This window comes from Paenibacillus sp. J31R109 (genome assembly GCF_059692055.1).
This window is the reverse complement of record NZ_JCAUAR010000004.1, coordinates 460,310-517,980: the sequence shown is the minus strand read 5'-3', so window position 1 is coordinate 517,980 and position 57,671 is coordinate 460,310. Positions and strand designations below refer to the sequence as shown.

52 protein-coding genes and 2 riboswitches (2 of these 54 running past the window's edge) are annotated in these 57,671 nt (G+C 47.1%); of the genes, 39 read left to right on the top strand and 13 right to left on the bottom strand.

Annotated features, from left to right (window positions below):
- The 11 genes from AC58QT_RS15205 to AC58QT_RS15155 form a co-directional block, all read left to right on the top strand.
- On the top strand, positions 1–977 hold the 3' portion of the coding sequence (locus AC58QT_RS15205; RefSeq protein ID WP_497409702.1) for an ABC transporter substrate-binding protein. 460 nt of this gene lie to the left of the window's left edge; the window shows 977 of its 1,437 coding nt (coding positions 461–1,437); its start codon lies beyond the left edge, outside the window; its stop codon occupies positions 975–977.
- Positions 978–1,070: 93 nt separating this feature from the next.
- Positions 1,071–1,976, top strand: coding sequence for a carbohydrate ABC transporter permease (locus AC58QT_RS15200; RefSeq protein ID WP_310500807.1), 906 nt, complete (start codon positions 1,071–1,073; stop codon positions 1,974–1,976).
- A 17-nt stretch (positions 1,977–1,993) separates the two neighbouring features.
- A complete protein-coding gene (locus AC58QT_RS15195) occupies positions 1,994–2,854 on the top strand; it encodes a carbohydrate ABC transporter permease (protein WP_497409701.1) in 861 nt (286 codons plus the stop codon).
- A 28-nt stretch (positions 2,855–2,882) separates the two neighbouring features.
- Positions 2,883–3,854, top strand: coding sequence for a GNAT family N-acetyltransferase (locus AC58QT_RS15190; protein ID WP_497409700.1), 972 nt, complete (start codon positions 2,883–2,885; stop codon positions 3,852–3,854).
- Entirely contained in the window at positions 3,851–4,552 is a 702-nt protein-coding gene (locus AC58QT_RS15185; RefSeq protein WP_310500804.1) for a PIG-L deacetylase family protein, read from the top strand. The genes AC58QT_RS15190 and AC58QT_RS15185 overlap by 4 nt, the downstream gene beginning before the upstream one ends.
- 90 nt (positions 4,553–4,642) lie before the next feature.
- On the top strand, positions 4,643–5,782 hold the full coding sequence (locus AC58QT_RS15180; protein WP_497409699.1) for an exo-beta-N-acetylmuramidase NamZ family protein: 1,140 nt from the start codon (positions 4,643–4,645) through the stop codon (positions 5,780–5,782).
- Between the two features lie 30 nt (positions 5,783–5,812).
- Positions 5,813–6,724: an N-acetylglucosamine kinase gene (locus AC58QT_RS15175; RefSeq protein ID WP_497409698.1), complete on the top strand. Its 912-nt coding sequence runs from the start codon at positions 5,813–5,815 to the stop codon at positions 6,722–6,724.
- 30 nt (positions 6,725–6,754) lie between these two features.
- A complete protein-coding gene (gene nagZ / locus AC58QT_RS15170) occupies positions 6,755–8,389 on the top strand; it encodes a beta-N-acetylhexosaminidase (RefSeq protein ID WP_497409697.1) in 1,635 nt (544 codons plus the stop codon).
- A gap of 35 nt (positions 8,390–8,424) precedes the next feature.
- Entirely contained in the window at positions 8,425–9,495 is a 1,071-nt protein-coding gene (locus tag AC58QT_RS15165; protein WP_497409696.1) for a serine hydrolase domain-containing protein, read from the top strand.
- Positions 9,496–9,521: 26 nt separating this feature from the next.
- The gene (locus AC58QT_RS15160) at positions 9,522–10,703 is read left to right on the top strand and encodes an anhydro-N-acetylmuramic acid kinase (RefSeq protein ID WP_497409695.1); all 1,182 of its coding nucleotides are present in this window, start codon (positions 9,522–9,524) and stop codon (positions 10,701–10,703) included.
- Between the two features lie 131 nt (positions 10,704–10,834).
- Positions 10,835–11,653: a tetratricopeptide repeat protein gene (locus tag AC58QT_RS15155; RefSeq protein ID WP_497409694.1), complete on the top strand. Its 819-nt coding sequence runs from the start codon at positions 10,835–10,837 to the stop codon at positions 11,651–11,653.
- A gap of 326 nt (positions 11,654–11,979) precedes the next feature.
- Here AC58QT_RS15155 and AC58QT_RS15150 read toward each other — a convergent pair whose 3' ends face one another.
- Together AC58QT_RS15150 and AC58QT_RS15145 are read right to left on the bottom strand one after the other, a co-directional pair.
- Positions 11,980–13,647, bottom strand: coding sequence for an MORN repeat-containing protein (locus AC58QT_RS15150; protein ID WP_497409693.1), 1,668 nt, complete (start codon positions 13,645–13,647; stop codon positions 11,980–11,982).
- Positions 13,648–13,899: 252 nt separating this feature from the next.
- Positions 13,900–14,286, bottom strand: coding sequence for a DUF4280 domain-containing protein (locus tag AC58QT_RS15145; protein WP_310499586.1), 387 nt, complete (start codon positions 14,284–14,286; stop codon positions 13,900–13,902).
- 253 nt (positions 14,287–14,539) lie between these two features.
- On the opposite strand from AC58QT_RS15145, the gene AC58QT_RS15140 reads away from it, so the two are divergent.
- From AC58QT_RS15140 to AC58QT_RS15095, 10 genes are all read left to right on the top strand, one after another.
- Positions 14,540–17,809, top strand: coding sequence for a stalk domain-containing protein (locus AC58QT_RS15140; protein WP_497409692.1), 3,270 nt, complete (start codon positions 14,540–14,542; stop codon positions 17,807–17,809).
- A gap of 16 nt (positions 17,810–17,825) precedes the next feature.
- Positions 17,826–20,594 (top strand): adenylate/guanylate cyclase domain-containing protein, encoded by a 2,769-nt coding sequence (locus tag AC58QT_RS15135; RefSeq protein ID WP_497409691.1) that lies wholly within the window; start codon positions 17,826–17,828, stop codon positions 20,592–20,594.
- Between the two features lie 15 nt (positions 20,595–20,609).
- On the top strand, positions 20,610–21,113 hold the full coding sequence (locus tag AC58QT_RS15130) for a GNAT family N-acetyltransferase (RefSeq protein ID WP_497409690.1): 504 nt from the start codon (positions 20,610–20,612) through the stop codon (positions 21,111–21,113).
- A 30-nt stretch (positions 21,114–21,143) separates the two neighbouring features.
- Entirely contained in the window at positions 21,144–24,203 is a 3,060-nt protein-coding gene (locus tag AC58QT_RS15125; RefSeq protein WP_497409689.1) for a HEAT repeat domain-containing protein, read from the top strand.
- A 31-nt stretch (positions 24,204–24,234) separates the two neighbouring features.
- Positions 24,235–24,651, top strand: coding sequence for an ATP-binding protein (locus tag AC58QT_RS15120; protein ID WP_497409688.1), 417 nt, complete (start codon positions 24,235–24,237; stop codon positions 24,649–24,651).
- Entirely contained in the window at positions 24,648–24,983 is a 336-nt protein-coding gene (locus AC58QT_RS15115) for an STAS domain-containing protein (protein ID WP_310499592.1), read from the top strand. The genes AC58QT_RS15120 and AC58QT_RS15115 overlap by 4 nt, the downstream gene beginning before the upstream one ends.
- A 76-nt stretch (positions 24,984–25,059) precedes the next feature.
- A complete protein-coding gene (locus AC58QT_RS15110; RefSeq protein ID WP_497409687.1) occupies positions 25,060–26,490 on the top strand; it encodes a PP2C family protein-serine/threonine phosphatase in 1,431 nt (476 codons plus the stop codon).
- Between the two features lie 67 nt (positions 26,491–26,557).
- Positions 26,558–27,586, top strand: a complete 1,029-nt coding sequence (locus AC58QT_RS15105) for an eCIS core domain-containing protein (RefSeq protein WP_497409686.1) — start codon at positions 26,558–26,560, stop codon at positions 27,584–27,586.
- 43 nt (positions 27,587–27,629) lie between these two features.
- Entirely contained in the window at positions 27,630–29,627 is a 1,998-nt protein-coding gene (locus AC58QT_RS15100) for a hypothetical protein (protein WP_497409685.1), read from the top strand.
- A 14-nt stretch (positions 29,628–29,641) separates the two neighbouring features.
- Positions 29,642–30,163, top strand: coding sequence for a YbjN domain-containing protein (locus AC58QT_RS15095; protein ID WP_497409684.1), 522 nt, complete (start codon positions 29,642–29,644; stop codon positions 30,161–30,163).
- 70 nt (positions 30,164–30,233) lie between these two features.
- Here AC58QT_RS15095 and AC58QT_RS15090 read toward each other — a convergent pair whose 3' ends face one another.
- Positions 30,234–30,938: a hypothetical protein gene (locus AC58QT_RS15090; protein ID WP_497409683.1), complete on the bottom strand. Its 705-nt coding sequence runs from the start codon at positions 30,936–30,938 to the stop codon at positions 30,234–30,236.
- A gap of 129 nt (positions 30,939–31,067) precedes the next feature.
- On the opposite strand from AC58QT_RS15090, the gene AC58QT_RS15085 reads away from it, so the two are divergent.
- Together AC58QT_RS15085 and AC58QT_RS15080 are read left to right on the top strand one after the other, a co-directional pair.
- On the top strand, positions 31,068–31,538 hold the full coding sequence (locus AC58QT_RS15085; protein ID WP_497409682.1) for a GNAT family N-acetyltransferase: 471 nt from the start codon (positions 31,068–31,070) through the stop codon (positions 31,536–31,538).
- 442 nt (positions 31,539–31,980) lie between these two features.
- Entirely contained in the window at positions 31,981–32,163 is a 183-nt protein-coding gene (locus AC58QT_RS15080) for a hypothetical protein (RefSeq protein ID WP_497409681.1), read from the top strand.
- Between the two features lie 506 nt (positions 32,164–32,669).
- Here the strand turns inward: AC58QT_RS15080 and AC58QT_RS15075 are convergent.
- The gene (locus tag AC58QT_RS15075; protein ID WP_497409680.1) at positions 32,670–33,554 is read right to left on the bottom strand and encodes a pentapeptide repeat-containing protein; all 885 of its coding nucleotides are present in this window, start codon (positions 33,552–33,554) and stop codon (positions 32,670–32,672) included.
- A gap of 129 nt (positions 33,555–33,683) precedes the next feature.
- On the opposite strand from AC58QT_RS15075, the gene AC58QT_RS15070 reads away from it, so the two are divergent.
- From AC58QT_RS15070 to AC58QT_RS15055, 4 genes are all read left to right on the top strand, one after another.
- Complete coding sequence (locus tag AC58QT_RS15070) at positions 33,684–34,109, top strand: GTP pyrophosphokinase (RefSeq protein WP_497409679.1); 426 nt, start codon at positions 33,684–33,686, stop codon at positions 34,107–34,109.
- A gap of 133 nt (positions 34,110–34,242) precedes the next feature.
- Positions 34,243–35,442 (top strand): ATP-binding protein, encoded by a 1,200-nt coding sequence (locus AC58QT_RS15065; protein ID WP_497409678.1) that lies wholly within the window; start codon positions 34,243–34,245, stop codon positions 35,440–35,442.
- Positions 35,443–35,773: 331 nt separating this feature from the next.
- A complete protein-coding gene (locus AC58QT_RS15060; protein WP_497409732.1) occupies positions 35,774–36,862 on the top strand; it encodes a low temperature requirement protein A in 1,089 nt (362 codons plus the stop codon).
- Between the two features lie 25 nt (positions 36,863–36,887).
- Positions 36,888–37,436 (top strand): GNAT family N-acetyltransferase, encoded by a 549-nt coding sequence (locus AC58QT_RS15055; protein ID WP_497409677.1) that lies wholly within the window; start codon positions 36,888–36,890, stop codon positions 37,434–37,436.
- A gap of 729 nt (positions 37,437–38,165) precedes the next feature.
- Here the strand turns inward: AC58QT_RS15055 and AC58QT_RS15050 are convergent.
- Positions 38,166–39,494, bottom strand: coding sequence for an MFS transporter (locus AC58QT_RS15050; protein WP_497409676.1), 1,329 nt, complete (start codon positions 39,492–39,494; stop codon positions 38,166–38,168).
- A gap of 169 nt (positions 39,495–39,663) precedes the next feature.
- Between AC58QT_RS15050 and AC58QT_RS15045 the strand changes: the two genes are divergently transcribed.
- The 3 genes from AC58QT_RS15045 to AC58QT_RS15035 all read left to right on the top strand — a co-directional run bounded on the left by AC58QT_RS15045 (position 39,664) and on the right by AC58QT_RS15035 (position 42,482).
- On the top strand, positions 39,664–39,942 hold the full coding sequence (locus tag AC58QT_RS15045; protein WP_310499612.1) for an autorepressor SdpR family transcription factor: 279 nt from the start codon (positions 39,664–39,666) through the stop codon (positions 39,940–39,942).
- Complete coding sequence (locus AC58QT_RS15040) at positions 39,939–40,577, top strand: SdpI family protein (RefSeq protein WP_497409675.1); 639 nt, start codon at positions 39,939–39,941, stop codon at positions 40,575–40,577. Before AC58QT_RS15045 ends, AC58QT_RS15040 begins: the two co-directional genes overlap by 4 nt.
- 209 nt (positions 40,578–40,786) lie before the next feature.
- A riboswitch (cyclic di-GMP riboswitch) is annotated at positions 40,787–40,878 on the top strand.
- Between the two features lie 74 nt (positions 40,879–40,952).
- A complete protein-coding gene (locus tag AC58QT_RS15035; RefSeq protein WP_497409674.1) occupies positions 40,953–42,482 on the top strand; it encodes a methyl-accepting chemotaxis protein in 1,530 nt (509 codons plus the stop codon).
- Between the two features lie 10 nt (positions 42,483–42,492).
- Here the strand turns inward: AC58QT_RS15035 and AC58QT_RS15030 are convergent, their stop codons facing one another.
- From AC58QT_RS15030 to hflK, 3 genes are all read right to left on the bottom strand, one after another.
- Entirely contained in the window at positions 42,493–43,476 is a 984-nt protein-coding gene (locus tag AC58QT_RS15030; protein ID WP_497409673.1) for a bile acid:sodium symporter family protein, read from the bottom strand.
- A gap of 212 nt (positions 43,477–43,688) precedes the next feature.
- Positions 43,689–44,561, bottom strand: a complete 873-nt coding sequence (gene hflC, locus AC58QT_RS15025; RefSeq protein ID WP_497409672.1) for a protease modulator HflC — start codon at positions 44,559–44,561, stop codon at positions 43,689–43,691.
- Positions 44,558–45,583, bottom strand: a complete 1,026-nt coding sequence (gene hflK / locus AC58QT_RS15020; RefSeq protein ID WP_497409671.1) for an FtsH protease activity modulator HflK — start codon at positions 45,581–45,583, stop codon at positions 44,558–44,560. Before hflK ends, hflC begins: the two co-directional genes overlap by 4 nt.
- 182 nt (positions 45,584–45,765) lie before the next feature.
- Positions 45,766–45,864: riboswitch (TPP riboswitch) on the top strand.
- A gap of 145 nt (positions 45,865–46,009) precedes the next feature.
- Here hflK and AC58QT_RS15015 point away from each other — a divergent pair.
- The 8 genes from AC58QT_RS15015 (at position 46,010) to AC58QT_RS14980 (ending at position 52,799) form a co-directional block, all read left to right on the top strand.
- Positions 46,010–46,630 carry a thiamine phosphate synthase gene (locus AC58QT_RS15015; protein WP_497409670.1) on the top strand — a complete coding sequence of 207 codons (621 nt, stop codon included), beginning with the start codon at positions 46,010–46,012 and terminating at the stop codon, positions 46,628–46,630.
- On the top strand, positions 46,631–47,854 hold the full coding sequence (thiO, locus tag AC58QT_RS15010; RefSeq protein WP_497409669.1) for a glycine oxidase ThiO: 1,224 nt from the start codon (positions 46,631–46,633) through the stop codon (positions 47,852–47,854).
- Positions 47,838–48,041 (top strand): sulfur carrier protein ThiS, encoded by a 204-nt coding sequence (gene thiS / locus AC58QT_RS15005; RefSeq protein ID WP_056608183.1) that lies wholly within the window; start codon positions 47,838–47,840, stop codon positions 48,039–48,041. Before thiO ends, thiS begins: the two co-directional genes overlap by 17 nt.
- Positions 48,042–48,045: 4 nt before the next feature.
- A complete protein-coding gene (locus tag AC58QT_RS15000) occupies positions 48,046–48,813 on the top strand; it encodes a thiazole synthase (protein ID WP_056608186.1) in 768 nt (255 codons plus the stop codon).
- 205 nt (positions 48,814–49,018) lie between these two features.
- Entirely contained in the window at positions 49,019–49,861 is an 843-nt protein-coding gene (gene thiD / locus AC58QT_RS14995) for a bifunctional hydroxymethylpyrimidine kinase/phosphomethylpyrimidine kinase (protein WP_497409668.1), read from the top strand.
- The gene (gene thiE, locus AC58QT_RS14990) at positions 49,858–50,535 is read left to right on the top strand and encodes a thiamine phosphate synthase (RefSeq protein WP_497409667.1); all 678 of its coding nucleotides are present in this window, start codon (positions 49,858–49,860) and stop codon (positions 50,533–50,535) included. Before thiD ends, thiE begins: the two co-directional genes overlap by 4 nt.
- 533 nt (positions 50,536–51,068) lie before the next feature.
- Complete coding sequence (locus tag AC58QT_RS14985) at positions 51,069–51,680, top strand: ArsR/SmtB family transcription factor (RefSeq protein WP_310499622.1); 612 nt, start codon at positions 51,069–51,071, stop codon at positions 51,678–51,680.
- Between the two features lie 3 nt (positions 51,681–51,683).
- Entirely contained in the window at positions 51,684–52,799 is a 1,116-nt protein-coding gene (locus AC58QT_RS14980) for an aminopeptidase (protein ID WP_497409666.1), read from the top strand.
- Positions 52,800–52,870: 71 nt separating this feature from the next.
- On the opposite strand, the gene AC58QT_RS14975 is transcribed toward AC58QT_RS14980, so the two are convergent.
- A complete protein-coding gene (locus AC58QT_RS14975; RefSeq protein WP_497409665.1) occupies positions 52,871–53,260 on the bottom strand; it encodes an MmcQ/YjbR family DNA-binding protein in 390 nt (129 codons plus the stop codon).
- 35 nt (positions 53,261–53,295) lie between these two features.
- Entirely contained in the window at positions 53,296–54,147 is an 852-nt protein-coding gene (locus AC58QT_RS14970) for an AraC family transcriptional regulator (RefSeq protein WP_497409664.1), read from the bottom strand.
- Between the two features lie 144 nt (positions 54,148–54,291).
- On the opposite strand from AC58QT_RS14970, the gene AC58QT_RS14965 reads away from it, so the two are divergent.
- The gene (locus tag AC58QT_RS14965; protein WP_497409663.1) at positions 54,292–55,143 is read left to right on the top strand and encodes a sugar phosphate isomerase/epimerase family protein; all 852 of its coding nucleotides are present in this window, start codon (positions 54,292–54,294) and stop codon (positions 55,141–55,143) included.
- Between the two features lie 348 nt (positions 55,144–55,491).
- Here the strand turns inward: AC58QT_RS14965 and AC58QT_RS14960 are convergent, their stop codons facing one another.
- The 3 genes in view from AC58QT_RS14960 to AC58QT_RS14950 are tightly spaced (at most 33 nt apart) and all read right to left on the bottom strand, a layout consistent with a single transcriptional unit that may run on beyond the window.
- Positions 55,492–56,220: a nucleoside phosphorylase gene (locus AC58QT_RS14960; RefSeq protein WP_497409662.1), complete on the bottom strand. Its 729-nt coding sequence runs from the start codon at positions 56,218–56,220 to the stop codon at positions 55,492–55,494.
- Between the two features lies 1 nt (position 56,221).
- Positions 56,222–56,899, bottom strand: a complete 678-nt coding sequence (locus AC58QT_RS14955; protein ID WP_497409661.1) for a sulfite oxidase-like oxidoreductase — start codon at positions 56,897–56,899, stop codon at positions 56,222–56,224.
- Positions 56,900–56,932: 33 nt separating this feature from the next.
- Positions 56,933–57,671: the 3' portion of an ABC transporter permease gene (locus AC58QT_RS14950; protein WP_310499629.1), read on the bottom strand. The gene runs 185 nt beyond the window's last position; 739 of the gene's 924 nt are visible here — the last part of the coding sequence; its start codon lies off the right edge, out of view — the gene reads right to left on this strand; it ends in the stop codon at positions 56,933–56,935.

Here is a 57,671-nt window from a genome sequence, read left to right as displayed (position 1 = left end):
ACGGCTTCCCGGCTTATATGGAAGTTCATGCACTAGGCGGTAACAAAGAGTTCTTGGAGAAGGCGGGCATCGATTGGAAAAAAGTACAGACTAGCGGCTGGACTTACGACCAATTCCGTGAAGCAATCAAAAAAGGCGTAGTGACTGAAAACGGTAAAACACGTTATGGCTTCACTTTCGCAGTAAAAGGCGTTGCGGCAGTTGACTACTTGGGCATTATGGCGAAAAACGCAGGTATGCCTTACGCATTCACATCAGATATGAAATATGCGTACACAAGCAAAAACTACCTGGGCTTGCTAAAAGATCTTCGTCAACTGATCGATGACGGTTCCATGCCGAAAGAGCTTAGCTCCGTAGACGCAGGTAAACGCTGGAGCATGTTCTTGACAGGTCAAACGATGATTACAGGTAAAGGACTTGCTGTATTCGAGAACTCTGCAAAAGCAAACAATGCAAAGCTTAAAGCGAATGATGCAAGTGCTGTCAAAGACAGCTTGCCAGTTGACTACATCGTATTGCCTGCTCCAACGTTCCAAGGTGCAAAAGCTTCCGCGAACACAGTTGTTGATGGTTACATGACATTCCGCGGCAAAAAAGAGCCGACGGCTGAGCACAAAGCTAACATTGTAAAAGCGGCTTACTTCTTGGCAAGCGGCAATGTTGCAGCAGCAACGAATAACGATCTATTCGCTGCGCATATTACGAAAAGCGGTAAAAAAGCAGCTGAGAGCATGAAAATTGACAGAAACCCTGACAACGTTGCAGCTGTAGATAACATGCTTAAAAATGCAACGCCAAACCGTACGGATATCCCGACAGATTTGGCTGCAAAAGCAATTAAGTTGGAAACAGAAGTAATCGTTCCTAAATTCCAAGGTCTACTTGCAGGTGAAGTTACACCTCAAGCGATGTACGATGCTGTAAAAGCAGCAGCGATCAAAGAATTTGGCGAAAATGGAATTGCAAAAGACTAATCGTATAGCGATATCTTCGGATAGGCGTGCAGCAACAGCTGCGCGGCTATCCGAACTATTTTAAGCGGAGTTTCTGAAAGGGGGGTGACAAGTATGAATAATATCGCAAAACCGATCAAAAGAAAGAAGTTTCAAGGTGGAGATGCCATGTGGGGCTATGCCTTCGTAGCTGTCTCATTAATCGTGTTTGCCTTGTTTCATGCGTACCCAGTCGTTAGTGCTTTCATTATTAGTATGCAGAAATACAAGCCGCTCGGCTCGACCTACATTGGCTTCGACAATTACGTGAATTCATTGACGGATCCATTGTTTTGGAAAGCGATGAAGAATACGGTTGTATATACCGTGTTGACGGTGCCTGTCAACTTGTTTCTTTCTTTCGTGCTTGCTATTTTGATTTTGCCGTTGAAAAAGAAAACGCAATCTTTCTTCAAGGGTATCTATTATTTACCGATGGTCGCTTCCGGCGTTGCCTTGGCTGTCGTTTGGCTCTGGATTTTCGATCCGATGGATGGCGGGATTATGAATCAACTCATCGCCCTTTTTGGTTTTGACAATCAGAACTGGCTTGGCCAAAGCGCAACAGCCATGTTCTCATTGGTTCTTATGTCTTGGCTATCCAGCCACGGCACAAGCATTATCATATACTTAGCTGGCTTGCTAGGTATTGACGAAACGTATTACGAAGCAGCAGAGCTCGATGGAGCAGGTTTCTTCTTAAAACTGAGACACATCGTTGTCCCTTGTCTGCGTCCAGCTACACTGTTCCTATTAGTGACTGGCGTCATCGGTTCATTCCAAGTCTTCCAGAATGCCTTCCTGATGACGGGCGGAGGACCGAACCATGCAACGACGATGGTTGGTTTGCTCATTTTTGATAATGCGTTCACGATATTCGATTTTGGTAAAGCAGCAGCACAATCACTGCTACTGGCAGTCGTTATTGGTGTTATTGCATTTATTCAGTTTAAATACGCAGGTAAAGACGTCGAGTATTAGGAGAGGGAGGATAATAAATGGCATTATATAGCGCTCACGCAGGCAAGCCCAAAGTGAAAAAGATTCGAAATGCGATCATTTTTATCGCCCTTATCCTATTTGCTTTGGCAACGATATTTCCGATTTACTTCATGTTCATTTCATCGCTCAGTGATCCAGTAGCGGTCGGAGAGATTGAGTATTCAATCATTCCTAAAAAGTTTACGCTAGATTCGTATAAATACTTTTTTAATTTTAACGAGCATTCCGTTCGTTGGCTGCTCAACTCGCTGATTGTTGCAGTCACCGTAATGATTTCGAACGTTCTTTTTGCGAGTATGGCGGGCTACGCTTTCTCCAAAATTCAATTTAAAGGCAGAGGCTTTCTATTTGCTTTGCTGCTTGGTTCTATGATGATTCCAACGCAAGTGACGCTTGTGCCGTTATACATTTTGATGGTCAACGTATTTGAATTGCAAAATACGTACAGCGCCTTGATTTTGCCGAGTTTAGTTACCGTGTTTAATATTTTTCTGGCTAAACAATTTATGGGCAGCATCCCGAATGAAATTCTGGAGTGCGCCAAGATTGAAGGCTGCAACCAGTTCCAAATTTACGGAAAAATTATTCTGCCTTTGTCCAAAACCGTTATGGCCGTTATGGCGATTCTGACGTTTATGGAAAGCTGGAATACGTTCTTCTGGCCGTTGCTTGTGACCAATTCCATGGAGATGCAAACCATCCAAGTCGGCCTCAAGAGCTTCCGATTTGCGAATACAACCATGATTGCGCCAATGATGGCAGGGGCAACAATCTCTGCACTACCTATGTTTGTTCTATTCTTTAGCCTACAAAGATACTTCTTGGAAGGTGTTACGGTAGGTGCGGTGAAGGGCTAGATTTGGGTCAAAAGGAGGCAGCTGCAGCATGCTGATAACTTGGGATGATTCCTATCGGCAAGCCGTTATCGCGTTATGGAATGATGCCGCGGTGAAGGATGGCTATAAGGAACTTACGGAACAAAGCTTGGATGATATTTTCCTAAGCAATCGGTACTTTGATAAGGAAAATACATTCCTTCTATTAGCGGATGATAAGGTTATCGGCTTTGCCTGTGGATGTACGGGGGATGATCTCCCCTTGGGCGAAGTTGCTGGCTACCTTACATGTATCGTGTTAGCCAGTGGCTATGAAACGGACGACCGTTATTTCATGCTATTAACTGCTTTGGAAGATCGCTTTAAACAGTTAGGTAAAAAGCAAGCCGACATCCTCTTTTTTAATCCGATGGTATTACCATGGTATATCCCGGGAACAGATAAGCATGAGCATAATAATGCCCCGGGTGTTCCATTGGATAGTAAGTTGTATACGTTTTTACTGAAGCGTGGGTACGTGGAACGTGCCAAGCAATGTGCGATGTATCTTCATTTGTCAGGGTTCTCGATACCGGATGAAATCAACGTGAAAGAAGCGAAAGCGAGCGCCCAAGGGTACACCATCGCAAGGTTTGACCCGGGTAAGCACGCAGGCGTAGAAGACATGCTGGAGGGCTTTGGGAATCCGCTGTGGACAAAGGAGATCGGTGCTTCTGTACGTACTGGCGTGCCAGTCGTCATTGCAGCGTATCAAGGTAAAACCATTGGTTTCGCAGGCCCAGTTATTCGTCAATCGAACGGACGAGGTTATTTTGCCGGCATCGGTGTGCTTCCTGACCATGAGGGCCATGGTTTGGGGAGCCTTCTTTTTTTCAAGCTGTGTGAAGCGTTTCAGTCTATTGGAACTGACTACATGTCACTCTTTACAGGCATCTCGAATCCCGCGATTCGTATTTATGAGCGTGCTGGATTTTATACCGTTAAACAATTTGCTGTTATGAGAAGGGAGTTCGAGCTATGAGCGAGAAGATCACAATACTGGGAATTGGCGGGCATGTGGGGGATATGGAGCTCACAGCAGGCGGCGTATTAGCTAGTCACGCACTGAAAGGCGATCGTGTAGTAACGTTGGCGTTGACGGCTGGTGAGCGAGGTGTACCTGCAGGCAGAATCATGTCGGAGTACCGCGAGCAGAAGGTTAATGAGGCTAATGAATTTGCCAAAATGCTTGGCGGAGAAGCCATTGTATTCGATATTCCTGATGGCGAATTGCAGGATAATGATGACATGCGCTATAGAGTATGTGATGTGATTCGTCAGGTGAAACCGAATATCATTATTACCCATTTCAAAAACAGTATGCACAAAGACCATATGACGACTCATCGCATTGTCAATGATGCGCGATTCTATGCAGGCCTAGCTTCATTCGAGCGAGAACTGCCTAATCATTTTGCGAGCAAATTGTATTATGCTGAGAACTGGGAAGATGCCGTCGATTACCGCCCTTATGTGTATGTCGACTTCTCTCAAGAAGCGTATGATCTATGGGTGAAAGCTGTGTCCACACATTGGTTCGTGACGGGCAGTAAGTCCTTCCCGTATTTAGAATATTATAAGCATTTGGCCCGCGTTCGCGGTATCGAAGCTAGAAAACAATATGCAGAAACCTTTATGATTCCAGAAGAGACGATGCGTCTTCGTCAATCAGAATTATAAAATCTCTAAGAACACCAAACACCTACAAATGACTGTAACGAGACGCGGAGCTTGTTGCAGTCATTTTACAATCGGGAGGCGGAGGCAGCAATGATTTTAAATGGTATCGATTGTATAGAGAAGTATGCTCATTTGTTCGCAGGTAAACGGGTAGGACTAATTACAGCACCGACCGGATTAAATAAAGATTTTGTATCGACGATCCAAATTTTTCATGAGAAGTTCAACTTAGTGGCCCTGTTTTCGCCTGAACATGGTGTTCGTGGTGATTTAGCTGCAGGTGCGCTGGTTGATACGTATGTAGACCCGATGACAGGTGTTCCTGTCTATAGTTTGTATCGGAAAGATTCCAAACGTCTGACACAAGAAATGTTGGATGAGGTCGACATTATCGTCTACGATATTCAAGATGTAGGGACTCGCTATTATACGTTCATTTATACGATGCTTTATGCTTTGGAAGATTGTGCGCAAGCTGGTAAAGAATTTGTCATTCTAGACCGCATCAATCCGCTGGACGGCGTAACGGTAGAAGGCAATGTGCTCAAAAGCGGCTTCGAATCCTTTGTTGGCAACTACCCGCTCAGTGTTCGGTATGGACTGACGCCAGGTGAAGTAGCTTTGATGGCAAACGATGAAAGGAAATTGAACGGAAAGCTGCATGTTGTTCGTTGTGAAGGTTGGGAACGAAACATGCTATTCTCAGATACAGGACGTCCATGGATCATGCCTTCCATCGGTATTCCTCGATTTGAGACCGTGGTACTGTATCCCGGTACTTGTATTATTGAAGGAACGAATTTATCGGAAGGCAGAGGAACGACGGCCCCGTTTGAGATCATAGGTGCTCCGTTCATTGATGCATACAAGTTAGCCGATGAAATGAATGCGAAGAAATTGCCAGGTGTCGTGTTCCGTCCTGTTTATTTTAAGCCGTCATTTTCCAAGTTTCAGGGGGAACAATGCGCAGGCGTGCAAATTCATGTCCTAGACAATCGCGCAGTACGTCCAATCGATATAGGCGTTACGTTAATGTATACGATCAAGAACAATTATGAGCAATTTTCATTTTTGCCGCCTTTTAAAGAGGGCTCAAGACCATTTATTGATTTGCTTGGCGGAGGTAGTCACTATCGCGAGGCGCAGATTGATATTCCGGCGATGTTGGAACAATTCCGCGAGGAGAGCCGTGAATTTGCTCGGAGAAAGCAGTCATATCATCTGTATTAGATTCTAGAAGACATCGAGGTGACGAGTGAGATGAAGAATTTTGCAGTGGGTCTTGATGGCGGTGGTACGAAAACCGCAGTTAAGATCGTTGATGAGAAGGGGCATGTTGTACATACCTTTACATCAGGTGCCATTAATTATAATGGACAGGACGAGGCGAGTGTTGCGGCAAGTCTGGAGGAGATCTTTCGTACAATTGCGGATGTATGTGGTGGACTTTCGCATTGCGCCCAAGTGTGTATTGGTGCAGCTGGCGTCAGCAATCCGACCGTCATAACTCGTCTGGAAGCCAGTGTAAGGGCATGTGGCTACGAAGGTGGTCTATTCATAACCGGTGACCAACAGACGGCACTTAGCGGCGCACATCAAAGCGAAATTGGCATGATTTTGATTGCGGGTACGGGGTCGATTTGTTATGGCAAAAACGAGTTAGGTGAAACGCATCGCACGGGTGGTTTCGGCTATCTCATCGATGATGAAGGCAGTGGCTACAGTATCGGACGAGATCTATTGTCTGCGGTAGTAAGGGCGCATGATGGTCGCTTGCCAGAGACTGTAATTGCGAGTAAGGTGTATGAGCAATTAGGTATGACATCCATTCAGGATATCATCCGATTTGTTTACGATAAACAGACGAATAAACAGGATATCGCTGCTCTTGCACCTATTCTAACTGAAGCTTGCGAGCTTGGGGACGGAGCGGCATGGAAGATTGTCGAGAAAAGCGCCCGTTCGTTGTTCGAACTAGTTGTTCCTTTAGTTGAGAAATTATCGATGCAGGAAGGCAGTCTTGCCATGGCTGGGAGTGTCTTATTGAAGAACAGCTTTGTACAGTCAGCGTTTATGGATTTGCTCAAAGCACATTATCCGGCTATGACATGTATCACGCCTAAGAGTGATGCAGCTAGCGGCGCTGCGCTGATGGCACTAAACCGTATCTAGAACTAAATGCGACGAGAGAAGGAGTCAACTATGAGAGAAATTCAGAAGATGTCGCTACAAGAGAAAATCGGACAAATGCTTCTATGTGGATTCGAAGGCACAGAAGCGTCTGAATCGCTGGAAGCACTAATTGCAGAACAACGCATCGGCGGTGTTATTTATTTTGCCCGCAATGTTGAGAATACCAAGCAGGTTGCTGAGCTATCTGGCAGGCTACAGGCAATTGCAGAGCGAAATGGTACGCTGCCGCTATGGATTTCTATCGATCAAGAGGGAGGCATGGTGGCTCGTATTACCGAAGGGGTTGCCCTTATGCCAGGGTCTATGGCATTGGCTGCTGGGGATGCAGGTCCAGAGGGTGCTTATGAAGCAGCCCTTATTTCGGGTAAAGAGCTTCGCACGCTCGGAATCAATCTAAACTTTGCACCGGACTTGGATGTCAACAACAATCCAGATAATCCGGTCATTGGCGTGCGGTCGTTCGGTGAGTCGCCACAGCTAGTTGCTCAGTACGGGAGTCAGGCTGTACGAGGCTTTCAAGAAGCGAACGTTGTAGCAACCGCTAAGCATTTTCCGGGTCATGGGGACACCAATGTAGACTCACATCTCGATTTGCCGACCATTACACACGGTGAAGAGCGAATTCGGACTGTAGAGCTTGTACCGTTCAAAGAAGCTATTCAAAACGGTGTCGATGCGATAATGTCTTCGCATATTTATTTCCCAGCTTTAGAACAAAACAAGCTGCCTGTTACACTATCTAAGACGGTGTTAACCGGTCTGCTTAGAGAAGAACTTGGTTATGACGGTGTCATCATGACCGATTGCATGGAGATGCACGCGATTTCTGTGCATTATGGTACGGTTGCCGCCGCTGTGATGGCGGTAGAAGCAGGGGCGGATCTCGTCTTGATCAGCCACAGACGTGATCTTCAGGTCGGCGCGATTGCGGCGATCGAGCAAGCGGTGCATGAAGGGCGTATCGCTGAAGCTCAGATCGACGCTTCCGTCCACCGCCTGCTTGCGCTGAAAGCGCGCCGCGGGGTCATCGCGGAGCAGCCTCGTGCAACGGCTGCGCAAGAAGTCGGAACCGCGCCGCATTGCGAAGTCGCACAGCGACTCAGCGAAGCGAGCATCACGCTCGTCAAGGACGAGCAGCAGCAGCTTCCGCTGCCGCGTGTGCGGACGCTGGCGATCACCGTGGCCGCAGCCGTTTCGTCGGGTGTCGACGAAGCGTACGCAGGCGTCGCAAGCTTGGGAGCCGCGCTGGCTGAGCACGGCTTGGACGTGATCGACCGCGTGCTCCCACTAGCGGAAGTGAACGAGCGCCGCGCAAATGTGCTTGCAGAAGCGGCGGCTGCGGAGCAGATCGTCATCGGGACGTACAACGCCCGATTCCATCCTTCCCAGGTCGCGCTGGTGCGCGAACTGCAAGGGCTCGGCAAGCCGCTAGTCGTCGTCGCACTGCGCGTGCCATATGATCTGCTGGAGTTCCCGGACGTATCCACGTTCGTCGCAGCTTACGAAAGCCGCCCATTAGCGCTGCAAAGTACGGCACGAGCTCTGCTCGGTAAATTGACACCGCAAGGCCGGTTGCCTGTTACACTTGGGGCAGACTATCCTGCTGGGTGGAGATGGGAAGGCGCACAATTAAGTTTGGTTTGAGATTGAGGAATTTCAAATGGAGGGAGCTCAGTATCGTGTCCCATGTAGATATCGGCAAAATAAGCTTTTTCATCGAACAAGAAATTGCTGCCGGGCATATCCCCGGTGCGGTTCTCTCTATTATTCATAAAGGTAACGAAGTGCTCAAGGAAGCCTACGGCAGTCGCGTTGTTTATCCCGAAGCAGCGCCAATGAGAAGCGACACGGTGTTTGACTTGGCTTCACTGACCAAAGTAGTTGCAACGTTGCCGGCGGTACTTCAGTTGATGGATCAAGGGAAGCTATCCTTAGGGGATCCGATAGGGCTCTTCTTGCCTGAATTTCAGCCCCTTCAGGAAGAACCGATCCGGATCATGCATCTGCTTACACATTCCTCAGGGCTTAGGGCAGATATTCCGGGTATTCGAGGGATGATGCATCTGTCGAGGGATGAGCTGGTGGACATCATCTTAAACGAACGGCCACTATATCCACCAGGGACTAGAGTTGTGTATAGTGATATTGGGATGATATTGCTCTATCTCATCGTTGAATCCGTGACAGGTGAAGCGTTCGATACCTATCTCAAACGGGAACTTTATGAACCGCTCGAGATGTTGGAAACAGGTTTTTGTCCGATCTTCGATGATACGCGTTATGCGATTACCGAGTATTCCGAACAACGTCAAGCCTACAAATCAGGTATTGTTCATGATGAAAAGGCGGAACTAATGGGTGGTGTAAGTGGTCACGCGGGGTTATTCTCAACAGTCCACGACCTAACCAATTACGCGAAAATGATACGACAGCAAGGCATCTTTAAGGGGCGACGAATCGTGTCGAGAGCCGCGATCGAGCTGATGACGCGCAACTTTACCCCTTATAACCAAGAGCACCGTGGGCTCGGCTGGATGTTGAATCATCAGAGCAGCTTCTGGTTCGGCGGAGACTACGTATCCGAGTATTCCTTCGGGCATACAGGGTTTACTGGGACCAGTCTATTGTTCGATCCTAAGCAGGATTTGCAAATCATTTTGCTCACTAATCGGGTTCATTTCGGACGAACAGAACATATCTTGCGGATGCGGCCAAGGCTGCACAATCTCATACTTTCTGAAATCGAGTAACCCATAACCAAAGGAGATGAATTGTTTTGCTTCGAACACTTCTGAATCAAACTTCACTTACCATTGCAGGGCTCATGTCGGGTACATCTCTGGATGGGATCGATGTGGCCATTGTCCACATAGAGGGGCGAGGCGCGGATACGAACATCAAGCTGCTTCACTTTGAAAGTTTTCCTTTTGAAGACGAGATGAGAGAAAAGCTTAAGCTGTTATGCACAATCGAGCATTCCGATGTTGCACAAGTGTGCGGTATGAACTTTGCCATCGGCCAACGCTTCGCAGATGCTGTCCTCCATACGGCAGCTGCAGCTAACATGAGCATGGCGGATATTGACCTTATCTCTTCACATGGACAGACGATCTGGCATATTCCGATTGCGGATGAGACAGACCCTTTTCTACCCAAATCAACGCTGCAAATCGGAGATCTTTCCGTCATTGCCAAACAAACAGGCAGACCTGTTGTCGGTGATTTCAGGACAGCGGATATGGCGGTTGGCGGACAAGGTGCGCCACTTGTTCCTTACGGTGATTATCTCCTTTTCAAAGACGCAAATAAAGGGCGCATCCTTCAGAATATTGGCGGAATTGGGAATTGCACAGCCATCCCTGCTGGTGCCAGCGGGATTAGCGCTTTTGATACAGGACCAGGTAACATGATTATGGATCAAGTCGTATACGAGTTGTCCGAGGGAAGAAAGTCGTACGATGCCAATGGCGATTGGGCGGCAGAAGGCAAGGTAGACAAGGAGCTGCTTGAGAGCATGCTTGCACATCCGTACTTCCAAGAACCGCCTCCCAAAACGACAGGACGCGAACTTTTCGGAAAAGGGTATGCGGCTGCATGGCTCGCATCCGCATTGGAGCGAGGGCTTCCGCACGAAGATATCGTTGCGACCGCGACAGCTTTTACCGCATATAGTATCGCTCGCGGATATCAGGATTTTATTTTTCCACAGAGTGACATTGCGGAAGTTATTATCAGCGGAGGCGGGGCACATAATCGCACACTGCTTAACATGTTAGGTGAGCTGCTCCCTAACCAAACCATTCTTACCTCAGACGAGCTCGGCATATCTGCAGATGCGAAGGAAGCGATGTTATTTGCCTTGCTAGGCAATGCCTTCATCCAAGGTGAACCGAACAATATCCCTGCGGCAACAGGGGCGGAGAGACCGACAATTATGGGGAAACTAGCACTGCCATAGGATTTACAAGAGACCGAAGCCATCTGATTAGCAGGTGGAATGTCGGTCTTTTTTTTGGAGTAGGAGAAGTGTCTACTTTTTTGATACAATGTTTACAACTTACTAGCGTTTTATAAAGGAGAATAGTAGACATGCCGCCTATCCTAAAAAGTGTTCTTAAACTAATCGCAGTGCTAATCGTGATTGTCATGGCGTTTCGGGTTAATTGGCTAGTGGGGGTAGCTGCGATCGTAGTCATCCTCGGTTATTTTGTTTATGTGAATCGATCTGCTTTTTATGCACAGCGAGGTAATCTTGCTTATATGAAGGGTGATCGTGAACAAGCCTTGATTTGGATGGAAAAAGCCTATCTCTCTAAAGCATTTCTACCGAAACATCAGATTGGATACGGTTACTTGTTAATGAAGACAGGTGATCTCACCAAGGCTCAACAAATGTTCGAAGAGGTCCTGCAAATGACGAAAGCAACGGATATCCGTATTCAAGCGAGGCTCAATATCGCAACGGTATACTGGCTTCAGAATAAAAGGGACGAGGCTCTCCAGATTTTGCAGGGGCTATCACAAGAGGTTAAAAATACGCTGGTTTATGGGAATTATGGTTATTTTCAGATTTTGCTTGGCAACGTAGAAGAAGCGCTTACCTATAATCTCGAGGCCTATGCGTATAATGACAGTGATCTGACCATTATGGATAACTTAGCGCAGAACTACTATATGCTGGGGCGTCTAGAAGAAGCGGAAGAGATGTATACGAAAGTGATGGCGAAAACGCCTAAGCACGCGGAGTCCTATTATTTTTATGCACAAACGCTCCATAAACTCGGTCGCACACAGGAGGCTCGAGAGCAGCTTGTAACCGCACAGGAGAAGGAACTTGCGCTTGTTACGCCTTTAAGCAAGGAAGACATTGCGATGTTCGCTAGCGAAATAGGCAAGGATGAGGTATGACTTAACTACTTTAAATAACGTTACGGGAAAACGCTAATCCGTGCTAATGGACGACCAGCTGAACAATAACGATATGCAACCATCACTTTATTTCTAGTAAAAATGAGAAAACACGCAAGATAGGACGATGCCATCACCTTATCTTGCGTGGTCTTCCGAGAAGCGGAAACTAAAAAGGAACTTAGCAGGTACCATGTATCAATCCGCTAAGCTCCTTTTTCTTTCACTTATTTACTTTTCACACGTATATATCTGCCTCGTTCTCTCACTAACTTACTTCTGGGACAGCCCTTAGTGTGTTGGCAGCGAGTCGTTCGCTACAAGTCTTACTTTGTGGAGCTCACCTGCAGCAGGTGAGCTTCTTTCGTTGCATTGAAGTGGGTGAGTGTAAATAGATAATCACCTTTAAAGTAACTATTCTTATAGGCGCCAGCACCGGCGCCGACCTCCAGCTCCATCACACTGTAGCCAGCATCGTTTGGCTCAGTCAGCTTTTTGAAGGTCTCGATGGCTGGTTGCAGCAACGCCAATGGCTTCGAGCCCCAAATGCTAAGCGATGTCACGACCGCTTCCTTCGGGTTCGTCTTCGACGGCTCTACCAGCAGCGACAGCTGGTAGGCCGGGTAGCTCAGCAGCAGCTTCACGCCGACTGGCGCTGCTGCGCCCGCATTCGTGCCAGCACCTGCGGCTGGCACAACATCCCCGCCGGCGCCGTCAGCGGCCGGCTCCACACCGGAGGCGTCTGCGACAGCCGCCTCCTGGCCCGCGAGCATGACGCTGTCATCCTGCAGCGTCACTTCCGCCGGTTTGCCCAGCAAGTCTTCGACTTTCTTGCTGGACAAACCGATGAAGTTCGGCAGGCTGATCGCGCCGCCTGCCCAGAAGCTACGCAGCAGCGGCGCGCCGTCTGCGTCAAACAACGTGCCAAGGCCGTCATAGACGCCAGCCTTGAAATCGCCTTTATAGACGAGTTTGCCTAACTCGTCATATGCTTCCCCGGCGCCGGTTAAGGCGCCGCTCTGGAACGCGCCCTTGAGGCGCGGTACGCCTTTTTCATCAAAAGCCACACCTTCTCCGCCATACTGGCCTACAAGGAACTGGCCTTTATATTTCATCATGCCGCTAGGGTAGAACTCCGTGCCATCTCCCGAATAGCTGCCATTTTTAAAGCCGCCTTCGTAAAGGAGAATGCCTTTCGCATCATACAACTTACCAGCCCCGTTATATAGACTAGCCGAGAATTCACCTTCGTATTGAGCAATGCCTCCGGAGGAGAAAAGCTTTCCTGCCCCATTGTACATGCCCCCGTTGAAGCCTCCTTCATAGAGCAAATCACCGCTCGGAGCAAATAATTTGCCGGCACCGCCGAATACCCCGTTTTGAAACTCACCGATGTACACGACTTTCTGTTTCTCATTATATAGCGTACCCGCACCGTTATAGGCATCAGCGGTAAAAGCTCCTTTGTACAGGAGATGCCCTTGCTCATCATAGAGCGTGCCATTTCCGGATTTCAGACCTTTTTCATAATCCCCCTCATACGCGAGAAGGCCATTGGCATGATACAGTTTACCTTTTCCTGAATAAAGACCATCCACCAGATCACCTACGTAGCGTGCTTCTTTTTTGGGATCGACAATTTTGCCATTCCCAGAAAAAGTTGTGAGCTTAGGAGTGTTTTCCTGAAGCACAGGTACACGGTTCAACCATTTATTCACGATCTTAGGTGGGCGAATGAATATGAAGAAAATGAGAACTAGAATGAACAATACGATGAAAATAAGCAGTCTCTTGGAGATGTAGTAGGAGCCGATCAATACGTAGTTTTTCAGAGAGGATTCACGAGTTTGGAGCATCACTCGCATCATTTGTTGAAATTTAATAATCGCTAACTTAGGCAGCCTTCCAACGGTTAAGATGGCTTTCATGATATGTCCGATGAAAGGTGCTACGATAGGCTTCAGCACTTTTTCAATCGTTTTGATCGGCTCCAATACGCTCACTCCTTATTTCATTAGTGTCTCTAGCAAGTGCCCGGTTGCTCCAGCATCCTAGGCATATCTCATGGTTTCTTGTGAGAAAGCTCTCTCACAACTATCCCCTTCGCTCAGTTCCGAAAGCGTCGATTCATCTCCTGAGCCAACGGGATAGTGGCCATAATGAGACTGTCGATTGGAGCAGGGGCACGTTCGCAAAAATCGTGTTATGAAAACATCGTAGTTGCGCCCGGCTTGGATCTTAACTATCTATGGTACCTGAATCGTCATCTGACCAGGCTGCTGTATGGAAATAACGCCGCCCCAATTGCACATACATTTGGAACTGTTATTTAAAGCTGGCATGTTGGCGACAAGAACAGTGGGAGATCCGGGTGCCCAAGGTGCTGCTGTGACAGGGATGCAAGGCATTGGTGTCAATACGCCAAGAGCTGCGGCTGTTGCCGCTGCAACCATAGGATTTGATGGTGAGTTGCACATGCCAAACGGTAAAATATTTACCATGGGCTTATTATCCATGATGTTGGCGATAGGCATCGCGGTCATAACCATATTGGCAGGAAGTACCATTAATGAGCCAGGTGCAGCACCGAACGTGCATTGCAGCATCGCACCGCCGCATACTAGATTCCCCATTGTAGCAGCCCCTTCCTTAAAAAATTATTTCCCGTGCAATATTCGGCAAATTTCGCTTATCTCATTCTTTTATACTACTAGAAAAGGTTATAAGCGGCAATCTAATCCTATCTTCGATTATTTTCGCTATTTTTCCCTAAAGAATGGATGCGAGAGTCGTAGAGATATTGTACTATAAAGAGAGAGAAGTACGTGAGCGGAGGGGTTTATCCTGATTGGTTTAAAAATGGTGAAAATAGGGCTGGCTTGCCTGTTGGCAACATCCTCAATTATGGCTGTAAGCGTGAATGCAGAAGCCGCTGGGGTCAAGGCTTTGACCATGCGGGAGGCTATTGATCAAGGGCTTAAAAAGAATACCCAGCTTCGCGATGCCAGAACGGATGTTCTGAAGAAGCGGATTGAACTAGAGCAAGCTCAGCATACGGTAAACAATGAAGAAGCCAAAGCTTCCGGATTATTCGCCAAGCCTCATAATTTAAGTCAGGATATAAGCACGCGTACGAAGGTGCCAGATGCGAGGTCGCAGTTGTTTATCGCGCAAGAAACATTGCGGCAGCAATCAAATACAGCGCGATATGACATCGAGAAGGGCTATTTAACGGCCTATCAAGACTCTGTGGCGGAGGAGCGTTCTCGTAAGAAATATGAAGAAGCGAGAAAAGCGGTAGATACGGTAAAGACGAAGCGGAAATATGGTCTGTCCGATGCAGCTGAACAAGACAAGGTGGACAAAGCGCTTGAGAAAGCGGCGTCCGATTACAAACAAGCGCAATTGACGGCAAAGTCTAGCCGGTTGGCTCTAGGTAAATTACTTCAGCTTGATTTGGAAAATAGAGTGGATCTCTCCTTCCAGCCTGAGTACGCGGATTTAAATCAAAACAGGCTTCCTACTTACATCGCTATGGGTCAAAAATCGACCATAAGCCTCTCAAGAGATACAGAAACTCGGCGTTTGGCGGATGAAAAGCTGAACACGACTCGCAATTTATATAGCAGTAAATTTGGTCCGGCCCGCATGAGGGTGATGGATGGGTTATTCAAAGAGAAAGAAATGGATATGGAACTGTTTCAAGCGAGCTATGATGAAACGCTTGGACGAGTGAAAGAGGATTGGCAGGGCTTTTTTATGCTACTGGGGTTCATTCCAATTCCCAAGTCATTGCTGCAAGGTGAATTTGATGGACTGCGTTATTTAGATGACCTAACGAATGCGTTGCCTTTAGCGACGATGGAACAGAATAAGGCGCAGCTGCAAGAAGTGGAAAGTCGAAACGCAGTTATTGCGGATATTAGGCAATCCTTTTTAGAGGCGAAGGGAGCCGAAGAGGGCTATGCGCAAGCGCTGCGTGATCGAGATAATGCCCTTGCAAATTTGGCGAAGGCGAACCAAAAGCTCAAGCTAAGCTTAATGAAAGCAGAGGAGCTGCAGCTGTACAAGGATGCGGTTGAGCAAGCGGATCAACAGATTGTGGCTGCACAGATTGCTTATAAAATGGCGCTCGGCAAGCTCGATTTAGGAACAGGCGGAGCTGTGAATCGTACGCTTCGCGAAGGGATACTGCCGTATCGTGATATCGATGATGGCTTGTCGCCAATGAAACCGGAGAAGCCCAAAGCACCTGTGGGTACTTGGAAGTTAAAACCAGCGGTGGGGCAATTGCTTAGCGATTTCAGCATTAGTGTAAGCAAAAAGCTGGGTGCAACGGATTACGCCATTTTTACTAAAGCGGGTAAACGTGTTGGGAAACAGACTAAGATTAATAAGTCTGTTCGTAATTTAACACTGAAATTTAGTCAAATTGATCAGCTGAAGGTCGTGCTTTATAACAAAGGAAAAGTGATTCAAACACTGCCACTGGATGGCAAAGGAAGCACCGGACAGTTGGTTGTTCCAAGCACGGAGGACGGTGCGAGCACAGGTGACGGTAGTGGGACTGTCGGTGACGGTCAGGCAGGAAGCGACGGAAGTACTGGAAACACAGGTACAGACGGGAATTCAGAGAATGCCGGAGAAGGAGAAGGCGCAGGTGGAGAGGAAGGCTTGGGGACGGTTATTATTGGTTCCTATAAAGTAAAGCTGGAAGCCTTAACCCCAGCAGCTTTTCAAGCAGCTACTGCTACGATGGCAACATCTGGACAGGGCATGGTGTATCAATCTGATGCACCTGGTGCTGCTTGGATCGGCATGGACGACGCGTTAGATCCTGAAGCTTTAACTAACCCATCTAGTTCATCTGTCCTATCCCAAAAGGCTGTAGATGCGCTTAAGGTGACGGTTGAAATTAAGGAGCCTGGCACGATTGCATCGTTAGAGACACCTGAGCAGTTGCAAGGCAAGATAGATACGATGAAACAAGACATTGAGAAGCTAGAGGCTGCTAAGAAAGATGCTGTAGCAGCTATGAAGTTGAATGACATCGCGGATATTGCTGTGCAGCTGGAGGATGCGAAAGCCCAGCTAGGCATGCTGGAGGCGCTGCTCAAAGGCGACACCAAAGCCGCACTCGCGCAGATGGCGCTCGTGAACAACCCGGACGCGCTGATCGCAGCGCTGTCCGAGGAAGCATCGCCAGCTGAGCCGGGCGATGGCGGTTCTGGCGGCGAAGGACCCCCCGCCGCCGGGGATCAGGCCAGCGAGGATCAGCTGGCCTCCGAGGCCGAGCTCCAGCAGCAGAAGCTGGAGCAAGCCCTCGCCGCCGGCGAGCCGGAAGCCGCTGCAGCCTTGCTGCAGCAGCTTCTCGCGACGCAGGCGCAGCTGGTAGATGCGCAAGTAGGCGCATCCGAGGGTCTGGCTTCGCTCGAAGCAGCGAAGCAGAAGCTTGAGGCTGCGCTGAGCGCAGCGCAGGCGCAGCAGGACACGGAGCGGGTGGCGACGCTGACCCGCTCGCTCGAAGCCGTCGACGCAGCGAAGCTGTCGACGCAGAAGGCTGCGCTGTTCGCGAAGCTGGACGCGGTACAGGCCTTGCTGGCAGAGCTGCCAGCGGATTCGGCCTTACAAGCGCAGCTGGAACAGCAGGTCGAGAAGCTGCTGGGCGAGCTGCAGCTCCAGGAGAAGACGAAGTACGCGCCTGAGGAGCTGCAAGAACTTGCAGCAGTCGCCGAAAGCTTAGCGAGCATAACATCCATCCCTGCTACGGCTGATTCGGCAGAGATTCCTGTCACGATTCAACCTCTTTCGTCAGAAAACGTGCTTTCTTCCAATATTTCTATCAAATTCACGGCTCCGCCTGTTATAATAAATGGACAAGCCTATTTACCTATACGAGCTGTTTCCGAATCGTTCGGAGCGGCGGTAGATTGGGACCCTGAGAGTTTTACAGTCACCGTGAGTACGGAATATACAACAATTACGAGTTCAATTAACCAAGTTACCGCCTATATGGATGGGCAACCTATCGTGATCGATGGGCCATCCTTGCTGCTAGATGGTAGGACCTATGTGCCATTAAGATTTATTTCCGAGTCTTTAGGCCTGGGTGTTGACTGGAACGCAGCGATGCAAATTATTCAGATTACCAATTAAGAGGAGATTACAAGCGATGAAGAAATCGATTGCGGCATTGCTGCTCGTCTTGCTGCTACTAGGTGCTGCAGGTACTTATCTGGGCACTCATCAAGAGAGCATCCAGCTGTGGCCATGGAAAAAAAGCATGCCTTTCGATGGATTATCGAAGGCCATCTCAGACTCACAAAATAACTTATTCGTCATCGATAACGCCAAAAAAACGATTCATAAATTGAATGCCCAGGGTATTCTCCAGTTCTCCATTACAAGTGATACTGGGAAAAATGGAGAAGTGTATCGGTTTAACGATATGGCCGTTGACGATCAAGGGTATTTGTATACGATTCGTACCTTGTTAGATCCCTATGGGATCGCGGTGAAATCCGAACAGATTGTACGCTACAATCCAAATGGTGAATTTGATCGCAGTTTATTCACACAGGAGTATAGCGATTCACAGAACAAAAGATACCGACTTGGCTCTTTGCGCAATGTACAAGTGCATGAGGGCATGGTGTACTTTTTTAACGATGAAGTGAAGAAATTATCCTTGTATGAAACACCCACAGGGAATAGTTCTACAACAGAGCCTAAGCTTATGTATACGATTGCGCTTCCTGAGAACAAGTACGTATCCGAAGCTGATGGATTTAAGTTAGGGAGCATCTATTATTCCACACGCAGTGGTGAGATTTATCGTGCTATGAGTGATGGCCGCTCCGAGTTAATCTATCCGCTTCCCGGGGTAGATCGCACACGACGCAATTTCCCAGAAAGCTTGCACTTGGATAATCAGGGACGGCTCATTTTTATAGATTTTAATTCACGTATGATTACAAGGCTTGATCCGCAACAACCTTATGTATTAGAGGCACTTGTTGACGATGAGAAGGCCAAGGCAAGTGGTGCAGAGCTTGCTTTTGACACGACTGCTAGCAGTATTGGTCCGGATGGCAGCCTCATTATCGTAGAGTCTGCTCAAATCAATCGCCGACTGCCTGATGGTACGATCACACCTGCACTTATTGAAGCGGAGTTTAGTCGGTCTGCTCAAAACCATGCAATTCTGGTCTGGTCGATTGCTGTAGTCTTCATTTTGCTGGTGCTGTATGCAATTAGAATTGTGTTTGTTCACCTGTTTAAGAGACGCTTGCCGCTTATGATGAAGCAAGTTTTCATTTTAATACCGGTCGTAGCTGTCGCCATGATTCTTCTCTCTACCGTTATTTACAACAGTTTCTCGAAGAAAATGGAAGAAGAGACGTTCAGTGAGCTGATATTGCTTGCCAAGAATGGTCAAAATCTGGTGGATGGAGATAAGTTGGAAAGCCTCACCTCTCCTCTGGATTATCGAAGCGCGATTTATCAGTCGTTCCGCAAGAAGATACAATCTGTCTTCGAGAATAATGCGACGGATGATAACCAAGGATTTTACAAGGCTGTATACAAATATGAAGATGGCGTCATTTATCGTATTTTGGAAGACGATGATGGTATGCATATGTTTAATCCATTCCAGCAAACACCAGAGAATCAACAGGTTGTACTCGAAGGTAAGCCAGCAACAGGCCAATGGGAGGATTTCTCTGGAGAATGGCGCTATGCCATTGCACCAATTTTCAACTCAGCGGGTAAAATTGTCGGTGTTTTTGAAACAAGTAAGAATTTAGATGGATTGCTAAAGCATCGCCAATCGGTCCTAAATTCGATTATTCGCAATATTGCTCTTATCTCGGTTGGTTTACTGCTGGTGCTTGTGCTAATGACGTATGTTCTTCTCTCTTCCATTCGCAAGCTGCGCAATAGCGTTGGTGAAATTGCCAAAGGAAATTGGGATACAGTTGTCCAAATCAATTCACGGGATGAGGTGTCGGACCTGGGCGACAGCGTCAATACGATGGCTGCTCGGATTCGAGATTACATCACCAAGGTTGAGAATTTCAGTCAGTCCTATTATCGATTCGTTCCACAACAGTTCTTGCGTTTCTTGAACAAAGAAAGCATTCTAGATGTCGAGCTTGGGGATCAAGTAGAACAGAACATGTCGATTTTGATTTTTAACATTCGAGGATTTTACCAAATATCCAAAAAGCTGTCGCCAGAAGAAAATTTTAATTTCGTTAATTCCTTCCTCAAACGATTTGGTCCGTATGTCCGCAAGCACGAAGGGCTTATGAATAAATATTTGGGGGCAGGATTTATGGCTCTTTTCCCCAATCAAGCTGATGAAGCGCTGCTCGCTTGTGTGGAGATGAGGAAGGAGCTAGATACATACAACGCGCATAGATTAAAAGTGGGGTATTCGCCGATTGATTTCGGTATCGGTTTACATAAGGGGCCTCTTCGTCTTGGTATTATTGGAGAGGAACAACGATTGGAAGGAAATGTAATTTCCGATGGTGTAAACTTAGCGACCATGTTAGAGAAAATGACGGATCCGTTAGGATCATCCATTCTGATCACGGATTCCGTGATTAAGTCCTTGGTTAAGTCTTCTGACTTCCTCTATCGCGATCTTGGTTTGATACAAGTAGATGGTGTGAAAGAGCCACTTCACTTGTTTGATGTTTATCAAGGTGATGCAGATACGATACGCGCTTTGAAAGAGAAGACGAAAGCCTTGTTCGAGCAAGCGGTTATGTACTATCAGGTCGGACGTTTCTATGACGCTCGTGAAGCTTTCCTAATGGTTATTAAGCAAAATCGTCAAGACAAAGCAGCGCAATTGTATTTCTACATGTGTGATGAATACTTCCAACATGGTACGACAGGTGAATGGAATGGAACACTATCGGTTTCATAAAGAGGAGATTGTGACATGCAAGTGAGTCATTTGACTGTACATGAATTAACAACGGAGCAGGATGCTTTACGCATTACTGATTTCTATTTATCGCCAGTATCGTTTGATGATCAGCATCATACCCCAGGCGAACTGGAGCATTTTCGACATGCGCCGAAGCTAAGCTTAACCCAGCGCAATCACCGGCATTGGTTTATTGAAAATGAAGATGGTGAAATCATCGCGGTAACGAGCTGCAAAGAGAATGAACATCAGTCAGGCGGATTCTTGTGGGATTACTTGGCTGTGCATCGTGAATATCGTAGACATGGATTTGCGAAGGTGTTATTTCAAGCATTAGAGACGTTTGCCCGTGCCGCACAGGGGCGTTACATTTTAACCTACACCTGTGATTTGCCCGAATATATCCCCATTCAAAAGATGTTCAGAGCCAATGGCTTCGAATTAATTGGTACGTATCCAAATTATTACTATGAAGGTGAAGCTAGATTGGCCTTCTACAAACCACTGTCCCCTTGACAGATAGACTAATAGATTGGACCTGATGAGATGCAAGGAACCTTAAGAGGGTGGATAGGGCTGCGCACGGAAGACAGTCGTAAGCTTTGGATGATGCTGCCGATCTTTTACTTTAGCGGCATTGCAGAATCCTTGAATTACACGGCATTCATGGCACTTTTTAATCAGCGCTTCGGTGTGCAATATTTGCCCTATATTTATATGGTGGAAGCCGCTATTATGCCGCTGGAAGGCTGGCTCCTAGCCAAGCTGGCGAACCGTCTGCCAAAGGCCAAGATGATGAGTACACTATACGTCATCCTGATGGGACTGCTCTTCCTGAATGGTGCCGTATTGCTTGGATTTAAGCTCGGCGGCATTGACTATCGCTATTACTATCCGATTCTATTCCTCACTTCAAATTTTGTCGTGAGACAACTTACTTTACTCCTATGGAGTACTGCTTTCGACTTGTGTCCTACCCAACAGGCGAAACGACTTATGCCAGTGTTCATCGCTGCGACAACGACGGGGGGAATTACAGCAGGCTTACTCGCCCACCAGCTAGGGAAACTTCTAGGTACGGAAGCGGTGTATGCACTAGCCCCTATACTCATGGTGTTCGGTTTTGTCTTTTTCCGTCGAGCGCTTATGCGATATTTAGTCCCGTTAACCTTGAAGGAAGACAAGCGACTGAATAAAGCGCAGTTGGTCTCGAGCGCAGAGGAAGAGAAGCAGCAGTCCTCCGGCTACTATGCGAAGCAAATGCTGAAAAGTCCTTTTCTGCTATGTGCCGTTGCACTCATGACACTGATGCCCGCCGTTTATTTTATGATGGAGTATCAATACTTCACAGCTGCGGAGTCTAAGTTCTCTAACGAAGGGGATTTAACCTCATTCTATGGCTTAATTACGGCCATTCAGTTTACGTTCTGTTTGTTATTACAAACGGTATCAACGCGCTTAATGAACTGGTTAGGCGCCAGTAATATGCTATTAGGCATCACGCTGCTCTTCTTTGGCGGTTTTGGACTTACTGCCCTATTCATGAATCAATCGCTTGGCTTAGTGATGGTTTCGGGGTCATATGCGGTTTTCTATATTTTGTTGTATTACATTGCAGAGCCTTGTTATCAGCTTTTCTTCAAAATGATGCCGATGACCAAACGGGATGGCTACCGTTATTTCGCACAAGGGGTTGCTGCTTCTGGCGGTATACTCATTGGTTCGCTTTTTTCCGTGCTGCATTCGTTCGGTCTCCTTCAATTGTCGCCTCTTGCCTGGCTTGGTGTCGTGATCGCAGGAATATTGGTCGTTGTAGCTTGGTTCGGTAGAAATCTGTATATTCGGGAATTGGTTAAAAGCGTACAATCTTTGCATGGTGATTTATCGGAGATTGCCAGCTCTTTTATCGGGGGCATTCGCAGTTCCAAGGCTTTATCGGGGATTCTGGCCTATTTGAAGCATCCCAATGATTACGTACGGGAGCTAGCCTTAGAAATTATCGGTAAAGCGAAAGACTCGGCATTCCTGCCTCATTTGATCCAAATGATCGGAGAAGAGAGCTCGCGGATTCGCATTGCGGTATTACGTGCGATGAACTTGCAGGGGGCGACGATTCAGGACCTCGTGCAGGTCGCTTCTTTTTTGGAAGATGAGGATCCAGAGGTTAGGGCTGAATGTGTGAAGTTAATTTCGAAAGCTTCTCATTTGAGAAGCCAATCTCATTTCTTTATCCGAGTGAAGCTGCTAGATCATCACCCGAAAGTGGTACATGAAGGCGTCAAAGCCTTGTATGCTCTGGAAAGTGAAGAGAGCTTTGCGGCCTGTGATGAAGCGATTATCAAAATGCTGGATACCGGTGGAGAATGGGCTGTCTATGGCTGCCATACCGTAGCCGATCTGAAGCTGGATACGTATGCAGCTTGGGTCATGTCCTTACTCGATGAGGAACGTCCTGCTGTGAAAGTGGCAGCTGCGCATTGTCTAGGTAAGCTTCAACACGTCGAAAGCATTCCAGTCATGCTAGGGATGGTATCCATGGCAGATCAGGAGCTGCGCAAAGCCATTCTGCAAGCCTTCGTGGATATGGGCAAGAAAGCATTGCCTACACTACTTGAGTACAGTCACCATCCGAATCCTTTTATATGGAATGCCATAGTCACAACGCTCGCTGAGCTGTTGGAGGAAGACAAATTGCGTTCCTTGCTGGTGGAACTTTGCGTACAGCGACTGCAAGCATCGACACAAGAACGAGTGCTGCCGATTGCGCTCGAGGAGCTTGGTCTCATGGGGCTTGCTGAACTAGCGAAGGAGCGCTGTGGTGAGCTGCATGATGCGCTTATAGACGGGGCCTGGTCAGTCATGGCTAAGCTCGTTGATGAACGGATTATTATGACGCTGCGTGAAGCCATTCAAGATGCGAATGTTGAACTCCGTGAGAATGGTTTAGAAGTTCTTGCAGAAGGACTCGGCGATCGCAAATTGGCCTATGCATTATTAGACCAATTGAAACAAGAAGGCGTAGCAGTTGTCATGGAGGAATTACAGCCGCTGGTGCTGCTTCAAGAGGCTACAACATGGGCAGACAGCTGGCTGAAGGATATTGCTATCTACGCACTAAGTGCATTGGAGCGTGCAGATATGAAGGAAGAACGTAAGTTTTTAACGATGCTGGATAAAGTGATCTTTTTGAAGCAAGTCAGCTTATTCGCAGACTTGTCCGTTGATGAGTTAGGTTTAATTGCGGGAATTGCAACAGAAGAAGTTCATGAGGATCTAACCTATTTATTGCGGCGGGGAGAACCCAATGCGGCCATGTATCTTCTCATTGAGGGCCATGTGGAATTAAGTAATGAGACGGGAGTCGGCGAGACTGCGACGATTGGCGTTTTGGGACCTAAGCAAGCAGTAGGCGAAACAACGGCCTTAGACGGTTCGCCATCGTCTGTTACGGCACAAGCGATATTTGATGAGGTACGCGTCCTCACTTTGCAAGGAGAGAGTTTGTCTCGGTTAGTGAGACTGTATCCGGAGATCGGGATCGGGATGCTTCACGCTTCAAGTGCAAGAGTACGATTGCTGGAAAACATGCTTTTGAAAATGTCGTAGGAGTGATTGTGTGAGTAAGGAGTCCATCGTATTGAGCAACGATTTACAAGAGCTAGAACGTCTAGCAGCCTTTATTCAAGGCTTAGCAGGGACCCTCGGTATGGATGAGAAGTCCCTGTTTCAAATCAATTTGGTCTGCGATGAGCTTGTAACAAACATTATTCTATACGGCTACCCTTCTGGGTCAAATGGGATGCATACGATTCGTCTTGATGTTGGGCCAACCCCAGACGGTTGGGAGCTGTGTCTGATGGATCGTGGGATTCCTTTTAATCCATTGTTAAAAGCGACCCCTCGTACCGATTTAAGCATCGAGGAACGCGGGATCGGTGGGCTGGGTATCCATTTCGTCAGGCAGGTGATGGACGAGCTTCATTATGAACGTTTGAATGAGGAGAATGTACTGCTAATGAGAAAAAATCGAATCCAAGAGGAGGGTGTTTCATGAACATTACCGAGCAGCAGCAAGGTGATATTATGCTAGTTAGCTTACAGGGCAGATTGGATGGCAATACATCCGCAAGTTTGGAATCTGCTTTTGCCAAGTTAGTTGAGCAAGGCAACGGTAAATTCGTATTTAATCTGCAAGGGCTGGAGTATGTTAGCAGTGCAGGCTTAAGAAGCTTGCTATCGGCTGCTAAGATGGTCAAAGTCATTCAAGGCAAGCTTGCCCTAGCGCGTATGAACGAGCATGTCAAAGAAGTTTTTGATATGTCGGGTTTTAGCAGCATTTTTAAACTGTATGAGACAGAAGATGAAGCTGTTAATGCCATTAAATAATGAGTTGTGCGGTGCTCCACAGAATCGGAATCGTTAAGCTGACTAATGGATGGAATCGGGAAGGAGGCTGAGCTGGATGGAAGTTATACTAGGCATGTTGTGTTTTCTGGCTGTCATCCAGTGGCAGCAAGCGAATCGCAAACGTCAAGCAGCAGAGCTGGAGCTTCAGCGGACGATGCAGCTTTTTGATGTGAGCCTGGAAGTGAACTCAACGATTCGCAAACAAGATCTATTAGTCAAAATCATGGAAACCTCATCCCGAATTATGAATGCGGAGGCATCCTCCGTAATTCTAGTTGATGAGGAAAAGGGCGAGCTGTTTTTCGACCTTGCGCTTGGTGAAAAAGGGGACGAGGTGCGTGAAATCCGCCTCAAAATCGGCGAAGGCATTGCAGGCTGGGTCGCGCAGACTGGGAAGTCGGTCAAGATTGACGATGCGGCTGGGGATGAGCGCTGGTCGTCGAAGGTCGCCAAGCGTGTCGATTATCCTACACGTAATATGCTCTGTGTTCCACTTGTCAGCAAAGGGAAGATCATTGGCGTGTTGCAGGTTCTGAACAAACGGGGCGATGACCCTTTCACGGATCGTGATTTGCAGCTACTAGAATCCATTGCTTCACCCACGGCGGCTTCGCTCGAAAATGCTATGCTGTACGATGCTTTGGAGAAGTCTATACATGCATTGAAAGTAACGACGGCAGCGAAGGAACGCATGGAGAGTGAACTGCGGATCGCAACCGATATTCAGATGGGTTTTCTTCCACGAAAGAATTTAAGCTTGCAATGTGGTGGGAATCTGGATGCTGAGATTGATATTGGAGGCAATAGCATGCTTCTTCATGCCCAGGCGGAGGCGCAGGCGATTATTCGTCCAGCGCGTGAAGTCGGCGGTGACTTTTATGATTATTTTCGCATCGATGAGAATCGCATATTCTTTGTGCTTGGCGATGTATCTGACAAAGGGATCCCAGCCGCTCTATTCATGGCGGTGACGATGACGCTGCTCAAAGGTAAAATGTCCGCGGACTTGACGCCAGGTGATCTGCTAACGGCTGTCAATCAAGAGCTCTATAAGGATGACTCCACGATGTTTGCGACGATTTTCTGTGGCGTATTGAACGTGGCGACAGGACAGCTTCTCTATAGTGACGGAGGCCATTGTCCGCCATACATCGTGAGGGCTGGCGGTGAGGTGGAGCTTTTGAAAGGGAAAAAGGGACTCCCACTTGGCGTTATGGACGACATGGTGTATATGGATAACGAGGTGACGCTAGATCTAGGAGATCGCATCATTGTGTATACAGATGGCATTACGGAGGCGGAAGACCGACTGCAACATCAATATGGCTTTGCCCGACTCCAAGATGTATTGGTGAGGGAACAAGGCAGTAAGCCTGAACATTTGCTTGGTCAAATGGTGATGGATGTGGATCTATTCGCAGATGGCGCTGTCCAATCGGATGATATTGCCGTGCTCATTATTGATCGCAATCCGATCAAAGAGTAAACTCCGCTGAAAAGCGTTGTGATAAAGTTTCATGTTTCCATTAAAAGCTCGCTAGGAGGGTTATGCCATGCAAAAATCCCATATTAACCGGCAACCAGATTCTTCTTTGCATACGAATCAAAAAAACAATAAAACAAATTCTTCCGTATCTTCCGATCTGATGAATATTCAACGATCTATCGGCAATCGCGCTGTTGGCAATATGTTGACGATTCAAACGAAAATGACCGTTGGTCCAGCCGGGGATGCATATGAGCAAGAAGCTGATCAGATGGGCAAACAAGCGGCTGACCATATTGCTGCTTCTGAGAGTAGTGGAGCTTCTAAGCCAGATGTTCAACGCTCAGAAGGCGGCGAGTCGGAGGATGAGGAGCTGCAGATGAAGCCATCATCGGAGTCGATTCAACGCTCAGAAGGCGGCGAGTCGGAGGATGAGGAGCTGCAGATGAAGCCATCATCGGAGTCGATTCAACGCTCAGAAGGCGGCGAATCGGAGGATGAGGAGCTGCAGATGAAGCCATCATCGGAGTCGATCCAACGCTCAGAAGGCGGCGAGTCAGAGGACGAGGAGTTGCAGATGAAGCCATCATCGGAGTCGATTCAGCGCTCAGAGGGCGGCGAGTCGGAGGATGAGGAGCTGCAGATGAAGCCATCATCGGAGTCAATCCAACGCTCAGAAGGCGGCGAGTCAGAGGATGAGGAGCTGCAGATGAAGCCATCATCGGAGTCGATTCAGCGCTCAGAGGGCGGCGAGTCGGAGGATGAAGAACTGCAGATGAAGCCATCATCGGAAGGTGGTTTTGAAGCGGATGCAGGGATTGAATCGCAGATTAAAGCGAAGCAAGGCAGCGGCAGCAAAATGGATGCAAGTATTCAAGCGAAGATGGAATCGGCTTTTAATGCAGATTTTAGCAACGTAAATATACATAATGATTCAGAGTCATCCAAGATTAATCGATCCATAGGGGCAGAGGCTTTTGCTACTGGGAATGATGTTTTTTTCAGAGAAGGTCGATACAACCCAGACACACGTGAGGGGCAAGAATTGTTAGGTCACGAATTAACTCATGTTGTTCAACAACGAGGCGGCAAGTAAATCAAAGAAGTAAGATTAAATAACGTGAAGGAGCATGGTAGAGATGCCCCAAGCAAAACAAAGCCAGACCAAACCAACGAGCCCCTCGCATCAGCATGCGCAGCAATCGCAATCGGGTCCAACAAGTACCACCGCCTCACAAGTGTCACCCATGGGGACGAACATCTTTATGCAAATGCAGCGTACAGTAGGAAATCGCGCAACCCAAGCGTACGCGAATCAGATTATTCAGCGTAATCCTGCACCGCAACAGGTGCCGGTGCCCACTGTGGCACCGTCAGTAGCCTTCCATCGCCGCAGGTCAGGTACAGTCCTCCCGCCAAGACCGATGGCACCTACAACTACACCGACTACGGTGGCACCGCAACCGCAGACAACAACCCAGACACCAACACCGACAACGGTAGTTGCACCAACGGGTACAACTCAAACACCAACACCGACAACGGTAGTTGCACCAACGGGTACAACTCAGACACCAACACCGACAACGGTAGTTGCACCAACGGGTACGACCCAGACACCAACGCCAACAACGGTGGTTGCACCAACGGGTACTACCCAAACACCAACACCAACTGTAGTTGCCCCAATTGTGCCTTCTGCTTCCACTTTGCATCCGACAGGTGACGATACCAAGGATAATGCGGACATGGTTTCTGGGGTTGGCGGAACTTTCTCTGATAGTTTCGGTAAACGTTCCGATGATTTTAAAGATTCCTACGATAAAACGAAGGATCAAGGAATGGCTCAACAGTCAGCTACCATGGGTGCAGTAGCATCTACTGCAGATCTTGTAAGCGGACCTTTCCAAATTATGAGCGCTATTCGAGAGACGCTCTCTGTTTCAGGAGATACGAATCGAACGGGTCATAACAAACGTTGGCAGTATGCTGGCACAGGGTCGTCAGTTGTCGAATCAACCAGTAAAATGGTGAGCGGCGGAACTGGCTTAGTGGATAAGGCTGCCAAATCAACAGGCCATACCAAAGGGATTGGCAATTCTTCCTCTGCCAGTGATTATACGGGTACCGTGGCCGAAGCGATCTCCGCAGTGAAAAATACCATTATGGCTGTCAAAGCTATTTACGAAATGTACAGTAAGTACTCCGAAAATGGCGGCCTTGATAAAGGTGAAAAAGCAAAAGGCGTTCTCGAGATCATTAGTAACGCGGTCCAAGCTGCGCAATCTGGTGTCAAAGTGGCGAAAGGCATCATGGAAATCATGGAGACGAGCACGGCTAGCTTGCTAACTGTAATACCAGGCGTCAGCATTGCTGTAAGTGGTGTGAAAATTGCCATGAAAACGATAGACGTAATCAAGGCTGGCTTAAATCGCAGAGCTATGACGACGATGAAACGTGATTTTAAAGGCAAAGCAGAGTATGCTGATATCCTCAAAGAAAAACGCTGGTATACACGAAATGCAGGAGTAGACAAAGCGAAGCTAGCTGCGAAAAAACTTCAGTTGAACAATGATATTGCGACAGGTGATCCAATTAAAGTAGCAGCAGCTAATCAGCAACTCGATGAAATCGCGCAATATGAATTAGCGAAAGAAATGAAAAATATTAACGTGAAGCGGACAGACCGAGGAGCTATTCAAATTGGTCTTGAGCTTGTGAAGATTGCTGGCGATATCGCGACACTCACAGGCGTAGGTGCTCAAGTAGGTACGCCGCTGAAAATTGTTGCTTCAGGTATAGGTGCAGCAATGCCAATTGCGAGAACACTGAAGCAAGCTGGGCGTGATCGCGCATCGAAAGCTGGCGCTTGGGGAATTACTAAGGCAGTCTTCAATGCTGATAAATCGACTGAGAAGAAGCTGGAGAAACGTGCGCATGATACAGATCTTATCTTTGATATGTTTGCGAAGCTCCCAACGTACGACGAAACGGATGCTGCTATAGTTACTCGATATAATCAAGTAAATAGCTTTGTAGAAGCGGCTGGCATCAGTCTTTATACGTTAGAAAAGTTCAAAGGTGATCCAACTGAGTTGAAAAAAGCCATTGTTGAAGCAATGGGCAAGAGAGAATAGGAGATTAAACACATATGTTGACTGAGCTTGCACATGCGCGCCATTTGGCGCAACTAGGGCAATTGAAAGAGATTTTGGATGAAGCTGAGCTCGCCACGAACTTATTAGAGAAATCCGAAGCGATTCCGCTTCATGTGCTTATGGCTGGATTTCAAGAGGATAGTAAAGGACGAGACCGTTTCCTCCACTTTAGTTTTTTACCTTTAAATGACGATGACATTGTTGCTATTCAACTATTGCAGATATACAATACACTGCCGTTTCATCTTCAGGCAAGTGCTCGTGAAGAGGTCGCTGCGCTCTTATTAGAAATTAATACGCGGTTACCGATAGGTCACTTTGGTGTGAATGAGGAAGGCGAAATCCACTATCGTTATGTGTATAGCCTATCAGCTTCTCGCACGTTTGAAGGTGATGAAGTACTAGAGATTCTCACTTTGTTTGTGTACATGTGCGATATGTTTGCAGAGCATATTGAGAAAGTTGCCACGGGTGAAGCGAAAGCGGAGGAAGTTATCAACACTTTGAGATCTTAAAATAAACAGAACGACCTCCAAACCTATTAGGGTTGGAGGTCGTATTCTTATTTCCTCGGAAATATTCGACTTATTTCACCTTGTTTTGCAACAGCTCAACGAATTGCTTGCCGACATCTCCCATTTGACCGCCTGCTGGGCGATTGCCGCCACCGAAGCCGCCGCCATTCTGCTTTTGGCCGTCGGCTGGCTGCCCATTTCCTGTCCCGCCCGTGGCATTAGCTGTTGGCGAAGGGGACACAGCTGGTGTCTGCGCTTTGCCTGAATTGCCATTACCGCCATTACCTCCACCACCACCAGTGCCACCATTTCGATTGCTCGGGCGTTGACCATTTTGATCCGAATTGCCTTGTCCATTTGGTCCGCCATTACCGCGATTACCCATGCGTGATTCTGCATCTGTAAGGAAAGCCTTCTGAGCATCTGTAAGATTAGCTAGAAGCTTGGTTTTATTATCATCACTAAGCTCTTTCTTCGCGATGATATCCTCAGCGACTGGCAGCATAGCTTGCGCTTGCTCCTTTGTGATGGTCAAGCCATCTGCTTTATCCAGCATCATCAACATTTGAAACGTGCTGAAAAGTTGTCGCTGTGCAGGGTCCATGGCAGGACGGTTTTGTTGGTTATTCTGTTGGCCATTTCCAGCTGCCTTCTCTGTTTGCTGCCCGGATTGGGCGGTGCTAGCAGCTGCAGTTGGTTTGTCAGATTGATTGCCGCATCCAGCTAGAAGAATGGGGATTAGAATGCATATGCCTGCTAATTTTTTCATATTCATACGTGTATGTATCACTCCTATTTTTGTATTCCACGATGTTATTGTACGATGGTATTATGAAAGAATAGCGAATAAAAGCTGAAAGTCAGCTTAAAGTTAGTGGATGAAATGATAGGAGGGAGGCGCCAAATGGAGTACAGAACGATTGATGTGGAGAAGGATAGAGAAACGATCATCGCTTTTCGGAAAGACTCCTATGTGGTGAGCTTCGGGAGTGAAGAAGGTTTTGGGGATGAAGATGAGTACGTGAGAAGGATTGCTGATCGCGCTAGGCGCTTTCCAGAGGGGCTCGTGTTGATTGAAGATGAAGATCGGCCAGTTGGCCAATTGGAGCTTCAAATTGTGTTTTATGAGGGCAGTTACATTGGTTATGCTAACTTGTTCTACCTGATTCCATCCTACAGAGGGAAGGGATACGGGCGACAACTAATTGCTTACGCCGAAGGCTTCTTTGAAAAATATGCGGTAAAATCGTATCATTTGCGCGTGGCTCCAACGAATGTACGTGCGCTGCACTTATACGAAAACTGCGGTTTTCGCCTTTTAGAAAAGGAAGAAGATCAACCCCATCCTGTCTGGCGAATGGTGAAGGATCTCTAAGATCACTAGTAGCAAATATGTGACTTGAACTATTTCTTGTATCCCGTTAAAAAATAATGAGGAATAGAAAAAGCAAATGGTTAGGAATCTTGTCGGCTTTTGTTATCAATGCAATAATGTTGGGATCCCAACCGCTCAAGTCACAGAGATTGGTTCGATTCCAGAAGGAATGGTAAGCCAGCTCACTCCTGTTTGCACTTATGCTGTCCGACGTCACCTGAAAGTGAGCTAGAGATTTATACGCCTATCGAATAGAAATAGTCGATGATAGAGGAGTGACCCTGCAAACAATCGTTTGTGGGTCTTTCTAACGTTCTGGCATGAATCTCATAGTTACGGAACCTTCCTACTCTAGAGGCGTAATATTTGATGACACCTCCTAGTAAATGGATAATCACGGATACACTATTTGTTGCAAACAAATTTGAATAGGAGGAATACGATGTCTCCATTCTTTGCTTTTGGTTTCCTAGCTCTTTTTTTACGATTGGCATTAGGTATGTTATTTAGAAAAAGGATGGAAAGTAGAGGAGAAAAAGCTATGAAAGATTACAGACAGAACGGATACCTTCTTGTAGGTGTTGGAATTGTGGCTATTCTCGCTGGTATTGTTGACACTTTTTAAACCCAAACTGGGAACTAGAACTGAATAAAGACACGGAAGTAGCCTGGCACGAAAGGGGTATTGTAACAATGAAACGATATGTAAATACAGCACTTATTCTTAGTGTTGCTGCATTAATTGGTGTCATTTACATCTCACAGTTGCTTGGTATCATCTGTGGAATTATTAGTATAGTACTAAGTCTGCTACATATGAAGACTGAGAAAAAGAGATGTATAGTTGCTATTACAATCAGTTCTATTACAATTTTGGTACCTATGGTCTATGTACTAGCCCTAGTTAATTCGCTCGACGGATTTTAATGATAAATACTGGCAGGTATTGAGCTAACGAAAGAACTATAGTTGAACAAACGTTAATATGCGAAGTTCGTAATTAAGGTAGTAGATGAAAGACATGCAAAACTATGAAAACAAATAAAGAGGTGGAGCTTTTTGGAATGTAAATACCTTGTAAAGGAGAAGACCATATAATAGGATATTTTTACGTGCGCATAGCGGCTTATTTCATTCTGACATCTCGTTAGATGACCAGTGTGCAGGGCGTGTTAAATGTGCAGGCAGCTTCGTGTGGGTATCGCCTTTGGCAGCATTCACTTGAAACTGCGTAAGAAATAGACTGTCACTCAGATCAGCGCCTCTGAGGTCAGTATCCCGTAAATCAGCACCGATGAGATCTGCTTTTCGTAGGTCTGCCCCACGCAGATCTGCTGCAATTAAATAAGCCCCTCGCAGGTTGTTTGCTCGCAGATCTGCGCCTTTCAGATTAGCACCAATCAGATCGGCACCTCTCCCATAGCTTTTACGGCGCCCCTTGGTAACGGGCTGCTGTTGGAGCTCCTTTTCACGAACGCTTTCACTTGTTTGAAGAAGCCGAACATTCACGGCGGCTCGATGTGCGGCAACATCCAGCTTGGCCAGACTCTCTGGATTTAATCTTGTAAGACGCTCGGTTTCATCATACAGTAGGCTCAGCTCACTATGAAGCTCTTCCGTTGTGTGTACGTGAAGAGCTTCTGTCAAATACCACATCAGCTCCTGAAGCTGTTGCATCAGAGGAAACACCTCAAACATTTGCTTCGCGCTCTCAGGCGCTTTTCGCCAATCTTGTCCGCCAAAGGTGATCTGCGAAACCTTCTGGCCTGCGCCAAAGCAATCATAAACCGTACAACCACGAAAGCCGATCTGCCGGAGCTGGGTATGCACACCGCAACGAAAGTCGGACTGCAGGTTCGTACAAGGCTGTCCGGCATCCTTATGATTAGCAAAATCCGTGGAAGCTGCGTAAGGCAGGGCAACACAACATAGGCCAAAGCAGTGCTCGCAGTCTCCTTGCAGATGTAACCGGTCACCAGCGATATTCAGGTCTGCAGTTTGTTCGTTCTCTATCATTCATCACGATCTCCTTGTCACATACTCATTTGTATATTATACAACGTAGAAGCCATATGCAAAATCGAAGAGTTATGCTATAACTGGTGAAAAAGCTACTTATACGAACTCTGTGAGAAGGAGACATCCATGAGCACATTAACGAAGGCCATATTAATTGCGGCTAAAGCACATGATGGGCAAGCAGATAAAGGGGGCAATCCTTACATTTTGCATCCAATTCGACTAGCCAGCAGAGCAAAAACGACCGAACAATCCATTGTTGCCGTTTTACATGATGTTGTGGAGGATTCGAGCTTTACCCTATTTGATTTGAAAAAAGAAGGCTTTAGTCTACCTATCTTAGAAGCGCTAGATTGCCTTACGAGAAGGCCGGATGAGTCGTATGAAGGATTTATTAAGAGAATTAAAGTTAATCCATTAGCGTCCTTTGTGAAGCTTCTGGACTTAGAAGATAATTGTGATCTGAGTCGCATTGAACATCCTACTCGTCAAGACTATGAAAGAATCGATAAGTACAAAAAAGCGATAGCTGAATTAAGATATGGAAGCTGACACCTTGGGTGTCAGTTTTTTTGTCGAAAAAGACTTATAGTGAGCGGACATCAATCGACATACGAAATGAGCTTTTTGCAATATGATAAATGTATGTATACAAGCTGACTATATGAAGAAAGGGTTGATCGCCATGAATAACATAAAAATATCCTCAAAAGGTATCGAAAAAGCGCTTCGTAAGTTTGATTATTTGCAAGCTATTGCCGAATATATTTGGAACGGTTTCGACGCTGAGGCTACGGCGGTAGACATAACCCTTCATAAAAACATACTAGACGGCGTAGATCAAATCATCATTGCTGACAACGGTTACGGTATTAAGCTGAAGGATTTAGAGGGTAAGTTTACGCCTTTCTATGAATCCGAGAAGAGTGTGGATCCTGACAAAAGAGGGAGAACGACTTCGGCGATGCATGGGAAAAATGGGATAGGCCGCTTAACGTTTCACCATTTTGCTTCCGAGGCGATCTGGCAAACAACCTATGAGGATGGGCTATTGCTCAAAAATACATACAGCATTAGCATTCATGCGAAGCAGTTGGATGCTTATCATGTGACGAAGCCTGATGTAACCGATAAGGATAGAGGGACGATCGTCACATTTAACCATATTATTAAAGAGTTCGTCGTAGAGGATTTTTTAGCATTTTTGAGCAGAGAATTCGGATGGTTCTTAGAATTGCACGCGGACAAGCCCTACACGATTCGAATTGATGGGGTACCGTTAGATTACGCAAGCTTGATTGCGGAAAAGGAAAGCTTTACATCTGTGCATCCGATGTCGCAGATGAAATTTCGCATCACGTATATTCGTTGGGAAGATCGGATGAATCATGAATATTCGAAGCTGTATTTTATCGACTCGAAACAGAAAGAGCAGCATAAACAACCGACAACGTTTAACAATAAAGGCGATGCCTTCTACCACAGTGTATATATTCAGAGTAAGCTGTTTGATCAGTTTGATTTTAGCTGCGAAGATCTGAGTGGACAGCAGTCGTTCACCTTCGGTGCAAGCCGAAAAAGCGATGCTTTTCAATTCCTGCTAGATGAGCTGGGCACGTTCATTAGTGAGAAAAGGCAGCCTTACCTGAGGAAATTATCCGATGCTGTCATCAAGGAATTTACGGAAGCTAAGGCGTTCCCAGCGTTTACCGGTGATCCGGAAGCGGCGGACCGCAGGGATGAACTAGAAGCTGCGATACGTGAGATGTGTCATGCGGAGCCCAAGGTATTTGCTAGATTAAATCCGGAACAAAAGAAAGTGCTCGCACACTTGATCCATTTGGTAGGGTCAGAGGAAAGGCAACGGTTGATGGCAGCACTATAAGCGGTATCGATAGCGTCGTGTAAGCAGCTGCGTCCTCAGTAGGCGTGGCTTTTTCAATTGGGAAAGACAGGATTATACAGGGTTTATCTCGAATAGTTGGATACAGCTTTTTTCTGAGAGAAACGAGAGGCACGGATGAGAGCATGCTTTTTGAGCGGCAAGGAGGGTTAACGATGCAAACCGTCTATCTACTATCAGGCGACATTCGGAGTAACGAAAGATATAGACTGAATCCAAGAGTATGAACGGGCAAGGCAAACAGACATCATATCTAACAAAGGAGCCCCTCTTAATGAACAATCACACACCAGGGCTACACCACATCAAAGCAATGGTCGAGAAAAAGGTCACTTGGCTTGAGCTGTTTTACGATTTGCTTTTTGTAGCGGCCGTTTCCAAAGCGAGTCATGTCTTGCTGCATGTACATCACGGCACGATCCCACTGGAATATTTGAGTAAATTCGTACTGATTTTTATACCGATTTGGTGGGCTTGGGTGGGACAGTCCGTTTTCATCAATCGGTTTGGGCGGGATAGTACCTCGCATCGTGTTTTTCTTATTCTACAATTGTTTTTTGTGCTCATTATGACGGCTAGCTTATCTGTCGATTTTGATCAGTACTTTGTGCCGTTTCTTATTGGCTATCTAGGATTGAGAGCGATGACCGCTATTCAATACTTGGCTGTTCATCGAAAAGAAGAAGAACATCTACAAAGCACCGCGTGGTACTTAGGGAGCAGATTCTGGATTGGACTTGCCATTTCAGCGCTTTCCCTTTTCTTCGATTCTTGGATTCGATACGCCGTGTTATACGCGGGAATTATGGTGGATATCCTGCTTCCCTTAATGGGGCGAAAATACTTGGTGAGAACGCCGATTAACACGCATCATTTATTAGAGCGATTCTCGTTATTTACGTTGATTTTGCTTGGTGAGTCGGTCATTAGTATTCTCACGGTCTTGCAATCCAGTGATTGGACATGGCAATCCATCGTTTTCGCATCCCTCACCTTTCTATTGATCATCGCGATGTGGTGGCAATATTTCGAGAATGTGGAAAAGAAAGTGAACAAAGCGCTGGAAACGGCAGGGCAAACCATCATCTACGGCCATTTATTCATTTATTTATCCTTGTGTATGATTGCCGCATCCATCCAGCTGCTCTTCTTAGAGCAATTGCATTATGGCTTTATGTTAAGTTTTATTTTCGCTTCCGTGCTATTGTACTTTTTCTCAACATCGCTAGTTTTCCACAAGTATAGACATGCACATCAACGCTTAGGGATAGCGCACTTGGCGGCATTTCTAGGGTTGTTAGTAGTATTTCTTGGGTTAGATCTCATGTTTGAGATGCCCAATTATGTCATCATCGGTGAAATGATGTTATTTTTTGTTGTATATGCCAAGGGAACGACTTGAGCTATGACTGGGAGGGGAAGATGATATGCGCATCGAAATTGACGCTGACCTTACACTCAAATCACTTGAACCAAAGGATGCAGAAGCCTTATTTGCACTAACTAACACTTGTCGGGATTACCTGAGGGAATGGTTGCCATGGGTGGATGCGACCCAGCATAGTGATCATTCAAGAGCATTCATCCAACACTGTCAAAATCAAGAGGCATCCAATAATGGCTTCAATGCAGGCATTTGGTATAAAGAAGAGTTCGCAGGTTGCATCGGATTCCACCCGATCAATTGGGCTAATCATTACGCGAGTCTGGGGTACTGGTTAGGGGAAGGCTTCCAAGGTCATGGCATTATGACACGGGCCTGTCAATGGTTTATCAATTATTCGTTTAACGAATTGGGCTTAAATCGAGTAGAAATTAGATGCGGCGAAAATAACTTCAAAAGCCGATCAATCCCAGAGAAATTAGGATTTACGAAGGAAGGGCAGATCCGTGATGCCGCGTGGCTTTACGATCATTACATAGACCTTGTTGTCTATGGCATGTTGAAACGTGAGTGGCGAGCAGCAGAGGAATGATTGGAATGGGGGCAGTGGGTCGAAACATCGACTTGCGGCCCCCATTTGTGGTTGTTTGGAGGCTGTAAGTTGAAGAAGTCGAGTTACGGCGGCAGCATGCGGTGAGTTTAGTGCCGTAACTCGAAAAATTCGAGTCGAAAAATTCGAGTTACGGCGTCAGAATGAGGTCACTTGAGTGCTGTAACTCGAAAAATTCGAGTTACAGCGGTAGCATGAGGTCACTTGAGCGCCGTAAGTCGAAAAATTCGAGTTACAGCGGTAGAATGAGGTCACTTGAGTGCCGTAAGTCGAAAAATTCGAGTTACGGTGGCAGAATGAGGTCACTTGAGTGCTGTAAGTCGAAAAATTCGAGTTACGGCGGCAGAATGAGGCCACTTGAGTGCTGCAACTCGAAAAATTCGAGTTACAGCGGTAGAACGCGATCACTTGTGTGCTGTAACTCGAAAAATTCGAGTTACGGAGGCAGCATGCGGCCACTTGGGTGCTGTAACTCGAAAAATTCGAGTTGCAGTGTCAGAACGAGGCCACTTGGGTGCTGTAACTCGAAAAATTCGAGTTACGGAGGCAGCATGAGGTCACTTGAGTGCTGCAACTCGAAAAATTCGAGTTACAGCGGTAGAACGCGATCACTTGAGTGCTGTAACTCGAAAAATTCGAGTTACGGCGTCAGAATGAGGTCACTTGAGTGCCGTAACTCGAAAAATTCGAGTTACAGCGGCAAACAAGTCGCTATGCGGCCTTACGCTCCGTCTTCGTCCCCGAGAATTTGTACCATAGAAGCATCCCCACCGAACAGACCCCCACCACAATGAGCAAGCCATACACATGTTTGTACGATTGAAGCAGCGGCGTATTCTCTTGAATTTCAAGGAGTATGCCGCAAATGGCAACGGACATGGCCCCGCCAAAAAACTGTATCAGTTGCAGCAGTCCCATGCCTGATCCGATTAGCGGTTTGGGCAGTATACGTGACGTTTCATTGTTCAATGACGATACTGTTGCGGAAAATGCAGGTGAGAAGCAAAGGTAGCCAATCATAATGACCAGTGGCGAAGCACCAATAAGCAGCGAGAAGGCAATCATCACTAGGGTTAATAGCCCATGTCCGATAATCAAAAACCGCATATTGCCGAATCGATCAATCCATCGACCGACGAAGCGGGTTAAGAATGCGGACAAAATAGCTCCAGGAGCAATCGTCAAACCGATGGTCATTGCCGACTGATTGAACACCTTAGCCAGGATTAATGGCATTAAGAATAAATTGCCAAGGTTCAAGACCAAGATACAGAACCCGATCACAACCAGCTTCCGATATGCGGGATTGGTCAGCAATAAGGGGTTAATGAACGTGTCGTTGGCTCGCCGCAGATGCCACACATGGACACCGAGGGAGAGGGCACTGATGGCTAGCCACACGCCAGAGATCTGTGTCACAGCGAGTAACAAGCTCGCGGCATTGACGACCGTCAACAGCGCCCCGAAAATGTCGAAACGGAACGCCACAGGCTGCTCCTTGGGGAGCAATCGTAAAAGAATAGGAAGAATGACTAAAACCAAGCAGGTAATCGCGAACAACCCATTCCAGCCCCAATATTCGCTGATGAAACCGCCAACGATCGGGCCGAGCCCGAAAGCCATGGCACTCCCCGCCGAAATCATTGCAATGGCCGAGCCTCGACGCTCAAGTGGGATGTAGCGGCTGGCGAGTACGAGCCCAAGACCGGCCATAACCCCTGAGCCTGCGGATTGTAGAATGCGAGCAGCCAGCAAGGTGTGGAACTCGCGTGCGAACAGTCCAAAAACGGAGGAAAGTCCAAGGATGATAAGCCCAACGGTTAGCAGCTTGCGTATGGGAAGTACATCGGAGAGTCTGCTATATAGGACTGTGGATAAGGCATAGCCAATGGAATAGCTAGAGATGACCCAAGCTCCGAGATCCGCAGTGATGTGGAGATCTTGAATAATACTAGGAATGGAGACGTTGAACATCGTCGTATTCATAACAACAATGAACAAGCCTATTGTCCAAACGGGCATTACAATTTTATCGTTCATGTATATCCATCCTGACTGGCGCGAGAAGTAAGTACAACTTCTTATTATAAACCTACATCGTCCAATAACCAAAAAAAGAAGAAGGGCAGACGCCAATTGACAGGTTCGAAAATCGGAGGTATTATTTATTGTATATTTAGATAAATATCTAAATAAGGAGGGCGCCCATTTGAATGAGGCATTTAAAGCGTTAGCAGACCCAACTCGTCGTGAAATTTTACAGCTGCTTAGAGAAAAAAGTATGAATGCTGGCGATATTGCTGATCATTTTAAGATTAGTAAGCCGAGTATCTCGCATCATTTGAACCTGCTGAAACAAGCGGGGCTTGTAATGGATGAACGTCAGGGGCAACATATCATGTATACCTTGCATACTACGGTTGTTGAAGACGTCATCGGATGGATGTTTAACATACTTAACAAAAAAGATCAGGAGGAACAGTCATGAAGAAATGGAGAGAAATTTTATTATATGTGATTAGTCTATCCCCAGTTTTAGGCGGATTAATCCTGTATAATCGTCTTCCAGACACGATGGCAAGTCATTTTGGCGTCAATAATGAAGTAAATAGTACGATGAGCAAAGAAATGTCACTTTTCATGCTGGTACTGCTAGGTCTGCTGCCGTTGTTCATGCGAATTATGAGAGCTATTGATCCGAAGAAAGCGAATTTCGAGAAATTTCCCGCTGCTTATGAGGTTACGCGGTTCGGGGTTTCCATTCTTTTAGCTATCGTAGGTTGGGGGATCATCTTCTTTAACTTGGGCTATAACCTGGACTTTAAGAAAATGACAATGATATTACTAGGCTTGCTGTTTGCCGTGATGGGGAATTTCCTAACGCAAGTGAAGCCTAATTACACATTTGGCATACGAACGCCATGGACGCTCGCCAATGAGGAGATTTGGAGGAAAACGCATCGTTTAGGTGGACCGCTTATGATGGTGGGGGGAGTCATTTCGCTGATCGCTGCTTTCTTAACGTCATCAATCGCAATCATTATTTTTGTAGCGGCCATTGTCATTAGTTCCTGTATTCCTATTCTCTACTCTTATGTGATATTCACTCGGCTTTCGAAGTAAATAGGTTATGTTTGAGGCTGCCAGCGATGCGCTGAGCAGTCTTTTTATTACGCCGGTCAATATTTCTTGAAAATCGACAAAAACTTACAATTATCGCTATATACACATCCTGATTTGCTACCTATAATAATCAATAGGAAATGCGCCTTAAGTAGGGTGTCTAAAGTAATAACAGGCTGGATAAATAGTAGTATACATACGACTAATCGAATTGAAAAAGGCAAATCATTGGAAACAATGAGACGCAAAGCCATGGCCTAACGCATACCTCTCTGTATGCTATGGTTGACAGGTTGCCGAGTTTGAAGGGATCATCCTTAATTCGGGGTGGTCTCTTTTTGTGTTTCATCAACATTTTCTAGGGGGAAGCTTGTCATGAAAGCAAAAAAACGTGTCATGCAATTCATTGTTATCGGAACACTGATCTTGGCTTTACTCGTACATGGCTTATCGAGCTTTACACATGGAGCTATGCATCATGACGCAATGACAGCATCTTCTCCCGCCTCATCGTTCCTGTTTCAATGGTTATTTTGGTTGCCAATCGCGTTAGTTACGCTTAGCATCATAATGTACAGTTTCAACAAAGATCATGGTTGGCTGCCATTTTTACACACATTATCACTCACTTTGTGCAGTTTCTCAATTATTGCCGGCGGAAAAGGTATGGTGGAGTATCATTTTTCAATATTCATGGTGCTAGCCATCCTCATGTATTATGACAACATCAAGCTGCTATTGTTCAGCACAGTCTTATTTGCAGCACAGCATTTGTTAGGCTATCTCTTCTTTCCAGAGCTGGTGTATGGTGCTCATGAATACGCTTTCTCGATGGTGGCTATTCACTTAGTATTCGTTATTCTATTTATTGGCGCGGTCATCTACCAGTTAGCTTCGAATCGAAAGGCGACAGAAGCATTTGAACACGCTCAAAAGGGTCATATGCAGCAAACTGTGAAAGACATCATCAATCGTCTTTTTGATACGTCACAAGAAGTAAGGATGAACTCCAACGGACTTTCGGTCCAGTCCTCTGAATTAAACCGCTTAACTTCCGAGGTCGTCCAGACGATGCAAAAGGTGGAGCAAGCAGCCATCCATCAAGAGCAAGGGGTGGAAATTAGCAGACATGCCGTTACCGAAATGTTAAAAGATACGACGCTCATCGCAGAAAACTCATCCAACGTATCGGATATCTCGAACGAAGCTGCACAAGAAGCGGAGAGAGGCAATGAATTGATCCAATTCGCTGTTCACCAAATGCAATCGATGAATAGTACTATTCATACGACAGCTGAAAAGGTAAAAGTGCTCGGTGAACGCTCCGAAGAAATTAATCAAATCGTTAACTTGATTACAGATATCGCTTCACGGACGAACCTGCTTGCCCTGAATGCTGCTATCGAGGCTGCACGGGCTGGCGAACACGGAAAAGGCTTCACCATCGTTGCTAGTGAAGTCCGTAAACTAGCTGAGCAAACGAGCGCCTCTGCCAAACAGATTGCAGATCTCATTCAGGATGTTCAGTCGAATAATCAAGCGTCTATGGCATCCATGGATCAAGTGATTGTGACTTTCGAACACGGAAACGATGCCGTCGTTGCAGCAGGGCGTGCTTTTGAACTTATAGCCAAAGCTGTATATGCCATCGCTGCACAAACGCAGGATATTCGCGGAGCGTCTCAGCAGGTGTCCGCAAGCACACAACAATTCAGCATGACGATGGAAGAAATATCGCATCTCTCCACCCAGTTAGCTAAGAACGTGAAATCCGTCAGTAAACGGACCGATCAGCAGGATCAGCTCATTTGTAAAACATCGCAGCTAGCAGATTTATTAGGCGCGCTAAGCGATAAATTGAATGACATCATGAAGACGACAGAGCAGTCATTCGCCCAACCCTAGAGTGGATAGTTTACATCTGTTTAACACCATTAACGGTTAAACTTGGGGTGTCACTTTTCAAAGCATATTTCCGATTTAACAGAAAGCCAAAGAGGGAAGCAAGTGATTGCTGAAACAGCATCCCAAGCACAACTGGAATCGCCACGGGTGGCGGGAAGTAAGCGACAGCGAGTACCGCGCCCGCACTAATATTTCGCATACCACTGTTAAACGTAAGGGCAACCACGACATCTTGTTCCCAGCGGAATAACTTGGCGACAAGCCAACCCAACATGTAGCCCAGTGAAGCCACGAGGAGCACGAAGCCTGCCAATCCGAGCAACTTCGCGTTAAAGTCACGTAAATAAGGTGCAATAACGGAGCTATTAATGGCAACGACGACGCCCATGAAAATCTTAGAAAAGGGGCCTAAACGGCCACCCCATTGTTCCTTAATTTTGCCTCGTGTCCATTGATTCAACAGCATGCCGATGAGAGATGGAACGACGATCATGAAGAATAAGCCTTTCATCATAGCGAACGTATCCAGCTGCACTTTGGTGCCGACGAGTACAGAGAGCGTATAGGGTACGACGAAAGGTGAGAGAATCGTATCCATCAGAATGATCGACAGTGTCAGCACGATATTGCCTCGATAGATCGCCACCCACACAAAGCTAGTAATTCCTGTAGGAATGGCTGCAGCCAAAATAAGGCCCGTAATCGTCAACGGTTCATGACTATAAACGACATGCCCGAGACCTAGCGCGATGAGCGGCATCCCGACATGCAGAATGAATAAAGTAGTTAGCAGCGGAAGCGGTTGAACGACGACTTTGATGAACTCTTTAAAGCTGGAAGAGATGCTGCCTGAAAAGGTCATAAAAGCAAATAACCACGGCGATAGATAAGTAAATCCAGATAAGTGACTTCCAAGTAGAACCCCAATAAGAACACTTAGGGGAGTGATGAGGGGCAAAATCTTTTCTAATTGTCGATTCAGCTGAGGCAGCATCTAGGTGTACATCCTTTCATGAACAACCTGACACGCAGGCTGCTAGGTAGAATATATGAGAAGAAAGCTTGATGAGTAGTATTGGATTTCATGAAACCAACGATAAACGCATGTATGACTTGCCGTCAAGGAAAATTGCGAATAGATGAAGGTTCATGACATAAATAAAAAGCATGCCATCCAAAGATGACATGCTCGGAGATCAAACCTATTTATTTACCAAGTAAAATTTTGGTGTATGGTGAATCGATCGGCAGCATGATAACAGGCTCCCCTTTAAATGACACCAAGTAACTATCCAACGTACGATAGAAATTGTAGAAGGCAGGGTCCTGGCCATACGCAGTGTTGTAGATTTTGGCTGCTTCTTGCTCGCCTTCAGCTACGATTTTCTTCGCATCTGCTTGGGCTTGCGCGATCAACTCACTTGCCTGTCTGTCGGCTTTGGAGGTGATTTTTTTGGACTCCTCATCACCCTCGGATAAGTACTTCGCCGCGATCGATTGACGGTCAGAGATCATCCGTTTATACACGCTTTGCTTATTGGAATCTGGAAGATCCGTGCGCTTGATGCGCACATCGACGATTTGAATACCGTAGTTATCACGTTCCATTAACTCGGAAACTTCCTTCGTAATCTCATCGTTCAAATTACCACGTTGTGTGTTTTCGCTAATGATATCGCTGTAATTGATCTCCGACAACTTCCGTCTGACGGTGTTGTACACAGCAGCATCAATACGCTCTTCTCCGCCGGTAATCGATTGAATCGTACGTAAGAACTGTTGTGCATCATCGATTCGCCATACCGTATAGTTATCGACTTCGATTGGTTTTTTATCTTTGGTCAAAATGGAAGTGGGTTTACTATCATACACCATTTGATATTTAGGAAGCGTACGAACCGATTCAATGAATGGAATTTTAAAATGAATGCCAGGCTCTGTTTGGATACGAACCGCTTCTCCAAATTTGAGAACGACGCGATATTGCCCCTCTTTGACAATAAACAGAGAGAGCAGGAAGAGAATAACGATAACTACACCAAGGATGGATCTAAGAATCCATTTACGTTGTAAGGTCATTTCGCAGCCCCTCCTTGCGTTGTACCGGTTGCAGTGCCAGTTGCAGTACCAGGTGGGCGCAACAGCTCGTTAATCGGTAAGTATTTAACCGTTTCGCCTGTGCTGTCGCTGATGAAAATTTTGGCATTCGGCAATATTTTCTCTAACGTCTCGATGATAAGCCTGCTCTCTGTAACTGATTTATTGTTCGCATATTCCGCATACAGGGCGTTAAACTTCGCCACATCCCCCTGCGCATTCAAAATCCGTGATTTCTTCTGAGCTTCGGCATTTTCAAGCAGTGCTTGAGCGTTACCGCGCTCCCTTGGCAGGATATCATTTTCGTATTTCGTCGCCACGTTAATTTTCGTATTTTTCTCTTCACGTGCATTGGTTACATCTTTAAAAGCATTTTGCACATCGCCCGCTGGCGGCTCGATATCTTGGAACTTCAAATCGACAATATGAATACCTGTTTGATATTTGGTTTGCATGTCAATCAATCGCTCTTTGACCTTGCCTTGGACCTCAGTTTTACCTTCCGTGATGGCAAAGTCTAGCGCAGTAGCGCCAATAACGGAACGAATCGCTGCACTTGCGGAGTTACGAAGGAACAATTCAGCATTATCAATATTGTACAAGTAGTTGCGCATGTCACTGATATTCCATTCCACAACGGCATCAGCGGACAAAATATTTTCATCCCCCGTAATCATCATCGCTTCTTCTTCTACAGGAGTAATTTTACCACCTGTTTCGCGGAAGCCGATTTGGATTCGCTGTGTCATTTTAGCAGGAAGGACAATGACCTGTTGAATCGGAAAAGGAAGTTTAAAGTGCAGCCCTGCTTCCTTCTCAGTCGTATATTTGCCTAAAGTTAGAATGGCCGCTTTCTCATGCTCCTGTACGGTGTAGAAGGTGGAAGATCCGAAAATAAGGGCGAGAACGATGACAAGGCCGATAACAATTTTGGTCATCAAGCCTGGCGGGAGGGAAGAAGAGGGTCTTCGTCGATCGGGTTCTGGCAGTACAAATGGTTCCATGGCAAACACCCCTTAATATAAGATTTACTGATATGCTATACGGGAAGTTTTGGAAATGGTTTCAGGCAGATGAGGTAATTCTCACTAAATTGAGAAAGGCTAGGCTAACTGCAAGTGAAAATGGAAAATTGGTATTTCCAAGAGTTGGCTGCCATGCTATGATGATTAGTAATTGCATACGAATGAATCCCTAGGGGCGCCGAGAGGCTGAGACAGTGTAGACTGAACCCTTTGAACCTGATCTGGTTTATGCCAGCGGAGGAAAGTGGAACGAGCTTTGGAGCCGATTTAATCGCTATTTATGATTAGGCAACCTACAACCACTTTTCTAAGGAAAGTGGTTTTTTTGTGTTTCACGACGATGTCAGGATCTTTGCATGTAGATCAGTTATAAGTGAAATTGGCTGGAGAGGAAGTGGGGGATCAGTGTCGGAGAAAGAGTTGCATGTCATATCGGACGGGAAACTTTCATGGTCTGCGCTGGCAACAATTGCGCTTCAGATTTACCCGTATGTCACGGCGATCCATATCCGGGAGAAGATGAAGTCCTTGGACGAAGTGTTTATCGGCGTGCAGTACTTATTGGAGCAAGGGATTCCAGCTAAGCGTGTGTACGTCAACGGTTTTCCTTCTATTGCTCTAGCCTTGCAGACAGGCGGTGTGCAGCTCCCAGGCACAACGCCATCGCTTGTTATTCAAGATGAATTATGCCGGGGGATACAACGAATCGGAGTATCTGTGCATCATTCAGACGAGGCAAAATGGCGTGAAAAAGAGGGGGCCGACTATGTCATGTTCGGTCATATCTTTGCGACAAACTCTAAGCAAGGATTGCCGCCTAGGGGCTTGGAGCAGTTAAGACAATTAGTTAACGAGATTAACATTCCTGTTATTGCGATAGGCGGGATGACACCTGCGAGGGTAAAATCCGTTCTGGATGCAGGTGCATCTGGGATCGCGGTGATGAGCGGAATATGGGAAGCAGCGGATCCTCTCGGAGCCGTACTGGCCTATCAAGATGAGCTTAGACAGATTGAGGTGAGTTGAATGTCAGTAACAAGATCCCATGTCATCATCATTGGCGGTGGTGTGATTGGTACATCTATTGCCTATTATTTGGCGAAAAGAGGGCAAAACGTCACGCTGCTAGAGCGCAGCCAGCTAGGCACGGAAGCCTCGGCAGCCGCTGCAGGCATGCTCGGCGCACAGTCCGAGATGGAAGACACGGGCGCCCTGTTCCAGTGGGCGCGCCTAAGTAGATCGATGTTCCCCGAGCTGAGCGGGGAACTTCGAGAACTCACGGGCATCGACATCGGTCTCGTCCGTGAGGGGCTCTTGAACGTCGCGCTCAGCGACGATCACGAACAGGAGCTGCGCGCGCGAGCGAAGCTCCAACGTGCAGCGGGCGAGCAGGCCCAGTGGCTCAGCGCCGCTGAAGCCACAGCCCTAGAGCCCGCGCTGAGCGCAGCGACGCGCGGAGCCCTGTACCTGCCCGAAGATGGGCAGGTCGACGCTCCGCTGCTGGCGGCGGCATTCGCGCAGGCGGCGCAGGTGCTTGGGGCGAAGGTGCAACCGTTCGCCCAGGTGCAAGGGCTGCTGACCGCGCAGGAGCGCGTCATTGGCGTGCAGACAGCCGCCGGTCCGCTCTACAGCGACCACGTGGTCGTCGCCGCAGGCACGTGGAGCGGTCAGCTGCTGGGGAGCATCGGCGTCGAGTTGCCGATGTATCCCGTGAAGGGCGAGTGCTTCTCCGTACGGACGCCGAAGCCTTTATTAAAGAAAACCCTGTTCTCGCCAGGGTGCTATATCGTGCCGAAAGCCGGCGGACGGCTGGTGGTCGGCGCGACGGTCGTGCCGAACAGCTATGACCGCAAGGTGTCGCTTTCGGGGTTGGCAGAGCTGATGGAGCGCGCGAGGGGGCTGATGCCTGCTCTCGGCGACGCAGAGTGGGAGAAAGCTTGGTCGGGGCTGCGTCCGCAGACAGCCGACGGGCTGCCTTACATCGGCAAAGTGCCGACGATGGAGGGCTTGTATACAGCGTGCGGGCATTACCGCAACGGGATATTGTTGAGCCCGATCACCGGGAGAGTGATAGCGGATTGGATTGTTGGCGGAGATGGCGCAGGTGAACAAGGGAATCGTGCGATAGCCCCTTGGCTGGATGCCTTCAGCCCGGATTTTTCGCCAAATACGAAGCGAGTGAGTCAGCAGGATCAGGACACATTTTCAGCGACAGGAAAGGAATGGATAAGCATTGAAACTGCACATTAATGGTCAACAGGTTGACGTGCCTGACACGATTCGTACAGTTGTGGAGTTGCTGGCACACTTCGATTTAAGCGACAAAATGCTCGTGGTCGAGCATAACGCAGCCATTTTACATAAAGAGGATCACGCTGGAGCTGAGCTTGCAGAAGGACACAAAATTGAGATCGTTCATTTCGTTGGAGGAGGATAAAAACATGTTAAAAATCGGTCCATATGAGTTTCGTTCACGTTTATTGCTAGGTACGGGGAAGTTTCCTGATTTTCAAATTCAAAAACAAGCGGTGGATATCAGCGAGTCCCAAATTCTGACGTTTGCGGTACGACGGATGAATATATTTGAGGCGAGTCAGCCGAATTTCCTGTCGATGCTGGACACGTCGAATTTCACATTGCTGCCGAATACCGCTGGTGCCAAAACAGCTGAAGAAGCCGTCCGCATCGCACGTTTAGCTAAGGCTTCAGGCTTGTGTGACATGATCAAAGTTGAGGTTATTGGGGATGAAATGACGCTGTTACCCGATCCAGTTGAAACGCTGAAAGCATCAGAAATGCTGCTGGAGGAAGGCTTTATCGTACTTCCATATACATCGGACGATGTGTTATTAGCTAAACGTCTGCAAGCACTTGGCGTACATGCGATCATGCCTGGTGCATCACCGATAGGCACGGGTCAAGGGATCATTAATCCGTTGAATCTGAGCTTCATCATCGAACAGGCGACAGTTCCTGTCATCGTGGATGCAGGGATTGGTGCACCTTCAGATGCGTCTTTGGCAATGGAAATGGGAGCTGATGGTGTGCTGCTGAACACAGCAGTATCCGGTGCGAAGGATCCTGTCAAAATGGCATATGCCATGAAACTCGCGATCGAAGCTGGACGCGCCGGTTTCGAAGCAGGCCGCATTCCGAAGAAGCGTTATGCGTCGGCGAGCTCTCCGATGGATGGATTGAGCCGCGTATAGGTTGTGACTAGTGCTCGCTGAGGCGGGGGATGACTCCTACACCCATTCATGTGGGCACTATCCCATTGGCTCAGGATATGGTTTGACGTTTGCTGACCTGAGCCAAAGGGATAGTGGCGATATAGATATCTGATTGCGAACATAGATGGATGTAAAAGAGCTGCTGAGATGATGGGGATAGCGAGTGAGAGAGAGGGAGACTATCATGGCGATTTACAAAGCATTGACGATTGCCGGCTCGGATAGTGGCGGTGGCGCTGGCATTCAGGCTGATTTGAAAACATTTCAAGAACTCGGCGTGTACGGCATGTCCGTGATTACGGCTGTAACGGCGCAGAATACACTCGGTGTGCAAGGGGTTTACCCGATGAGCGCGGAAGCGATCGAACGCCAATTAGCGTCTATTGGGGAAGATTTGCGACCGGATGCTTTGAAAACAGGGATGCTTTTTAGCGGCGAAATTATTCGTGTTGTAGCGGCGGCAATTCAAAAATTTGGTTGGAGTCAGATCGTGGTTGATCCTGTGATGATAGCCAAGGGTGGAGCTTCGCTCTTGCAGCAAGAGGCGATAGACGCGATGATTCATGCGTTGTTGCCACTAGCTGATGTGGTGACGCCGAACATCCCTGAAGCTGAGGCGCTTAGCGGGATAACAATTACGGATGGGGATTCTCGTCAGAAAGCAGCTATACGCATCCATGAGTACGGCTGCAAGCATGTGATGATCAAAGGCGGCCATGAAGCAAATACGGAGCAAGCAACGGACTTGCTGTATGATGGAGTTTCCTTTACCGAGTTTACTTCAAAACGATTGGTTACACAGCACACACACGGAACAGGGTGTACATTTGCAGCTGCTTTGACGTCCGGATTGGCGCAGGGACACACGACGAAGGCTTCTTTACAATTGGCAAAAAGCTTCATCCAAGCTGCCATTTCGGAGCCTTTACATATCGGAAGCGGGCATGGCCCGACGAATCATTGGGCCTATCAGCAGGGCATTCGGGCTGCTGACATGAAAAATACGGCCACACGAGGTGTACGATGAGCATGGTGTTAACTGCTGAGGAGCTGCGCAAGGCGCTGCGTTTGTATTTGGTGATGGGCAGCCCGAATTGTGGCGGGGCTGACCCGTATGAAGTGCTGGAAGCCGCCATCGACGGCGGCATCACGATGTTTCAGCTGCGCGAGAAGGGCCCCGGCGCCCTGCAGGGGCCGGAGCTGCTCGCGCTGGGCGCGCGGCTGCGCCGCCTTTGCGCGCAGCGCGGGATTCCGTTCATCGTGAACGATGATGAACGGCTGGCTCTAGAACTTGAGGCCGATGGTATTCACATCGGCCAAGAGGATGCTCCAGCCGCCGCGGTGCGGAAGCGGCTGCCGAACATGATCGTGGGCGTATCGGCCCACGATCTGGGCGAAGCCCAGTCGGCGCTGGCGGAAGGCGCCGACTACCTTGGCGTAGGCCCCCAGTACGCCACGCGCACGAAGCTCGATGCGCGTGAGGTCCAGGGGCCAGCCGTACTAACGCGGATGCGCGTAGGCGGCATCCAGCTACCGCTTGTGGGCATCGGTGGGATCGATGCCACCAATGCCGGCGCCGTCATCCGCGCTGGGGCGGACGGCGTGGCGGTAGTGAGCGCCATCGCGGGTGCGCGCTCACCGCGTGAAGCTGCGGAGTCGCTGCGTGTGCTGCTTAGCATTGCACGAACGAATACCGACTGACAACACTTTCTCATCTCATCCAATTACCGAATATCAACTGACAAAAATCATTATTTGTTATCTGCAATTAAGTGGATGAAGCGGTAAGAGAGGTAAGAGAGGTAAGAATAATAGGATGTAGCAGCGAGAAGTGAAGAGCAGACACGGATGTTACGATGAGAAGTTGTGAATAACTGCCAAATTACGAATAAACTTTAATTTTCTTGGAGACGTTTCTACCTTTATTGGTGACAGAAACGTCCCTTTTTGCTACCATAGTAGAAAGCTTAATTTCGGTAACCCTTTAAAGCGGTGAAATGTCGCATAGACAAACGTCTGGTGCTGAATCAAAAGGTATCGGAAACCGCAATTGACATAGATTCTGTTTAGCATTATGATACGGTTAAAAAGATTTGACCGTCGTTTAATTAATCTCTTTAAGAGATTAAAAGTTGACCAAGAGGCACATGTTGCAAGGTTTTGCGAGAGAAATACTCGTTCTAGCATCTAGCACATACGTCCAAATTGGAACTAGAGAGGGAGGTCGGATCCAGATGAAACTGCAACCTGTTTATATCATTGAAGAACTCGAACAACTCAAAACGATTAGTGATCCACTTCGTGCTAGGGTACTGCTTTATTTAATAGAGAAAGCTTATACCGGGCAACAACTGGCTAAGTTGTTAGGTATGGCGCGCGCGAAGGTGCATTATCATTTGAATGAGCTGGAGCGTCATAATTTGATTTTTGTTGTTCGTACGGAGCTGAAGAATGGTATTGTGCAAAAATTCTATCGTGCCGTAGCACGCGGATTTGTGCCTGGGGAGAATTTGCTTCCGTATGTTTCTGAGGTGGAAAATTATTATCGAGAACGTACTTTGAGCGTACTTGGACATGCTAGAAACAGAGCGATTCATGCGCCTGAAGAGGCGTTTCAAATTCCATCACCCGATCGATCCCAATGGCCAATTCTCATGACGCAGGTTGAAGTCCAAATGAGTAAAGCGAAATTTACGGAATGGTTGAGGAAGTTTCGCGCTCTAATTTATGAGCTTGATGCTGAACAAGAAGAGAACGGGGATTGGTTCTATTTGACCACGGTTGGCTTCCAAACGCATGAAAGGGGCTTTGACCCGATCGAACCCGCGAACGAAGAGGAGAGATAACAAATGTTGGATCCTAGACTAACAAAGCTAGCAGACGTATTGGTGAATTATTCAGTTAAGGCACAGCCAGGTGAAAATATTTTAATCGAAGCTTACGGCATTGATAATGCGCTTGTGAAGGAAATTGTGAAGAAGGTACACGCCGCTGGTGCGCATCCTTTTGTAAACCTACGTGATCATGCTGTCATTCGTCAGCTGGTGATGGAAGGTACAGAAGCGCAAATGCAGATTTGGGCTGACGCTGATGCTTTTCAAATGAAACAAATGCAAGGCTACATAGGTGTACGCGGTGGAGCTAATATCTATGAACTGTCGGATATCCCAGCAGATCGGATGAAGCTTTATAACTCGGTGTACTACCAACAAGTTCATTTCGATGTTCGCATCAAGGATACAAGATGGGTTGTTCTACGTTATCCAACGTCTTCAATGGCGCAGCTTGCTAGCATGAGCACGGATGCGTTCGAGGATTTCTATTTCAATGTGTGTACGATGGATTATGGCAAAATGTCTAAAGCGATGGATCCTTTAAAAGAACTTATGGATCGCACAGATAAAGTGCGCCTCGTTGGCCCAGGAACGGATTTAACGTTCTCCATTAAAGGTATCGGCGGCGTGAAATGCGACGGAGAGTTGAACATTCCGGATGGCGAAGTGTACTCAGCTCCAGTGCGTGATTCCGTTAACGGGGTCATTTCTTATAATACACCGTCACCGCATGACGGCTTTATCTTTGAGAATGTAGTGCTTCATTTCGAAAATGGTAAAATTGTTAAAGCGACTGCGAATGATACGGATCGCATTAATGAGATTTTTGATATGGATGAAGGTGCGCGTTATGTTGGGGAGTTCGCGATCGGCGTGAATCCATATATTCAGCATCCAATGAAGGATATTCTGTTCGATGAGAAAATCGACGGAAGCTTCCACTTCACACCTGGTAATTGCTATGATGATGCGTACAATGGCAACAAATCCTCGCTTCACTGGGATATGGTCAATATCCAACGCCCAGAGTACGGCGGCGGCGAAATTTGGTTTGACGATGTATTGATCCGTAAGGATGGCATCTTCGTATTGCCTGAACTTCTAGTGTTGAATCCAGAGAACCTGAAATAGGGTTCCCGTGTATAGAAAAAGGTTGTCCATCGTCATAGACGTGGGCAACCTTTTTTTTGTTGCAGACAAGATTAGGATTTCATGCTTTTTAATTGCTGAACAAGTTTCTTAGGTGCAGTCCGCGCATACCCTTCGACGATTAGATCTTGAATTTCGGTCCAAGGCACGAGGTCAACGTTCCAGATACTAACCCAGCCATGACGTCCGATGTAGGGCGTCTTTTGATAGGCTGTGCCCTCTTGACCTAGCAGGAATTCTTGGGTCGTAAGCTCGGTTTTGAGCGCTGTCGAGACTTGACCGTCATTCTCACCAAGCATGATGAAGGGCTTGTCTTTCACACGAAAAGTCGTATGGCCAAATTCATCTACTTTTTCTTCGACTTCAGGGAGCATGGTGCAAAAGTCTCGAATTCTGGCTAGATGCGCCAAACTCGATGGGGATTGAAGCTGATGGTGGGACACAAGGTTCAACTCCTATCAGGGATTTAGATGAGTGATTATATTCGTCGTTGCTGTGACTGGTACTGCCGAGGCGGCAGTCCGACGGCTTTCTTAAACGTCCGAATGAAGTTCGAGTAATCGTTGAAGCCCGCTAACTGACAAGTGTCAGTGACCGTAGAGCCTTCTCGCAGCAAATGCTTAGCCCTTGCAATACGTTTGAACAGGATGTGCTCGTGAATCGTGCTGCCTGTATGTTTTTTGAATAGTCGGCATAAGTAGGAACGATTCATGAAAACGACTTGCTCCAGAACTTCTAGCGACAGGTCCTGTTCCAAGTTTTCATCAATGTAGGTAAAGAGTGAGGAGAGCTTGTCCGGCATCATGACTTGTTCTTCTTGTTTACCTTGATTTTGAAAGATCCGATTAATAAAAACGAGCAGTTCGATAAAAGTGGATACGTATAAAATTTCGGAACCAGGCAGTGCCTGCGGACGGCGATGCATCTCCATGCGATCATAGAGCTTCATGATGTCGTCAATTTGCGGCGGCGTCAGTCTCATTCGATTTTGCTCACCAAATACCCGGTTATCAAAGCAGTCCAGCAGATTAAACTGTGGAGAATTGAATTGCTGGAGGATGGCAGGATTGAAGTGAATCACGACGTTCTCGTAACGCTGTTTTTTGGACTGAAAATTAGGCCGATGGAGCTCGTTGCTATGCATAATCAGAAGGTCGCCATACTGTAAGGGATAGACTTGCTTTTCGATAAAATAATGAACGTCACCTGTAAGGAAAAAGTAGATTTCATATTGGTCCTGATGTTGGTGGAAGTCCAGTGGGATCGGATTATGGGTCACCGCGTGTCGAAAAGTCAATAACTGATGAAGATTCTTGTACATTTCCTGCATATGAAGATCTCCTTGTCTGGAGTTGGAGTCAATATAAGCAAACTTTTGCCCAATTAATGCAATGAATACGTTTTTATTATACTGCAAAATATAGGAGAGATAAACATTTAACCTAATCTTGCTTATACCTAAGGAGGCTTATATATGAAATTATCCGTATTTACTGTAGCTACCCCAGATTTGACACCAGAAGAGCTTGCTAAAGCGGCTGCTGCTGCTGGTATTACTGGCATCGAGTGGCGCTTCAAAGATATCCCTGCAAATGCGATTGGACAAAAGCCTTCCTTCTGGGGAAATAACCTATGCTCGATCGACCCAGCTGCGTCTGATGCAGAACTGGAGCGTTTTAAGCAGGCTGCATTGAATGAAAATTTAGTGAACCTGAGCATCACACCTTATTTGAATAACTGTGATGTTGCGGAAACAGAGAATGTGTTTAAAGCTGCTCAAAAGGTAGGCGTACCTTTCATCCGTGTGGGTGTACCTGGTTACGATAAAAGCCAAAACTACAATGATTTGTTCGCCAAAGCGGTGGACTACCTTCACCATGTACAAGAGCTTTCGCAACAGTATGGTGTGAAAGGTTTAGTTGAAACTCATCACAATACGATTACAGCGAGTGCTGGATTGGCGCATCGACTTGTATCTGGTTTCAAACCAGAGCACATTGGTGTCCTTCACGATGCAGGTAACATGGTGCATGAAGGCTTCGAGAACCACCGTATGGGCCTTGAATTGCTAGGACCTTACCTTGCACACGTGCATGTCAAAAATGCCGCATGGACGCTTACAGGCGAAGAACAAGTCGGCATTAAGCTTTGGAAAAGTGACTGGTCACCGATTGATGCGGGTATCGTGAACTGGAAGCAAGTGCTTGGCGATTTGAAAGCAGTTGGCTACGATGGCTACCTTGGTATCGAAGACTTCAGCTGCCAATTCGGGACAGTTGAGATGCTGAATAACTTCTCAACGAAAGTGAAGCAATGGCTGGCTTAATGACCTAAAAGAAAAACCTTCAACCACAGACATGTGGGTTGAAGGTTTTTTTTTGTTACGTTGATTGCGTTGGACGGAAGGCAAAGATGCAAAAGTGCATCTTTTTCTAGGCAAAGTAGGTTAAACCTGTTTAAGACATGCAAAAATACATCCTTTTGAATCGAAAAGCCCTAAAATGAGCTGAAATCACAGAAAATGATGCATTTTCGCATGAATTTGCTCTTTCCGAGGGGGAGAACAGGAAAATTGATGTATTTTTGCATCTTTTGCTGGTAGGAGGGAGAGGGATGGTTGCAGGTTGGATCACTGAGATCAGAACCAGAACCAGAACCAGGAAATCGATCACTACTACTCAGCCGCACCCAGCTTCACAATCGCTCGAATCGCTGCATCAATCTCCCGCTCAATAGCCCCAGAAACGACATCTGTATGCGGATTGTATACTTCACGCAGATCAGCGTCTGCATAGCCATCCAAAGCGACGATGGCACCCGCACGCACGCCACGCAACGTAGCGATGACATAGAGGGCAGCAATTTCCATCTCAACGGCCAAAGCGCCAGCTTGCTTGTATTTACGATGCGGGAATTCCTCGACACCTTGGAAGAAAGCATCCAAGGTAACGGTAATCCCTTGCTTTACGAGTCCGTCTGTTTCAGATGCTGCTTCATACAGCGCGCGTGTAACAGCGTGATCAGCTACCGCAGGGAAGCCATGAGGCACTAACTGGCGAGTTAAGCCTTCTTCACGTACCGCCGCGGTGCTTACAACGAGGCTGCCAGGAGGAACATCGGCTGAGTAGGATCCAGCAGTTCCGACGCGAATCAGTGTCTTGACGCCGCCTTTGATGAGCTCCTCGAAGCAAACGGCAGCGCCAGGGGAACCGACACCATGGCTCACAACGGTGATGGGCACGCCATCCTTTTCGCCAACAAAGGTGCGATATTCCCGGCTGAACGATAGCTCGCGCGCGTTGTCCAGCTTGCGAGAGATAGCTTCGGCACGGAACGGATCGCCGCACACAATAGCATAGGGAGTCAAATCTTCAGAATTGACTTGTAAGATGGATAAAAGCAACTTAATCGAACTCCTTTCTGACCCACTCATCTTCTGGGATGGGGATGGCTTCACCGGAGAAGCGTTGTTCTTGGAACGGATCTGCGACGTTATGGAAGCCATTGCGTTCCCAGAAGCCTTCGCGATCTTCCGCCATGAACTCGATACCGCGAATCCATTTCGCACTTTTCCAGAAATACAAATGTGGAACAACAAGTCGGAGCGGCCAGCCGTGTTTTAGCGTAAGCGGCTTACCATCGAAACTCATTGCCAGCAAGATATCGTCACCCATCAGATCAGCGAGCGGCACATTCGTTTCGTAGTCTTGATCTGCATGCAGCATGACAAACTTTCCTTCTGGTTTCACATCGATTAGTTGAAGAAAATCTCTGAAACGCACACCCTCCCAAACCGTATCCAGCTTGGACCAACGGGTCACACAGTGAATGTCGCATTGGATTTGTGTACGAGGCAGGGCCAGTATGTCGTCGTAGCTGAATGTTTTCTCTTCGGCTACTTGACCAAAAACACGCAAAGACCATGTGGACATATCGTAGTTAGGCACTTCACCCTCATGTAAAATAGGGAATCGATCGGTGACCGCTTGCCCCGGTGGAATTCTACCCGCAAGCTCTTGTGGAACTTCTACAGCGGGAATCTGCATGCGCTTGATGCGCTCCGCTTTGGTGTCTTTGCTCATCTGTTAGCCTCCTAAGCTTGCTTGTTTAATCACTTATCGCGAACTGCCATTGGCTTTCTGTGCATCTGCTAGGTAGTTGTTTTTGCGGAAGAACAGCATAGCAAGCAATGTCACGATATAAGGCAGCATTTGTGTGAAATGCGTAGGTAGTGAGAATCCTTGCAGACGGATACTGAATGCATCCATTAAACCAAATAATAAACTGGAAGCCATAACGCCAAGTGGATTAGCTTGTCCTAACATCGTTGCAACAAGCGCGATGAAGCCGCGGCCTGCCGTCATGCCTTCAGTGAACATCGTCACTTGTCCCAAGGAGAGCTGAGCACCTGCTAGTCCGCAGAGAACACCACAGATCAGGACGGCGATATATTGCATTCGATTGACTTTAATGCCGAGACTTTTTGCGGCAATCGGATTTTCTCCGACGGCAATCATGCGGAAGCCTAGAACCGATTTAAATAGCAAATATTGAAGCCCGAACACGAGCGCAAAAGCAAGATAAACCAGCGGGGAATGTCCGGAAACGATCCCGCCAATGAAAGGGATATCCTGAATGAAGGGGATGTCCCACTTCGGAAGCCCGATCATATTTTTATCATAATAAGCGCCTTTTACATTAAAAATAGCTTTTAAACAAAAGGCTGTTAAGCCTAGGGCTAGAAAATTGAACGAGATACCAACGACGATAACATTGGCTTGCAAGTGAATACTCATATAAGCAAATATCAGTGAAAACAGCATGGTTACGGCTATGGCGATGAGCACGGCAAGG

Bases quoted from the DNA above. Each gene is read 5' to 3' on its own strand.
- AC58QT_RS15110 (WP_497409687.1), top strand. From the start codon at position 25,060: ATGGAAGTTATACTAGGCATGTTGTGTTTTCTGGCTGTCATCCAGTGG.
- AC58QT_RS15195 (WP_497409701.1), top strand. From the start codon at position 1,994: ATGGCATTATATAGCGCTCACGCAGGCAAGCCCAAAGTGAAAAAGATT.
- AC58QT_RS14980 (WP_497409666.1), top strand. From the start codon at position 51,684: ATGTTGGATCCTAGACTAACAAAGCTAGCAGACGTATTGGTGAATTAT.
- AC58QT_RS15105 (WP_497409686.1), top strand. From the start codon at position 26,558: ATGCAAAAATCCCATATTAACCGGCAACCAGATTCTTCTTTGCATACG.
- AC58QT_RS14965 (WP_497409663.1), top strand. From the start codon at position 54,292: ATGAAATTATCCGTATTTACTGTAGCTACCCCAGATTTGACACCAGAA.
- nagZ (WP_497409697.1), top strand. From the start codon at position 6,755: ATGAGAGAAATTCAGAAGATGTCGCTACAAGAGAAAATCGGACAAATG.
- thiO (WP_497409669.1), top strand. From the start codon at position 46,631: ATGTCAGTAACAAGATCCCATGTCATCATCATTGGCGGTGGTGTGATT.
- AC58QT_RS14955 (WP_497409661.1), bottom strand. From the start codon at position 56,899: ATGAGCAAAGACACCAAAGCGGAGCGCATCAAGCGCATGCAGATTCCC.
- AC58QT_RS15050 (WP_497409676.1), bottom strand. From the start codon at position 39,494: ATGAACGATAAAATTGTAATGCCCGTTTGGACAATAGGCTTGTTCATT.
- AC58QT_RS15070 (WP_497409679.1), top strand. From the start codon at position 33,684: ATGAGCACATTAACGAAGGCCATATTAATTGCGGCTAAAGCACATGAT.
- AC58QT_RS15145 (WP_310499586.1), bottom strand. From the start codon at position 14,286: ATGGGGAATCTAGTATGCGGCGGTGCGATGCTGCAATGCACGTTCGGT.
- thiD (WP_497409668.1), top strand. From the start codon at position 49,019: ATGGCGATTTACAAAGCATTGACGATTGCCGGCTCGGATAGTGGCGGT.
- AC58QT_RS15095 (WP_497409684.1), top strand. From the start codon at position 29,642: ATGTTGACTGAGCTTGCACATGCGCGCCATTTGGCGCAACTAGGGCAA.
- AC58QT_RS15155 (WP_497409694.1), top strand. From the start codon at position 10,835: ATGCCGCCTATCCTAAAAAGTGTTCTTAAACTAATCGCAGTGCTAATC.
- AC58QT_RS15130 (WP_497409690.1), top strand. From the start codon at position 20,610: ATGCAAGTGAGTCATTTGACTGTACATGAATTAACAACGGAGCAGGAT.
- AC58QT_RS15135 (WP_497409691.1), top strand. From the start codon at position 17,826: ATGAAGAAATCGATTGCGGCATTGCTGCTCGTCTTGCTGCTACTAGGT.
- AC58QT_RS15200 (WP_310500807.1), top strand. From the start codon at position 1,071: ATGAATAATATCGCAAAACCGATCAAAAGAAAGAAGTTTCAAGGTGGA.
- hflK (WP_497409671.1), bottom strand. From the start codon at position 45,583: ATGGAACCATTTGTACTGCCAGAACCCGATCGACGAAGACCCTCTTCT.
- AC58QT_RS15180 (WP_497409699.1), top strand. From the start codon at position 4,643: ATGATTTTAAATGGTATCGATTGTATAGAGAAGTATGCTCATTTGTTC.
- AC58QT_RS15175 (WP_497409698.1), top strand. From the start codon at position 5,813: ATGAAGAATTTTGCAGTGGGTCTTGATGGCGGTGGTACGAAAACCGCA.
- AC58QT_RS14970 (WP_497409664.1), bottom strand. From the start codon at position 54,147: ATGCAGGAAATGTACAAGAATCTTCATCAGTTATTGACTTTTCGACAC.
- AC58QT_RS15065 (WP_497409678.1), top strand. From the start codon at position 34,243: ATGAATAACATAAAAATATCCTCAAAAGGTATCGAAAAAGCGCTTCGT.
- AC58QT_RS15035 (WP_497409674.1), top strand. From the start codon at position 40,953: ATGAAAGCAAAAAAACGTGTCATGCAATTCATTGTTATCGGAACACTG.
- AC58QT_RS15060 (WP_497409732.1), top strand. From the start codon at position 35,774: ATGGTCGAGAAAAAGGTCACTTGGCTTGAGCTGTTTTACGATTTGCTT.
- AC58QT_RS15185 (WP_310500804.1), top strand. From the start codon at position 3,851: ATGAGCGAGAAGATCACAATACTGGGAATTGGCGGGCATGTGGGGGAT.
- AC58QT_RS15040 (WP_497409675.1), top strand. From the start codon at position 39,939: ATGAAGAAATGGAGAGAAATTTTATTATATGTGATTAGTCTATCCCCA.
- AC58QT_RS15190 (WP_497409700.1), top strand. From the start codon at position 2,883: ATGCTGATAACTTGGGATGATTCCTATCGGCAAGCCGTTATCGCGTTA.
- AC58QT_RS15055 (WP_497409677.1), top strand. From the start codon at position 36,888: ATGCGCATCGAAATTGACGCTGACCTTACACTCAAATCACTTGAACCA.
- AC58QT_RS15080 (WP_497409681.1), top strand. From the start codon at position 31,981: ATGTCTCCATTCTTTGCTTTTGGTTTCCTAGCTCTTTTTTTACGATTG.
- AC58QT_RS15000 (WP_056608186.1), top strand. From the start codon at position 48,046: ATGTTAAAAATCGGTCCATATGAGTTTCGTTCACGTTTATTGCTAGGT.
- AC58QT_RS15100 (WP_497409685.1), top strand. From the start codon at position 27,630: ATGCCCCAAGCAAAACAAAGCCAGACCAAACCAACGAGCCCCTCGCAT.
- AC58QT_RS15115 (WP_310499592.1), top strand. From the start codon at position 24,648: ATGAACATTACCGAGCAGCAGCAAGGTGATATTATGCTAGTTAGCTTA.
- hflC (WP_497409672.1), bottom strand. From the start codon at position 44,561: ATGACCTTACAACGTAAATGGATTCTTAGATCCATCCTTGGTGTAGTT.
- AC58QT_RS14985 (WP_310499622.1), top strand. From the start codon at position 51,069: ATGAAACTGCAACCTGTTTATATCATTGAAGAACTCGAACAACTCAAA.
- AC58QT_RS15125 (WP_497409689.1), top strand. From the start codon at position 21,144: ATGCAAGGAACCTTAAGAGGGTGGATAGGGCTGCGCACGGAAGACAGT.
- AC58QT_RS15090 (WP_497409683.1), bottom strand. From the start codon at position 30,938: ATGAATATGAAAAAATTAGCAGGCATATGCATTCTAATCCCCATTCTT.
- AC58QT_RS15075 (WP_497409680.1), bottom strand. From the start codon at position 33,554: ATGATAGAGAACGAACAAACTGCAGACCTGAATATCGCTGGTGACCGG.
- AC58QT_RS15030 (WP_497409673.1), bottom strand. From the start codon at position 43,476: ATGCTGCCTCAGCTGAATCGACAATTAGAAAAGATTTTGCCCCTCATC.
- AC58QT_RS15085 (WP_497409682.1), top strand. From the start codon at position 31,068: ATGGAGTACAGAACGATTGATGTGGAGAAGGATAGAGAAACGATCATC.
- thiE (WP_497409667.1), top strand. From the start codon at position 49,858: ATGAGCATGGTGTTAACTGCTGAGGAGCTGCGCAAGGCGCTGCGTTTG.